Source organism: Vibrio sp. J2-4, assembly GCF_021728155.1.
Lineage (GTDB): Bacteria > Pseudomonadota > Gammaproteobacteria > Enterobacterales > Vibrionaceae > Vibrio > Vibrio diabolicus.
Genome location: NZ_JAKKCN010000005.1, coordinates 229,313 through 286,983, shown reverse-complemented (window position 1 = coordinate 286,983; position 57,671 = coordinate 229,313). Strand labels below are relative to the sequence as shown.

The following is a 57,671-nucleotide window of genomic DNA, read 5'->3' as shown; positions in this document are numbered from 1 at the left end:
TGTACATTTAATCCATAAATTCACAGAACAAATGGATAATACTCATGTACAAACCTTTTATTCTGGTTATGACGCTTGCCTCTACTCTTAGCGCTTGTACTTATAATCAAAAGCCTGTTGTCGACATGACTAATGTTGATCCTGCTAAATATGAACAAGATTTTCTTTATTGCCAAGGGTATGCGGAAAACGTAGACAAAACGGAAGCTGCAAAATCTGAAGCCGCGAATGGCGCAGTTACAGGTGCACTAATTGGGGCAGCAGCTGGTGCGCTGGAAAACGGGATAGGTGGAGCTGCTGTTGGTGCCGCTGCAGGCGGTACTGTTGGAGCAGGGGCCGGAGCGTTGAGTGGAAGCAATGACTCCACCAAGACACAATCTCTCGTACTGCGAAAATGCCTTCAGAATAAAGGCTATACCGTCTACGACCTTGATTAATTCAACTCTTTTTTCTTATTCAAACCCTATATCGTTGTGTGATGAATGCCATTCACAAATGTTTCACGCAAGAACGATTAGTCTCATTTCATCGTTTGGATAGATGCACAATCTAAATTATTAAGCTGTAGTAAGGTCATATTTTGAAGCCAGGAAAAACAGGTCTACGCCGTGTCATGGATGCGACCGGCTATTCATTTCAGGGATTGAAAGCCGCATGGAAATACGAAGCCGCCTTCAGACAAGAATTGATTCTAGCCTTAGTGCTTTCCGTCTGTGCTTTTTTCCTTCCAGTCACCACATTTGAAAGAGTACTGATGATCAGTAGCCTGTTATTGGTCCTGATCGTCGAACTTATTAATTCCGCCGTAGAAGCGATTGTCGACCGTGTTAGCGATGACTGGCACGAGCTCAGTGGTAGAGCCAAAGATATCGGCTCGGCTGCAGTATTTGTTGCGCTCACTCTTGCCCTTTTTGTTTGGGCTTCGTTCTTGCTCTAATTTTGATTCAAGACATTTACTTATGAAGACATATAATTTGCAACAAAAAGGTATCTCGTACGTTACCTTTACTTTCTTGTTGGCATTCTATTTCGCGCTGGTTGTAAATATTCCTATTTACAAAGAGCTGAATGGTATTTTTTCAAGCCTAGATAATGTCAAAATTGGTTTTATTATTACGATACCCATTTTCTTTCTTGCCGCGCTCAATTTCCTTTTTAACTTATTTAGTTGGCCTTGGGTTGGAAAGCCATTCTTTATTACTTTGCTCATAATTTCGAGTATGGTTAGCTACGCAAGTTACAACTATGGCACACTTTTCGATTCTGGAATGATTGCTAATATTGCTGAAACCGATTCGAGCGAGGCAAGCTCTTACCTGAGTACTTATTCTGTAATCTGGACGCTACTATTGGGGGGCGTCCCTGCGATGATTGTCTATAAGGTCAAGTTGCAATCTCAGCGCCACCAATTGCTGTATTTTTCTCTCACGAAGTTGGTGTCGATGTTGTCATCTCTTGCAGTAATTGCTGTTATTGCCAGTGTTTACTACCAAGACTATGCATCTGTCGGTCGCAATAACAGCTATCTGAAAAAAATCATTATTCCCACTCAATTCGTTTACAGCGCGACTGGGTATGTAAAGGAGAAATACTTCACCACGCCAGAGCCGTATCTCGAGATTGGAATCGATGCAAAGCAGTCAGATAGCGCAGTAAAGCAAGCACAGAACAAGCCGACACTACTGGTGTTTGTTGTCGGAGAAACCGCTCGAACACAGAACTACCAACTCAATGGCTATAAGCGAGAGACAAACCCTTACACCAGTAAGCTGGATGTGATTTCATTTCAAGAGGTTGCGTCTTGTGGCACTGCAACTGCAGTATCTGTGCCTTGCATGTTTTCTCAGCTCACGCGAAGCGAGTTTGAACGGACCAAGGCAGATAACCAAGATAATGCTCTCGACATCATGCAGCGCGCTGGAGTTGACCTCATCTGGAAAGAAAATGATGGCGGAGACAAAGAAGTCGCCCACAAGATCAAGAAAATTGAAGTGAACCGAAAGCAAGCAAGCCCTCTGTGTAACGGTCAAACCTGTTACGATATGGCGCTGTTAGATCACTTTGATCAAGAAGTTGCGGATATGCACGGCAATCGCGTTGTCGCCATGCACCTTATAGGAAGCCATGGTCCTACCTACTTCCAGCGTTATCCTAGAGACAAAGCGTTTTTCAAACCAGACTGCCCACGTGCAGATATAGAAAACTGTAGCGTCGAACAAATCGTGAATACGTACGACAATACGATACGCTACACTGATCTTGTGTTGGCAGAAACCATCAACAAACTCAAAGCATTAGAGTCTCAATATAATACCGCTCTCATCTACGTATCAGATCATGGTGAATCATTAGGCGAAAACGGATTGTTCTTACATGGCATGCCTTACGGCCTTGCGCCAGACTTCCAAAAACGTGTTCCTTTGCTCATGTGGCTATCTTCCGGCTTTAAGCAAGTGAAACAAATAAACACCGACTGTTTGTCGAATGAAGCGCAAAAGGCAGGCCAGTACTCACATGATAACGTGTTCCACTCTTTATTAGGCGTTATGGATGTACAAACCCAAGCCTACGACGGCAAGTTGGATATATTCAAAGATTGCCGCACGACTTCCTAAGTGGACCAACAAAGCCTGACTCAAAATGTGAGTCAGGCTCTTTTCTAACAAGGCATTTAAACTCATCAGCTTGCCAAGCGTTATACTACAACCTGCCATCCATACATCGAAATAAGGACTAGGATGAAAATTGGTATTATTGGTTTAGGAGATATTGCTCAGAAAGCATACCTTCCCGTTATCACTCAGCTTCCAAATATCGAACTTGTATTTTGTACCCGCAACGCAAATGCACTTGAGAGTCTGGCTAAGCAATATCGAATCTCAGAGACCTGTCAAGACTACCAGCAGCTTCTGCACTTTGGCGTAGATGCTGTCATGATTCATGCGGCAACAAGCGTACATCCTCAAATCGCAGCATTCTTTTTGCAACATGGAATCCCAACCTTTGTCGACAAACCATTAGCGGACAATGCTGATGACGTGGAAAAACTGTACGATATTGCCGAAAAAGAAAAACAACCACTTTATGTGGGCTTCAACCGACGTCATATTCCGCTTTACAACCAACACATGCCAGAGGTACAGCAAGGCAACATTTCTGACCTAAAATCGCTACGCTGGGAAAAGAACCGTCACCAACTACCAGGCGATATTCGTACCTTTATATTTGATGATTTTATTCACCCATTAGACAGTATTAACGTGACAGCCAAGACCGATTTAAAAGAGGCTTACATAACGCATCAACTTGAGGGTGCCCAATTGGCGCGTTTAGACATTCAGTGGCAACACGGAGATACTTTACTCCACGCTTCGATGAATCGTCACTTCGGTGTGACTATGGAGCGCGTTCAAGCTTGTTATGCTAACAAAGCAGTGGAATTCGACTCTTTCGTTGAAGGGAAACGATGGCACGCGAACCAAGAGCAAAAAATCAATTTGAAAGATTGGACGCCAATGCTGACGAGCAAAGGCTTCCATGCGATGTTGCTCGACTGGTTTAACGTCGTTGAATCTGGAAAAATCGCTAGTGAAGTAGTGAAACGCAACATTGCTAGCCATCAGTTAGCAGAGCAAATTTGTCAATATATCGAGAAAGTTACCTCTAGGTAGCTTAATTCTTGGCTATGTGCTTAATCGAGTATTACGCTCTATACTAAAACAAACGTAGCTTCAGAGAGTCATTCATTCTCTGTTAATACTTATGCGGCTATTCTATCAAGCAAGTGAATGAGGGAACGGCTCACGTTCATTAACGGATCGGTTGGTGGTTTTAGTTTTACATTACGATCCCCCTCAGGAACCAGCATCATCACATTCAAGAGTAAAGGAAATAGAATGAGAACACTCGGTAACATCATTTGGTTTGTATTTGGTGGCGTATTTATGGGGTTGCTATGGTGGTTTTTCGGTATCTTAGCCTTTATTAGCATCATCGGAATACCTTGGGGGCGTGCGTGTATCGTTATGGGTAATTTTTCCTTTTTCCCATTCGGAAAAGAAGCCATTTCACGCGATGAATTGACCAATGAAATGGACATTGGTACGAGCCCTCTAGGCGTTATCGGTAACGTCCTTTGGTTTGTCTTTGCAGGTCTTTGGTTGGCAATCGGTCACGTACTTTCCGCCGCAGCGTGTTTTGTAACCATCATTGGTATTCCGTTTGCACTCCAACACCTGAAGCTTGCGGTTATTTCACTCGCACCAATTGGTAAAACGGTTGTGTCGTCAGAAGAAGCTGCAATGGCTCGGTACAATATCAACCGCTAACAAACAGCCAGTATACTTTCTATCCTCTGGGCCGTCGTGCTCAGAGGGCAACTCCCGTCAAAAGTAAGCCTATTATCGCTATCGCATATTCAATAATGGTTGATTGTATATCCATACCGTCACCTTTAAGTTGAAGTTCACCCTAGCTCTGTACTACTTTACTTTTTATTAATCAATGGATTAGCTTAACTCTCCAAGCTCACCCACGCTCAAAAATAAGTATTATTTCTGCTCCTCCAAATTGAGTTCATTTACGAAAAGTCGAACTATAAGCATAGTTGATATTAATGATTTTTGACGATAAATAACTCACACCAATCCAGCGATAGTTCCAGCGTTTACTTTTTCTCAGTAAACGCAAGCCGTTACGAAAGCAGGTTTCTTCCCGATCAAAGCCACCACTTCGCATCACTATCGCTTTTCTTTGAAAGGCAACAAATATTCGTTGTTATCTTGAGTAAATTATTTTGTTTGTCGCATTTAAGTTCAATCAATATTATTCGCGACATCAGAGAAATAGATCATTGAGCTCCTTAGCATTTATCACAGACATAGAACGTAAAGCCCCTTTTTTTGCTCGTTTTTCTTTTTACAAATGTTCTAACTCAACGTCTATTCAGACAGGAATACACCGTGGATAAATATCAAGCTGCTTATGCCAAACGCCTAGAGAAGTTAAAGGGTAATCAATCTCCAAAAACGATAGCCCGTCTTTCGGCTTGGGAGGCATTTCTAAACAAAGAGTACGAACTCCAAGACTTAGAATACCAACTATCAGACGCAGCACACCTACACTATGAACAATCTCATGTGAAAAATGATATTTCTTTTAAGGCGTTCAAGCGGGCGTTCTATAACGAATCCATCAAAATCTACAACCTAACCGATGGCGCCTCTATACAGAAAGTATTCACTCCGCTGCTCGCATTAACGACAGTTTGGGTGCTATTTATCTGCTTTTTTGACAAGTGATCATCACTTTTATTAGAACAATAAACTTAGGGCGCTTGCATCATGATTCAAAACGATAACCAGACGCACAACGCCCCACTTAAATATAAAAAAGGAGTTTGATCTTGTATGTCTAAGATGACACTTCTTTTAATTACAACAACGATCAGTATCGGAATTACAGGCGCCGCTTTCTGTGTGGGAGTGACATATTTATTCAGTGCGCTTTCACTAAATGAGCTGCTCAATAACCTGTAACCCCCTAGGCTTAATATGAAAAGGGCATCCATCGATGCCCTTTTCTTTTACTTAAGGAGATGCCCTAGCACTTAGGGCCACTTGGGTATAAAACTGTTATGCGTTAAGCTGCATTCTATTCATCCAATAGGTAAAGAATGGAACACAGTGATGGAACAAGTAGGAGATCGAGCGTTGATTGTCGAAGGTGGTGCAATGCGAGGTGTATTTTCTTGCGGCATACTCGATCATTTTCTCGCTAACGATTTCTCTCCATTTGATAGCTTTTGGGGCGTATCGGCGGGCGCAAGTAACTTGGCGGCGTATTTAGCTAAAATGCCCGGGCGCAACTTAAAAATCTATCTCGATTACAGTTTAAGGAAAGAATTCATCTCACCATCTCAGATTCTACGTGGTGGTGATATGATGAACTTAGATTGGATGTGGGACGTCACTCTCGAAGAGCTTGGCATCGACAAGTCCACACTAAAAGCGGATTCGAGACCTTTCTTTTTAGGCGTAACACGTCAAGACAATGGCGAAGCCGAGTACCATACTCCTAATATCGACGAGCTCGCAGAAACAATGAAAGCCAGCAGCGCGCTTCCCGTACTTTACCGAAATGGTGTCTTACTGAACGGCACCCGATACGTTGATGGTGGGGTTTCTGATGCCCTTCCTGTCGCAGAAGCAATAAAGCGAGGAGCCAAAAAGATTATGGTTTTACGCAGCCAACCCTCCAGCTATCAAAAGCCGAAAGGAAAGTTCAGCGCGCTAACCAAACGGATGTTGAAAAAAACGCCAGGATTAATTGAGCCGATGTTGACGCGTGAAGTTCGCTACAATCAAACTTTAGCACTGATCGACAATCCACCATCGGGAGTCGAAATCATCCAAGTGTGTCCTCCCGAATCATTTAAATTAAAACGATTGAGTCGCTCGCCAGTACCATTGCGTCAAGCTTATGAGTTAGGTATTGAAGCAGGAAAAGAAGCCATCATGCGATGGAATCAGAAGTAGAAAAAAGCCACGTGGATTAGACGTGGCTAACGCAAATTCGATGGCAGTGGATTATCGTATTTGCTTCTGGTCGAGCCCAATAGTCAGGCTCAAAATTGTTGATAACTACGCTACTCACAGAAAAGTAAGTTAGGATGTTGACGCTAGTAGGTTTCAAAAAATCCTGAATTGTAATCTTGGATTGCTTGTTCTATTTCTTCCATGCTATTCATTACAAAAGGGCCATAGTGAACCACTGGTTCATTGATTGGTTCGCCAATAAAAATCAGAGCACCACTCTCCTTTTCGGCTTGTAATTCAACCCATTCACCTTTCGATAGAATCGCCATTTCGCCTTGATTGATCTCACGATCTTTTACCTGAATACGACCTTTATAAACGTAGAGCATCATGTTGTGGTCTTGCTCCGTGGTCAAATTCAAAGCTTGTCCAACCATCGCTCTCCAATCGGCCACCGTGGCAGCAACACCTGTTTCTGTTAGAGGCCCCTGAATACGTTCGTTGTCTATAGTCAGATGACCAGCAATCAAGCGAACAACACCCGAGCTTTGAGTTTCGAATTCCGTTATCGTTTCAGGTTGAAAGTCATGATATTGAGCCGGTGCCATCTTATTTTTCGCAGGCTGGTTTATCCAAATTTGGAAACCATGCAATTCACCTTCCTGCATAATAGGCATCTCACTATGAATGACGCCTCTTCCTGCCGCCATCCATTGAGCGCCACCAGAACGAAGCTCACCAACATTATCCATGTGGTCACGATGCTGGAAATGACCTTTCAACATATAAGTAAGCGTCTCGATGCCGCGATGCGGATGAGGAGGAAAGCCACCCACATAATCAGCACGGTCGTCAGACTTAAGTTCATCCATCATCAAAAATGGAGAAAAACTCGCATTATTAAACCCTGCTACTCGACGAATTTTCACTCCGTCACCATCAGCAGTGGGTTGTGATTGAATAAGCTGACGAATTTCTCTGAATGTGCTCATACTATTTCTCCTCGTTTACCTTTGTGGCCGCTTGCAAACCGCATGTTCAGCCATGGTTATCGATATGGTTCTATTTTAGATTGAAGAAAAATAATCATGAGCCTTGCTATTTGAGCTACTTATTCAAATTTTTCGAACAGCCCACTAATCCAAGCTGTCGAAATATATTTAAAAATAAGTGTAGCTATTTCCTAAACAAGGTGTATAGTAGGCCTTGGCTCTTAGAAGAGAGCTGTTAATGCAACATTTAGTTTAAGTTTCCTCTCAGTAAAATCTTGAATCCCCCAATTCAGACACCTGCGTACAACTTCCTCTTGATTGAACATTCAATAGCTTAGAAAAGATCCACAAAACAAATTCAAATTTTAATGTTTAATTCAAAGGTATTTTTATGTCTAAAGTAAACGGCTCAGTAAAATGGTTTAACGAAACTAAAGGCTTTGGCTTCCTATCTCAAGACAACGGTGGTCAAGATGTATTCGTACACTTCAACGCTATCGTTTCTGACGGTTTCAAAACACTGACTGAAGGTCAGAAAGTAAGCTTCAACGTAGAGCAAGGTAAAAAAGGTCCTCAAGCGACTGAAGTAACTCCTCTATAAGACTGCTTTTCTTGGTGTAGCATGCCCATGCTGCACCAAATCTCTCTCCTTCAAAAATATTCTCACTTTAATCACTCAGCTTAATATCAGGCATTGCTTTGTGCTACCTAAAATAAATAGGATAGCACTGCTTAATTTATTATTTATAGGAAAAATCATGTCCTCAAAAAGAACAGGCCGTCAAAGGCATTGGTATCAATTACTTAACAAAGACAAAATCACTAAGAAACAGGAGAATAAATGTTAGAAATTGAATTTAATCTAGAACAACCTCACACCTCTTGGAACGCTAAAATACATCAATTAAATGGTGATATTTTACGAAGGCACGTATTACCTAAGCTTCATTCTTATAGCTACATGATCTATTTTGAATATTGTGAGAAAACGCAATCTGGAACTATTCTCTGTGATTCAGGTTCAAAGTTAGGAAGTTTTACTGTTAACTAATTCAGTTTTCATGCATTAATGAATGATGCAACTAATTTGGAAGGTATCCAATGGCTAGAAAAAGTAAGAAGCAAGCAGAAAAAGACAAAAAAGAGTCTGAGCAAAATGCGGCGGCGGTAAAACAAAAAACGCGACGCCGTATAGAAGACATTATGGAACAAAGAGAATTTGACAAGTTATTTGATCTATAAGCTATCCTTGACTCTTTCAATTCTCTCTCTGCTCCATCGTTGTGCAAGGTACCGCCACCTACCTTTGCTCAAACGAAGCCTCACTCTTTTTCCTCACTTATAACAACACGATAAGCCTCGTTCACGCTTAAAAGCCAATTTGCTCCTCTATACCCAAGTGACTTATACGGTTGCCAGTTACTTTTCTTAGAAAAACCCTTCGACTACTGACAACTAGGTTATTTGCGTATAGCCAAATTGAGAATTTTGCGTATAATCGCCTCGTTTGCTTCGTATAACCCCAATGATATGGTTTGGGGGTCTCTACCAGTTCCCGCAAAGTGCTGATTACGAAGAGTTGAGATCATCGTGGGTCTTACTCTTTGTGATAGCGTTCGATTTATTCTTATCTATACCTATTCTTAGAGTAACTGCATCCAGAATACACATAAGGTGGAATATGAACGCATTTATTCAAGGTCTTCCAAAAGTAGAGCTGCACTTACATATCGAAGGTTCACTTGAACCAGAACTTCTCTTCAAGTTAGCACAACGAAACGGTATCGACATTCCTTACTCTTCTCCGAGTGAACTACGCAGCGCGTATCAGTTCGAAGACTTACAGTCATTCCTTGACCTTTATTACCAAGGGGCGGATGTTTTGCGTACAGAGCAAGACTTTTACGATCTCACTTGGGAATACTTACTGCACTGTAAAGCGGATAACGTTATTCATACCGAAATCTTTTTTGACCCACAAACGCATACAGAGCGCGGTATTGACTTTGACACCGTTATCCACGGGATCGCCCGCGCACTACAAGATGGGCACGAGAAGCTCGGCATTACTTCACAAATCATTGCGTGTTTCCTCCGTCACCTTTCAGAAGAAAGCGCTATGGAGACTCTGCAAGCCGTTCTGAAACACCGTGATAAGATCATCGGTGTCGGTCTAGATTCTTCAGAACAAGGCCATCCACCAGCTAAGTTCAAACGAGTATTTAAACAAGCGGTAGAAGCAGGCTTACTGACTGTTGCTCATGCAGGTGAAGAAGGCCCCGCACAAAATATTACCGATGCAATTGAAATGCTTCACGTCAGCCGCGTGGATCATGGTGTTCGCTGTGTTGAGAATGAAGCATTAGTCGAGTCGTTAATTGAAAGCAAAATGCCACTAACGGTATGTCCATTATCGAACCTTAAATTGTGTGTATTTGACGATATGAAAGATCACAATATTGTCGAGCTACTGCGCAAAGGTGTCGCTGTGACGATTAATTCGGACGATCCGGTATACTTTGGTGGTTACATGACAGATAACTTTTTAGCCGTCAACAACGCACACCCAATGAGTAAGAATGAACTAGCTCAATTCACAATGAATGCGATTGATGCTAGCTTCATCGATAATGAGTTGAAAGCGAAGTATCGCCATCTCGTTAGTCAATACGTAAGTCAGCATGAAGCGTTGTAATAAAGCCATCAGTGCTACATCTTAGGTCAAACACTTAGGTGTTAAAACCTTACAAAAGCTCTGTGGTTAACCGCATTTATAAGCGCTAGACTGAGAAAGCTAAACTAGCACACAAAAAGGAATAAAATCATGATTCAACAAGGCCAAGCTCTACCAGTTGCGACTCTAAGCGAATTGACTGCCAATGGTATGGTTAACCACGACGTTACTGAGCTGTTTGCAAACAAGAAAGTCGTACTCTTCGCTGTACCTGGCGCATTCACCCCAACGTGCTCGGAAGCTCACCTACCAGGCTATGTGGTATTAGCCGACGAGTTGAAGGCAAAAGGTGTTGATTTAATTGCGTGTGTTTCTGTAAACGATGCATTTGTGATGCAAGCTTGGGGCGAAGCTCAAAACGCTTCAGAAATCCTGATGTTGGGTGATGGCGACGCAAGCTTTACTAAAGCATTGGGTCTTGAAATGGATACCGGCGGCTTTGGTGGTATTCGCTCACAACGCTACGCCATGATCATTGAAAACGGCATTGTGACCAAACTTAACGTTGAAGAACCAAAAGAGTTTGAAGCAAGCAAAGCAGAAACGATTTTAGCGGCGCTTTAAGCTTACCCTTAGATACAAAAACGGAAGCCATCGCTTCCGTTTTTTGTTGGCTAACGCATTCTCACAACACTCGTTTGTTGCTTACGCTGCATTTCCGCAAAAGTCAGCACAAATGGGGATGATTGCTTTACGCGGCTCGGCAGTGAAGAAAGCGCATTGTAGGCATCCTGTTTCGTTTTAAAATCGCCAACAGTTACCGTATACCAACGCGTGCCTCGGCTGTTTTTCCAGTTAACCCAAACCGGATGCTTAGGATCGATATAACGAATGTAATCTTTCACATCTTTTTCTTGCTTTAGCGCGAGTACCTGCATCGTGTAATGGTTTGGGTTTAAATAACCATACGCATCCTGAGAGGTCATTACTCCAACACATTGGCCACTATCGACCTGCTGCTGGTAAGGCATAGCGCAGCCCATGAGCGATAAAATCAATGTCAAAGATAAAATCTTGTGCACGTGTCACTCCATTTTTGTTCTAGTTTCTTTTCTCTCGCACTCAAAAACACAAAAACGCTTCTAATTAGGCGAAAATAGACCCATACGAGAAGGTTCGATGTTTTAGCGCAACGAGTATTCCAAAAAAGTAAGGCGACCACGTTGGCCGCCTTAGTAAATTGATTTAATAGAACAATAACAAGATAGAGTGATAATGGCAGAAGTTAGCTGTTTTTTAGAGCCAACTCGCGACCAATTGCTTAAACCAGTCTAAAATTCGCTTGAATAAGCTGCCTTCTTCCACTGATTCCAACGCAACAAGTTCGGCTTCATTCACAACTTTACCTTCGACTTTGTAAAGCACTTTACCAACCACTTGTTGTTGAGAAATTGGCGCTACCAAATCGCCATTATATTCAACTTCAGCTTGTAGCTTGTTCACATCCCCTTTTGGTAAAGTGAGATAAACGTCATTGGCAACGCCTACTTTAAGCTCATCTTGTTCGCCCATCCAAATTCGAGCGTTCGCAACTTCCGTTCCTGCCTCGGTTGGCATTACCGTATCGTAAAAGCGGAAGCCATAACTTAACAATTGCTTGCTTTCGGATTCACGGATATTCTCACTTTTCGCTCCCATTACAACAGCAATCAAACGCATATCACCTTGAGTCGCTGAAGTCGCTAGACTATAACCAGCACCGCTTGTATAACCAGTTTTCATGCCATCGACATTCATACTGCGATCACGAAGCAAGCCATTGCGGTTATATTGCGTAATGCCGTTGTAGGTAAACGAGGTTTCGCTATACAGTGGGTAGATATCAGGTAAGTCACGAATAATCGCTTGGCCCAACTTGGCAATATCATAAGGTGTCGAATATAAACCGTCACTGTCTAGGCCGTGAGGGTTGGTGAATGCCGTGTTAGACAATTCAAGCTTAGCGGCCCAACTATTCATCAAACTCACAAACCCTGATTCACTTCCCGCAACATGCTCAGCAATAGCGACACTGGCATCGTTACCAGATTGAACAATCAGACCACGGTATAAGTCAGACAAAGAAACGGAAGTATTGACTTCAATAAACATTTTTGAAGAATCTGGGAAGTTTTTTGCCCAAGCATTTCGGCTAATGACGACCTCATCATCCAAAGTAATATTACCTGCGTTAATTTCTTGACCAGCCACATAAGCCGTCATTAACTTCGTTAAGCTCGCAGGATTTAGCCGTTTATGTGCATCACGTTCAACCAGCACTTTCCCAGTGTGAAAGTCCATCAAAACATAGCCACGAGAACTGAGTTCCGGTGCATTTGGCACAACCGTTGGTGCTGCATAAGCCAACGAAGATACAGCAGCGAACCCTGTAATTAACACTGTGTTTAATATAGTACTTTTTCTCATCATGACATCTTATCTTAGTAGCATTTAAGGCTTACAAACGGTACCCGAATGAATTCAAAGCGCAGGGTTACCTAGGTAAAGAGCGAGTATATTGAAACGGCGCTCAGTTACAGCCACCTTGTTACGATTAGTTACTTTTACTCAATGTTTGTCGAGAATAATGAGAGGTAGGTAGAGCTTTCGTCTAGAAAGATGAGACAAGAGGCGAGAAATCATGCCGTTATGCTATGTAATTAGTGTTCAGAGAAAAAACCGTACAAGCCAGATCTAAAACTAAGCTTGTACGGGAAAAGATAGCTAAAAATTTTATCACTATCTAACTAGGGGCAACTAAGAAAATCTACAATTCAATTAATAATCCGAACTAATAATTGACTAACCAATGCTCTATCTCGGTCATAACAACATAATAATTTATTGTCAGAATTTCAGATAAAAATAAAAATTTAATTTATATATAACCTAAATATTATCTATTACTAAACAGGAGAAAAGTATAATTTCCCTTTCTTAAAACTAAGGGAGGCTTTTTTCGATGCCTTTGAGTTTGTATCGTCATCAGTAAACTGAGTGTAACAATGAGGGATAAGGCATCCGGCTTTAGCGCGAAAAGATAAGCCACTGTTATTTAAGTTCACTCTCTGCTTTTTTATCACTAAAGACTTTAAATTTCGGTTACCTTCAGTTTGTATAGCAATTCTTTCACGTACCCCAACCCAGTACGACTCAAACGACGACATTATACATATCCTCTTTCATGGTATAAGCAGTTGTAATTAAACATTGCTCAAAGCTAGATGTAGAATTCAGTAAATTATTTAAATTTTATTTATCTATAAATTTTGATTTAAATAGATTAACCCGCACATTCCACACAAAATAAAAGGTTATGTCAAAGATTAATTATCATTAAGTTTATTTATATTAGATATAAAATTAAGTTATAAATTTAAGGTTATCTAAAGTATAAATTTTTAGAATGTCATCAGCTAATAGTTAATAGAAATGCAGAGGGCTTGTTGAATATGAAAACGACAAATAGAAGCAAAGAACCATCTATAGATTGAATAATCTTCAACGGGGTTACAATTCAAATAAAAGTAGCGCATCTAGTAAGATGCGCTATGGATTTGATCAGTTTTGGAGTATGAGTTCGGATGAAAACAAACTTACTTGAAGTGACTGAGCCAAGTTTGCTTATGGTTTAAGCTTCAATACCTTATCAATATCTTCTGCGCTGTGACGTTCAGGTAACTGCTCCCACTCTTCTCCCCATGAGCGATTCACAATACGACCACGCTGGACAGCTTCTCGCTCATCAATCGCTTTCGCCCAACGCACAACGTTTTTATAGCTTTCTACGTCTAAGAATTCAGCCGCATCGTAAGCACGACCCAGTACAAGGTTGCCGTACCATGGCCATGTTGCGATATCAGCGATACTGTAATCATCGCCACCTAGGAATTCATTGTTTGCGAGGCGCTTGTCTAATACATCTAACTGACGTTTTGCTTCCATTGTAAAACGGTTGATTGGGTACTCGAACTTCTCTGGTGCGTACGCGTAGAAGTGACCAAAACCACCGCCTAGGTATGGCGCAGAACCTTGCAGCCAGAACAACCAGTTCATCACTTCAGCACGCTTTGCGCCCTCTTTTGGTAGAAAGTGACCAAACTTCTCTGCTAGGTAGAATAGGATGTTACCTGATTCAAACACGTTCACTGGCTCAGAACCTGAACGGTCAACTAGGGCCGGAATTTTCGAGTTCGGGTTCACAGCAACAAAACCAGAACCAAACTGGTCGCCGTCACCAATCTTGATCAGGTATGCATCATATTCTGCTTCTTTTACGCCTGCCGCCAGAAGCTCTTCAAACATGATCGTTACTTTCTGGCCGTTTGGAGTCCCCATGGAATAAAGTTGGAATGGGTGTTCCCCAACAGGCAATTCTTGCTCATGACGAGCGCCTGAGTCCGGGCGGTTAATGCTCGCCCACTGGCCACCGTTTTCGTTATCGTTTGTCCAAACTTTTGGTGGAATGTATTCGTTAGCCATTGTTATCCCTTATTGTGTTTGAATGCATTATCAAACTGGCAAACTCAGTGCGCCAGCAAGCATGATGAAGTAACCCACCGCATTCGATAAATGGGCATACCCAAGATATTAGGCCGGAATCTTCAAATAAAAGTCCTGACCTTTCACTTAATTAGAACCTTTGGTTATGGGATTTTCTTTCACGCTATAAGGAAAAACGTTGTGTTAATGTGAGTTAGGTTCGAGATGCTAACAATAATGAGTAAGCCCAACTCGGCGGCGCACCTCTGTTTGGTGATTTAGAACAACCGCTTAACTTTACAGTCACTAAGAGCGAAGTAGTGTTAGATACTTTGGTTCAGAAGACTTACGTACGTGAAAGATAGTTAGGTTAGATAGTTAAAAAGAAAAACGCCCTTCACTGAGTCAATGAAGGGCGTTTTAATATCTTTGTAATCGAAACCGTTACTTAGCTGATTCAAACAAACCAGTGATGCCTTTCAAAGGGAAAAGCCTTGCTTGCTCCAACCCTTTCAACGTTACCTTATTGAGGTCGTCAATAAAGAAACGACTGGTCATCGTGTGTTTGCCACCATTAATAAAAATCTCGATGACAGAGTTGTCGATATATATATCAATCGTCTGCTTAGCATCCAATCTTGGTGCTTTTCGAATGCCACCAAATTCTTCTGCGTACAAATGAGACATGTAACGACGGTCCAGCATAAACTCGTGCTCTGTCGCACTAAAGACGATGTTGTCACCTTTGAGGTTACTCAGCTCAAGTTCAAAGCCATCGCCCTCAAGGTCTAATTGGATCAAACAATTGGTGCTTTCCAGTGTATGGGATTGTGCAAAGACCACCTCTTCTTTTCTCAAACTCTTCAGCTCAGGGAGTGGAGTTTGAACAAGAAAACCATCTTTCAACGTTAGTTCTCTAGGAAGAGACAACATTCCTGCCCACTGGTGTGTGACCGATGGCGTGTCGATTTCTGGCAACCCTATCCATGCAATAAGAATGCGACGCCCACTCTCATCTAAATAGGTTTGTGGGGCGTAGAAATCAAACCCATAATCTGGCTGTAAAATATCTTGGTGGTTTTCTAAAGTCATCGACTCTAGGTTCAACTGATCACCCACGATATACGCGACAGAATAGATGTTTTTGAAATCATAAGGATTACTACTGCTCACGCCCTGTGGCGAAAACAACATCACCGACTGACCATTAATCTCAAAGAAATCAGGACACTCCCACATGTACCCAAGGTCAGAAAACTTGGTCTTGATAGGACCTTTATGCTGCCACGTTTTCAAATCTTTGCTTTGATAGAGCGCCATTGAGCCATGCTCGGTTTTGGTTTGAGCACCCACCACCATCAAATAGTCGTCGCCTTTCTTCCAAACTTTTGGGTCACGAAAGTGCTCCGTGTAATGTTCGTTCTCAATGACTACACCGTGCTTTTCAATGCTGCCGTCTGAATCCATGGTGGCAAAACACTGTGTTGGGATTCGATTCCAGTTTTGGTCACGCTTGTTGCCAGTAAAAAATAGCAAAACCTGGTTGTTTTCCACCAAAGCGCCGCCCGAATAGACACCATGTGAATCGTAGTCTTGGTCAGGATGAAGACCCACGCCATGATCAGTAAAATGGATGAAGTCTTTAGTAGAAAGGTGATACCAATACTTCATTCCATGGACTGGTCCCACAGGCGTCCACTGGTAAAAGATGTGGTGCTCACCATTGAAATAGCACAGCCCATTTGGGTCATTTAACAGCCCAAATTTAGGGGCGATATGAAAACTAGGAAAGCCTTTATCTTGCTGACGTGAAAGTGTCATTTCTTCGATATCACACTGAGGGATTTGCTCAAGTCGGCGATATCTTTGCTCTACAGTCCAACGGTTGTTTAAGCTCATAATTTTTCTCAACTGAAATTGGATCTGAAGATCATTGCCCAATAAATCGGAGCAATTCTGTCTGGGTCGGAAGCGCGGTCATTGCGCCTTTTTGCGTCGTCGCTAATGCACCACAGCCATTTGCCCATTGAATCGCAGAGCTAACAACAGGATGATTTTTCCAATCGGCATGCCGAGACAGACATGCCAGTAGCCCTCCGACAAAAGCATCACCCGCACCTGTGGTATCAATCGGACTAACGACTTGACCAGTGATCAGCTCACTCTGGCTTTCAAAGACGCGCCAAACGCCTTTCGCACCTTGTGTCACCAAGACCAAAGCAATATTCAAAGCGGCTATTTGTTGTAAACCCTGTGCTATCGAAGTTGAGTCAGTTAAGAACAAAAGCTCTTCTTCAGAGAACTTAACCACGTCAGCCATCGCTACAGCCTTCATCACGACAGCTTGGATTTCTGATTGATCTTGCCACACTTCATCACGCAAGTTAGGGTCAAAGCTAATGAAACCACCAGCGGCTTTTGCTCTTTTGATCGCCTCAAATGTGCTGCTTCGACTTGGCTCATTTGCCAGTGAAATCGAGCAAACATGTAGCCAGTCACCTTGCTTAAAGTTTGGGATGTCTTCAACAGACATAAACTGATCAGCGCTCGGTTTTACCATAAATGTAAAGCTGCGTTCACCTTGTTCGTCTAAATCCACCACCACTGTTGATGTTCTTTGCTCAGGGTCTTTAACGAGAAACTCCGTGCTCACGCCCTCTTGATCGAGCGTTGATTGCATGAAGCGACCAAATGGGTCATCACCCACACGTCCAAAAAACGCACTCTTACCAGATAGACGAGCAATTGCTACGGCGACATTCGCTGGTGCACCTCCGGGACATTTGAGTAAAGAAGTCTCAGATTCCGGTATTAGATCGACAACAGCATCACCAGTTACCCACACTTGATTCATCTTGCTTACCTTAAAATTAAAGCCCTGATAGTCCAACGTGTTGAACACCTTCACTACCAAGTAAAAATTGAAAAAGGCTAGCCAAGCCATTAGTGCTTGGCTAGCACCCCAAACATTTAGGAAAAGAAGTGGATTTTGGGGGACTCCACCCTTAAGGAGTTCAGATTAAGCCGTTGCTTTTTTACCGACTTTAGCGCGGTCACGCATACCAAGAACAATGGTGAGAACAAATGCGGTCAAGAACGCGATCACCATACCCGCGATGTAGTAACCAATCTTATCCGGCGTGATGGAAATGATGCCTGGAAGACCAGCTGCCCCTAATGCCTGAGCTTTCACATTAAACATTGTGATGAACGCACTTGATAACGCCGCAGCGCAAACTGCCGCAATAAATGGGTAACGTAGTTTTAAGTTAACACCAAACATGGCTGGTTCTGTAATACCCAGCAAACCCGTGACACCCGATGGAATCGCAATACCTTTCATCTTCTTATCTTTACTCATCACGCCCACCGCCAACGCTGCAGCACCTTGAGAAACGTTAGACATAGCCGCAATAGGAAAGATAAAGGTGCCGCCTGTTGTCGCAATATCCGCAAGAAGTTGCGTTTCAATCGCAATGAAGCTGTGATGCATACCAGTAATAACAAACGGAGCATAGATAAGACCAAATACCGCACCACCAACAAAGCCAGCTGTGTTGTATAGCCAGTTCAGACCATCACCCAATAGGAAACCGATATCACGCGTGAATGGACCGACGACAGTAAACGTCAATAAACCCGCTATGAAAATCGCCAGTAATGGCGTTAAAAGGTTGTCTAAAACAGAAGGTATGACTTTACGTAAGCCTAGCTCAACCTTCGCAAGAATGAATGCCGATACCAAAACTGGTAACACTGAACCTTGGTAACCCACTTTTTGGATTTCAAAACCAAGAATATTCCAAACCGGAATGTTTCCAGACACAGATGCGCCGCCGAATCCCCAACCATTCAGCAAGTCAGGGTGAACCATCAACATACCTAGCGCTGCCCCTAAATATGGGTTGCCGCCAAACTTCTTGCTGGCTGAAAATGCCAACAGGATAGGCAGGTAAACAAACGGCGCGTTTGCAAACGTGTTGATCATGTTCGCCAAGTCAGTCAGTCCTGGATTGGCCTCAATCAAGGATTTGCCATCAATAAACAAGCCTTGGGCAGTCAGTAGGTTGTAAATACCCATCAACAAACCGCCAGCGACGATTGCTGGAATGATTGGGACGAAAATATCAGACAGCCCTTTCACCGCGCGCTGAACGATGTTTTGTTTCTCTGCGCCAGCAGACGCAACGTCGTTGGTGGACATTTCACTCATCCCCGTCAACTTCGCCATTTCTGCATAAACTTGGTTTACGATGCCTGATCCAAAAATGATTTGGTACTGACCCGCAACTTTGAACTGCCCTTTTACCCCTTCAAGGTTATCAATCGCTTGTTCATCTATTTTTTGCTCATCTGCAACGGCAAGGCGTAAGCGTGTCGCACAATGTGCAAGTGCGGTGATGTTGCTTTTACCACCTAATAGAGTTAACAACTCTTTTGCTACTGCCGGATAATTCATTTCATACCCCATTGGATTATTATCTGAGCTTGCGAAATTTTCGGGAACGTTTGCAAAACAGATTTTTGCTCAATAAAACCAAATGATCAAAGATAAAGCAGAGAGAATGTGAGAATGATCGTCAAATTCTCTCCCTAAGAGCAGTATAGGAGGTTAGAATCGCTACTTATCAAAGAGCCTTTCATCTTCTCTTTGCAAACAATCCCAAAAACGAAAAACAGAATGGATAGGAACAATGGCGAGTCTGCATGATGTCGCCCGTCTGGCTGGCGTATCAAAATCAACAGTGTCACGGGTTATAAACGATGAGTATGGCGTAAAAGAAGCGACAAAACAGAAAGTCCGCCAAGCAGTAGCTGAGTGTGGCTATGTGCCAAACCAAGTCGCTAAAGATCTAAAATCTCAAAAGACCAATCTGGTTGGTGTCATTGTTCCTAGGGTTTCCTCTCATGCCACATCCCAAGGCGTCGATGGATTAACCGAGGTCCTTGAAAAAGCGGGGAAACATGTCTTACTTGCTAGCACTCACCAAGTCCACGAAAAAGAACTGGAATATATTCAGATCTTTAACCAAAAACGGGTTGAAGGGATCATTCTTTACGCCACCCACCTCGATTCCAAGCTGGTCAAAGCAATTCAAAACTCAGCGGTCCCAGTTGTGCTCGTCGGTCAGGATGGTTCCATGTTTAATATTCCAAGTATCATTCATGATGACGCACGAGTAGGGTTTGAAGCAGGAAATAGACTGGTTGCAAAAGGTTGCCAAACTATGGGTTTTATTGGTGTGCAAGGTGACGATATCGCGGTAGATAAGCAACGCTCTGAAGGATTTGTTCAAGCTCTGCAACACCATGGTTTTGAGCTCGCCTTCCATGCTCGTGGTGACTTTACAATCGATTCTGGCTATGCATTGGCAAAACAACACTTAACAAAGAACCCTAAGCTAGATGGCTTGTTCTGTGCGACAGACCGTATTGCTATTGGTGCGATGAGAGCGATTCAAGAGCTCGGGTTAACACCGGGAAAAGACGTTTTAGTGCTAGGAGTTGGTGATGATGAGCTCGCATCAGTGTGCACCCCAACCTTATCAACATTTAACTATGCATTTGATAAAGCAGGTGAAAATGGTGCGAAACTGTTGCTAGATAGAATTGCCAACAGAAGTTTTGAAATGAGTAAGATGGTGCTAACCTTCAAAACAATTGAGCGTCAGTCCTGTTAATGAAAAAGCGCCAACTGAAATCAGTTGGCGCTTTTCTTATTACTCTTTCTCGGTTAGAGCCCTTTAGAACCAAGTTTCCATTTGCAGTGCAAACAGAACTTCACCACCATCACCCATCGTTGCAGCGCCCGCATCCTGGCTAATCGAGTAGCCATTCAAGTCTTCGCTCCAATCAACGTAGCTAACAGCAAAACGTAGCTCCGGACGGTCAAAGAACCCTGCTGCGGTAGACATCTTAAGCGTTGGTGCAATTGTCGCTTTGTAAAAACTGCCACTTGCTTTATCAATCGCATTGTCTAGGTCCATGTATTGGTATGAGCCTTCATAAACCATCTCAAAGTTTTGCGTAAACTCTTGCGCTAAGCGGATGTTGAACGATGCCCACGTGAATTCATCATTTTTAGCAAAGCGATCTTGGCTGTGTTCTGCTAGCAACGCAGGTGCTACACGCCAGTTGTCGCCGATGCGTGTTACACCATAACTGAACAAACGTACGGCTTTTGCGTCTTCTAGCAAATCACCGTTTGAACCAATGCCTTTAAGTTCCGCACCCAGTCCATCACCCATCAAAATACCAGTTTTAGAGAAGCCTTCACTCATGCCAAAGAAGGAATCGCCATGGTAGGCAAACATCGCATGTAAACCTTTGTCCGCTGCACCTTCTACGCGATCATTGTTATCAGCAGACGTCATACCGCTCAGCATCAATTGCCAATTACCAAAGCGGTTGTTCATTGTCGCTATATAGTTTTCAACATCCGTTGACGAGCTATCAATCTCACCAAAATCACGACCATAAATCGAGAAGTTTGCTTTCCATGAATCGCTCATTTGGACGTCATACACGCCTGCACCAGTACCAGATAGGAAAACAATATCCGAGTCAAAGAAGTGAATGTCAAAGTTATCACGGTCAAATCGTTTACCAGCCCAAAACGTCGCGTCAGCAAACGCACTTGATTCAGAGAACATGCTCAACTTGTTTAGCTCAGCATATACCTGACGAACGTTTAATTGACTCTCACTCGCTGTCCATTCGTTACTCGTTTCCGTACTATCTGCCAGCATGATTCGGAACAATGCGCTGGAACCATCATCTGCAAAGCGTTTGTGAATAAGGTTTGCTTCCACATAATGATCATCCTCAACCCCTAATCGTCCAATTGGGGCGCCGATAACACCAGCAGCCGTCATGTAAGGACCAGTACCCACTGCACCATTCAGATCGTCATTAATGAGCAGCCCGGAACGAGCGTAGCCATGAAACTCAAAGCTTGAGGCTTTCTCATTTGCTTCTGTGGATACTTTTTCTGTCTGTTCAAGTCTCTGTTCTAATTCATTAATTCGCTTTTCAAGAGCGTCAACATCTGTTGTTGCGAATGCAGGTGCAGTAACCAGCCCAAGCGCTACTGCCATCGTCAAAGTGTGTAGTTTCATTTCCATAGTCTCACGTAAATTTATACTTAGGTTATCTGCAAACGTTCCCAAGCAAAATTGCAAACTTATGGTGACTTTAAATGTCCATCTAAAGCCTGAATTTCAGAGCGCTCAGATACAGAGCGTCTCTACCACTTGCATCAATGAAGGCGATAATATATAAAAATTTCGGGAACGTTACCGCAAGGAAGCGATTTTGTTACTTCTATCACGTTCAATTGTGTTAATTACAGAAAAATCATTAACCAGCGCACATTTGAATGGTAATGAGAAACAGGCATTGAAATTCAGCCTTATTAACAGGTGGCATTGTGGCAGAGACGTTGGCTCAACGTCTTTTATAGATTGTCTTGTGGTTAGAGCGCACAAAAAACTTCATAGAATCAGTGAGAGCATTGGCTCCATGCATTTTAATATCTACAAAACTCATTTTTTGAACATAAATGAGTTTTGTAAAATCCAATAATCTTGCTCATGGTCACATCGGTTTCGAAAAGCCACTCATTACCAAAAAGTAATCAAGCTAATGTAGTCTAATGCATCTCAACGTTATTCTCTTTGGCGACTAGTAAGTATTTAATTTGATGTTGAAAATCTGCCTCAATTATCTCTTCTCGACCTTTGGACATAACGGTGTCGTAAACCATGTTTACATATTCATACGGCAGATATTTATCAAAAACATGAACTATATCGTCGTTAATTAAAATTTCACCGTAACAAGCTAAGTCTTCATCAAACGTATTTTGGTAACAAGATATTTTAGAACTATCCCATCCAGAGTAAAATTTGACACTCTTGACATCGTCATACATCGCAATGAATAACTTTTCGATTCCAAGCTTTCCTTCAGCCTCAAACCTCGACTCAAAGTTAACATAGCCGATAGCAATACCTTCATTAGAAGCTGAGTAATCTTTATTAACTCCGTAGTGGACTTGGTTTTCTCTAAGTTTAGAATTGCCAATAGCTTTCCAAGTTAGGCGGTTCCCATCAATATTTTCACCAAATGTAAGCTCTTCTTTGACCTCAATAATTTGGTTCGCCAATTGGTAAGTTAAAGGCAGGTCAAGATCCGGAACGTTAGTGGCAAAACTTAGACCTTTCCTGCTATGTTTTTCGTAAATTACCTGATGTTTTCTTGGCTCGGAGTGAGAGCTTACAACTATCCATCCGCTTTCTTCAGTAGATGGGTTAGTTGATTCGGAGTTACAGCCCAAAATAAGAAGAGTTGACGCGCTAAACAGTACAGTTTTTAAGTACATAGTGAGTATTCAAAGTTAATTATTTAGTGGCATTATCATTTAAAACAATATCATGGGCAATAAAATCATTCTTTAATACCTCAATAGTTATTCTATTTCGAAGTTAATATTTTTGATTAGCTAAATTGCTAGGTTAATAACTGAGAACGATGCCAGAATGAATTACGTGTTCTAACTCTATACTTAATCATACAAATCCGGCAGTGCGAAACGAATAAAGTGAACGTGTCAAAAGCCCGAATAGCGTTACCCAACAAAAACGCCCTTCACATAAGTAAAGGGCGTTTTTATTTTGGGTTTTGATTAACGAGCTATAACACCAACCCACCATAAATCTTGAGCACTTGTCCGGTTATAAACGCACTTTTATCAGACGCTAGAAACGCAACGCCATTGGCAATGTCTTGCGCCGAGCCCATGCGTCCCAGAGGCGTTTTACTTTCCATCATTTGAATGACTTTTTCAGGCAAGCTCTTTGTCATGTCGGTAGCGATAAAACCTGGAGCAACACAGTTGACTCGGATTTGAGCGCCTTTTCTTGCGAACTCTTTCGCCCAGCCTTTGCTCATCGCTATCACGCCACCTTTACTCGCGCCATAATTACTTTGACCAATATTGCCATCCGTTCCCACGATAGACGAAATGCTGACAATACTGCCTGCGCCTTGCTCTAGCATGACAGGTGCAACTCGCTGGGTGAGTAAAAACACCGCCTTTAGGTTCACGTCGATAACGCTGTCCCAGTCTTGCTCTAACATGTCTGGCAGCAGTGCATCTCTCGTTATCCCGGCGTTGTTGACCAGAACATCAATGTGTTGATGTTTCGCGACGATGCGGTCGACCACTTCACTTACCGCTGCGGCCTCACAGAGATTCACTTGATAACTTGAAAGGTTTGGCGACTGACTCCACTCCACAGGCGAGATATCTAGTCCCACGACGTGAAATCCATCTTCGAGTAATTGTTCGCAAATGGCCTGCCCTATACCGCGAGCAGCCCCTGTAACGACGGCGACTTTTTCGTCTTTCATCTTGGTCTTCCTTAAATGTTGAGAGTACAAATCTTGCTTGCTCCTAAGCGCTTATCGTTATGTGGCTTTGTGCTTCTCATACGCAAAGGGGTTTATTTAGATAATGAAACTATAGGAATATTCTGGAAGTAGGGTGTGAATGAATCAAGACAACTTGATGATGTTTCAGCCCGTATTATTCCTAGAATCAAGATAGAAATACGACGGAGAGCCCTAAGCCTTTGAAGAAAAAAGCACCAACAATGCCAGTGGTGCTTTTGAGTAAATGCCGTGTTAATGCTTTGCCTCTAACAAGACGAGCCTTTTGAACGGTGGGAGCAGGTTAAATATCACTCCGATGATAAACAACGTAATAACAATCGTCGCACCGCTCGGTAAATCATACTTTGCAGAAGCTGCTATCCCCAGCAGAATACCAATTGTTCCGATACCTAAGCTGGTGATTAAAAAACGTCTACCTTTAAGGCTTGCGGCACATAAAGCCGGAATCACAAGCAAGGCAAACTCCAAGTAAATCCCTGCCAGTTTGACGGTGATAGGCATCAAAATAGCGAAGATGAGGTAAAAACCGCTACCATGCATAAACTCCGGTTTCAGCGTTAGCAGCAATAACATTGCCCCCGTAATTGCAGCCAAAGGCCAAACATCTTGCCATGTTGACCACAGTAGCTGACCATTCAAGATCCCTTGAATAAAATCTGCACCGTGTGGGTCTTTGCTAACCAGTAATACTGCCAATGAAGCAGACACAACAAACAAGCTGCCGATCATCGGTTCTAGGTGAGGATGGTTACGCTTTTCAAGCGCAGCAATAACACCACAAAGCACCAAAGACATAATCCAAGGACCAAGCATGCTGCCAAGCCATGATTCGGATAGCCAAGGAGAACCAGCATACCAAGAAGAAGAGTTCAGCCAATAGTGACTTAGCGCCGCTCCCAATGCCGCGATCTGAGCAACCGCCAGATCGATAAAAATGATCTGCCGCTGTAAGACTTGTTGCCCCAGAACGATGTTGCCAACTAACGCAATTAAGCCACACAAAACCGCTGGCGCTAACCAAAGGTATTCACCCATAATTAAAATTTCACTGAACTGGGTGATACCAACGTGGCGAGCAGATCAGTAATTACTTCATCATAGAGCTCATCTAAACTTTGCTGTTTTGAGACCGTCAAAGGTAACTGCGCTACAGGCTTATCCGTTTGTTGCTGTAACCACATAGCCGGACGTTGATCTTGATGAGATGAAAACACAATAGCGTCAAACTGTTTGGTATCCAATTGAGTTAAAGATTGCAGATGCGACGTCGTTGGCGATATCCCCGGTTTCGGTTCAAGATCCGCGACTTGAACCATACCTAGCCAATCAAATAGGTATCGGTAGGTGGAGTGATATCCAACGACCCGTTTCCCCTGTAATGGTTGAGCTTTTTGCTCCCATTCATTGAGCTTTTTTTGCCACTGCGCGCGAAACTTCATACCATTCACTTGGTAACTTTGCGCGTTGTCGGGATCAATCGCTTTTAAGCGCTCAGTTACTTTACGAGATAATGGAATCATGTCATTTGCCGCAAATTGAACATGTGGGTTTCCGTGCGCATGGATGTCCCCCATGCTGCGGTCAACATGATCATGAGAGTCCAACATACGCACGAAATCGGTCGCATAAATCATGCTTTGAGCACCATTTTGAACGGCACTATTGCCACTTCGATTTTGAAGCATCGGCAACCAACCTACCTCCAACTCAGCGCCAGAGCACATCGCCATGTCAGCTTGGCGCATCTTGGCAATTAAAGACGGACGAGCTTGAACATAATGCGGATCTTGCTTAGCCGTAGTTGCTGAGTAAATGGTGGCGTTTGGGGCATGACTTTCAAGAAAAGCTTTCCATTCAGGCTCACAGACGAAAATGTTGAGAGCCAAAGCAGGCGAAGAAATGATGGCAGATCCCGCCGCCATCATCACTAAACTGCATTTACTTATCGCAAGTTTAGAACGCATGTGCACCGTGCGCTCCAAATGTCATCACGTATTGCAGAGTAAACACGTTGTCTGTTTCGCTGTCTTGGTTATCAATGCGAGTGTATTGCGCACGGATCGTACCGAAATGAGAAGAATCCCATGCGATCATCGCATCCATCTCTTTATCATTCAGTGCTGTGAAATGCATATGATCGCCGTGTGCGTGGCCATCATAGCTTTCTGCTTCGCCGTAACGTAGGCCTGTAGACCAGCTTGGGTTGAATCGGTAAACGCCCGAAACATAGTATGCGCTTAGGTTGTCTGGTGACTCTGCATCGTTCTTGTATTTGCTGTCTACTACACCGTCTAACAACATGTATTCCGCAGATAGCGTGAAGTTGCTGTACTTGTAGTTACCATCTGGTGCCCACTTCCACACAAAATCTGCGCCGTATAGGTTCGCACCCGTTACAGCCGCAGCGTGGCTGTGGTCATGTTCTTCTTCGTGACCATGGTCGTGATCTTCGAATTCTTTAACTTTGCCGTTTTCGTTACGCAGATAACTTAAACCAAACTGCCAACTTGAAGATTCAGAGAAATCATTACCAAGCTTCATCGTTGTCGTGTAAACACCAACTTTAGAGCCATCTTCAACAGAAGACATCTTGTTGCCGCTTAATGCTTCTACACCAAACTTCACGTAAAGATCGGTTGGCAGAACGATGTTTGCGCGTACACCGTCATCATAGTAATGCGAACCAAGGAAAGTACGGTAAGCAATTGGGCGTTCAACGAAACTGTCAGTGTGCATGTGTTGATTGTTGAGGTAACCGAAGTCAGATAGGAATCGGCCTGCGCGCACGTTTACACCGTATGGCAATGCCAAAGTTTCGATGAATGCTTCTTCAAGCTCTAATTCTGTCTCATCGCCATGACTTTCAAGAACAGCGGTCAACGCACCGTGAAACTTATCGTCAATATTTGATGATAAGTTCAATTCCGTATGGCCTAGGCCAAAGCCTTCTTCGCGCTCAGAATTATGACGTTGACCATCTTGGTAGTAGCCATCAACAACAACACCAATCTGTGGGTTCGATAATGTATCGGCAAAAACAGGGGACGCAAAAATGCTACCGATCGCGAGAGAAACCAATTTCTTATTCACTACTTCTTTCCTTTTGTTATGTTATAACATTTAATTTTGCGATGTTATAATATAACAATTATCATTACACAAGCAGAAATTTAACTCGGTTCCGACTGCTAGCTCGTATTCAATCCCTGATTTTGACTATCAACAAGTGAATCAATTGATGTTTTTTATACGTATACTATTGAGAGTCAATCATTAGATAAGTAACGGAATTTCAGTATGTTGAATATGGATTTCTCGAAAAGAATCGTGATAGAAACAGGTGAACAGGAGTGGATCGCCAGCCCTTCCAAAGGCGTGTGGCGTAAACCTTTGGAAAGAGAAGCCAAAGAATCAGGGCACACCACCAGCGTAGTGAAGTATGAGCCAAACTCGCACTTTTCGACTCATCCTCATCCTCACGGAGAAGAAATATTAGTGCTCGAAGGAGTGTTCTCTGACGAACATGGTGACTACCCTGCTGGAACCTACTTGCGCAACCCTCCTGGAAGTCAACATGCGCCCTATAGCAAAGAAGGCTGTGTGATTTTAGTTAAACTAAATCAATTCAATTCTGATGATCTTGAAGCAGTTCGCATCAATACGAACGAAGCGAATTGGTTACCTGGCATTGGTGGGCTGGAAGTCATGCCATTGCATGATTTTCAGCATGAACATGTCGCATTGGTTAAATGGCCGAAAGGCGAGAAGTTTCAAGCACACCGTCACTTTGGTGGTGAAGAAATTTTTGTGTTATCGGGGGAATTTAAAGACGAGCTAGGAACCTATCCTCCCTACTCTTGGATACGCAGTCCACATATGAGTGAGCACTTTCCTTTTGTAGAGCAAGAAACGATCATTTGGGTAAAAACAGGCCACCTACCACTCCAAGCTTCTGCTCAGCAATCCTAATGTTGGCATACTTGGCATCGTCCCTTGAAACTAAAATCGGCTCGTAGATTACGAGCCGATGATCATTGCGTCGCTAAGAGCCCATAATTCTCGAGTGGAGCCAATCTTTGAGCTCAGCTCGATTATGTTTTAACACGTTCATTTCGTGATCATCAATCGGGCTTCCTTGCAGTTCTAGTACGCGGATTTCCTTATCTAAAGCATTGTAGTTTTTAACGGTTTCAGCAAATGATGCGTCGTTTTCGGCAAGCTGAGTAATGGTATCCAAATGTTCTGGGAATTCATGAGTTAATGAGTGATTTTCACCTAACATAGAGACCTCTTGGCTAGAGTTATTGATGTATATCTCCGCTCATTTTTTGAGCGACACATTCTTAACCATAGCACTTCATTGAGCACAATATCGTCGATTTGAGCACACTTTTACTGAACTTCTTAATGATGGTTCGTCACTGTTTTCGACCCGGTAACTCCGCTCGTTGTGATTCTGTACTTTGTCAATAATCGGCTACATTTAATACACTTCTAATAAAAAGGTACATCTAATGAACAGCATGAAAATTGGCCTAATCAGTGCATCAATAGCCGTTGCACTTATTGGCTGTAATTCAGACAGTGACTCTGTCAGTACAATGACTCCTGTTACTTTGTCTGTATCAGATGCCCCTATTGATGACGTATCAGAAGTGGTGATCACATATAACAAAGTTGCATTTCTTCCTCTGGATGGTGGTACACCACAAGTATTCGATGTGTATAAAACAGACGAAGAAGGCAGTTTGGTCGACGAAGATGGTAACCCCCTTCCCGAGGGTGAAGATCCACTCCCACTAAGTGTTAACTTACTCAACTTCCAAGGCAGTGACGCGCAAGAATTGGTGGATGATGAACTGATACCAACTGGTAATTATAAACTCTGCGTGTTTGCTAATGATGGCGATCATCCAAACTATCCATCATATGTGATTGACGAAGCGACAGGAAATCAAATCCCACTGACCGTCAAAGGTGATGGTGCTTGCCCACAAGGTGTCGGAAAGGATCCTGATTCTGGGGTACTGTTCTTTAACAACACCTTTGCAGTCAACCCTGACAATAATGAGTTCGTAGTTGAATTTGATCTGCGCCGTGGCTTAAAAGACGGAACAGGCCAAAACGAAGGCTACAGCATTCAACGCACCTCCGTCACTTTAATTAACACGGTTACAACGGGGGAGATTCAGGGTGATGTCGCAACATTGACCTATCAAAGCTGCGAAACGGATACCCCAAGTGCAAATGGATATTCGCACGCGGTCTACTTATATCAAGGAAATATCGCCGAAGAAAACATGGGGCCATTTGCCGGCGCAGAAGGCCAAGCAATGCCAATCGCAGCAGCGAACGTGGTTCAAGACGTTGATGATGCAAATTACGAGTACGAATTCGGTTTTGTAGAACCTGGTACTTACTCGGTCGGTTATACCTGTACGGCAAATGACGATTCTGAAGAAGGTATTGTCGCTGGCGAAACTTTCAGCATTTATCAATCAACTAGCGGACTTAACGTATCCGTTGGTACTGATACAGACGCAAACTTTTAAGATCCCCTAGAAATGGCAGAGTCAGCACAAGCTCTGCCTTTTCTTCATGGCGTTCTTGGTCAGCTCTTTGCTCACCACAAATCGATTCACAAGATAATACGTTCGTTTTCATCCTTAGAAGAAGCTAATGGGCAGATAGAAATCCAGCTCAAACGCCTCATCATGGCTGAGAAAATGATTTTTATGATAATGGACGTAAGCGGGTGTAGAACGCTGTTTAAAGCCAGAGTTAGGCAACCACTTCTCTAGTACCATACTGAGTTGAGGAAGAAGCTCACCATATACGCCCGTTAAGCGAAAGACGGCATGTAAACCACCAGGAATCGTCATTTGATTCACGACGCCGCGCACTTTGAGCGGCGTATCAATCGCCATACAAGCCACATAACGACACTTGTCGAGTTCGACCCAAGCAGGGTTGGAGTGATGCAAACCATATTGAACCGAAAAGTCCCGATTCTCAGAACTTGCCCACGCTTTCAAAATCAGCCACGCATTGCGAATGGAACGGTTATAGCCTTTATGCCGCACATACGCCGCAAAGCGTTGTGGAACCTCCATAATTTTAGGTTCTGGCAACTCGCGTTTAGCAACACGATGATAACCCGCTGCCACTTCCGGATCCTTCAAATACGGTTTTTCTGCGACTTGTAAATCATGCTTTCTCCACGCACCAGGTGACATAGCGAACGTTGCTTTAAACGCTCGGCTAAAAGAAGATACCGAGCTAAATCCGCACTTGTTAGCAATGTCTAACACCGATGAGCTGGTATCAAACATCAGTTGATTAGCGGCGTATTCCATTCTTGTGCGGCGGATATATTGATGGACAGACTCCCCTACCACATCTTTAAAAATACGATGGAAGTGTTGTTCAGAATAGGCTGCTACATCTGCTAGCTCTTTAGCCGATAACTCTCTGCTAATGTCCTGATGAATGTAAAACAACACGTCATTGATTCTGGAAACTTGTTGATGGCTCACGGAGTAAACTTTCGCTCAAATAGCATAAATGGACATATTTAACAGCATAAATGGACACACCAAGCTTGGCAATTTACCTATACTATTTCTGACATAAAAAAAGACAATTACGAGAAGCACAGCACATGGAAATAGCACAGTCATTACAACAAACAAAGTCATCCTACATTCGAGAGATCCTCGCAGCAGCGAGCGATAAGAACGTCATTTCTCTTGCGGGTGGCTTACCGGACGAAAAAACCTTCCCGATCGACTTAATGAAACCGACGCTCGAAAACCTCGTGAACATGCCAGAGGTGTTTCAATACGGCGCAACAGCAGGCTACGCACCGCTACTTAACTTTTTGACCGATTATTACCAGCTACCAGAATCTCATTTGGCGATGATCACAACGGGCTCTCAGCAAGGGCTAGATTTGATTGCGCGTGCGTACGTGAATCCGGGCGATAAAGTGGTGATGGAAGCACCAAGCTACCTTGGTGCTATGCAAGTATTCGGTTTAGTGCAAGCCAACATCGTGACCGTTTCGCAAACCGAGTGTGGCCCAAACCTTGAAGAACTCGAGCAATGCTTTGCCACGCAGCAACCAAAAATGTTCTACGCCGTACCTGATTTTCACAACCCAACGGGCGTATGCTGGGCGCTAGAGACTCGCCAAAAAGTTGCCGAGCTTTGTATCCAATACGACGTGGCATTCATTGAAGACGCACCATACCGCGAGCTGCGTTTTTCTGGTGAAGCACTGCCGCTGGTTTCGGATTTCTGCCCGCAGCACTCCATCGTGTTGCGCTCTTTCTCCAAAATCGCCTCACCAGGCTTGCGTATTGGTGTGGTAACGGGCAAACGCAGTTACCTTGAGCCACTCATCAAAATCAAACAAGGTGCCGATCTGCACTCTAGTATTCCTATGCAAGCTTTGCTGCATGGTCTACTGCAACATGACAACTTCGAAACGCACATTTCAACCATCTGTGCGCTTTACAAATCGCGTTACGATGTCATGTTTACTGAGCTGCAAAAACAGCTGCCAGAAAATTGCGTACTCAAACCTGTCGATGGTGGCATGTTTGTCTGGGTCGAGATTCCAGAATGTGACACGTTCGAACTTGCGAAGACCCTTCTTGCAAACTGGGTTGCTGTGGTGCCAAGCCCGGTATTTTATCCGGAAGGTTCAAAGGTAAAAGCCGCTCTGCGTCTTAACTTTACCAATGCCACACCAGAAGAACTGACGACTGCTGTCACTCGACTTGCGGATGTACTCAACGCTTTGTAATTGAGCGCATACGTTAGAATCTGCCTTTGAGATTCGAAAAAGTCTCAAAGGCAGCATCAAAAAAGTTCCCCAAAAAATTTTATATTTTCTCTCAAATCAACTCTCTACAGTAAGTACCTGTTTTCTCTTGATCCTCTCACTCATATAAAAATGAGAACCTAATCACGTATTTGATGGTTAGAAAAGTTACGTCTATCTTTCAAACAAAAGACATCAACTTCGCAGCATTAATGTTCTCAATTTCAGACACTTTACTCAGTCGTGGCTTAGCGATTGAGTAAACGACTAGAAAGCATCTGCGGGCATACCCACTACGAAGGATTGACCAGAACCATTCTGAATGTCGCGAGCCAATCTTTTGATTGGCAATTACGTCAGTGAATCGCACCAAATGACAGAGGGGTTATCAGGATGAACACTCGAACCACGACAGGACTCGTCGCCACTGGCTGGTCCGTTATCTTTTCACTTTTTACCGCATTCGCCGCGTATGCGAATACGTCTCCAAACTGTAGTGATGTTTTAGCGGGCAACACAACTGCCGTATCGCAAAAAATGATGGTTTTACTGGGCGAAGACATCACTAAATCCAACCGCATCACCACGGTGATTCCAGCCAAAAACAATCCATTTGTGACCGAAGCACTGGTCTCGGTTTCCAACGAAGTGTCACCCAATGGACGTTTGCCACAAAAGACATTGGAAGAGATCAGAAAAGTACGCTCAGATTTGGAAAAAGCCGCACAGGAAGTGAGCCGATTACAAGGTACTTTTGAAGTCGCATTTGTTAGCTTGATTGATGGTTACTGCCAGTTCTCGAACCACGAACTTACTCAGCATGCCAAAATCGACTTTGACCATTTGGAAGGTCTCACGTTGTATTCAATCCCCGCTTTGTTAGCAATGGTAGATCAATCTTACGCCATGGCAGAAAATAGAATTGCTAGCGAGCAGGAACAGTTAAGCAACATCGAGAAAGAACAACAGAGACAGAAACAGCAAGCCAGTGCTGCCGCAGCAGCACGTTACCAAGACGGTAATGTGTTGGTGAAAGTCGAGAATTTTGATGGCTCTAATGTGACGTTTTCCGTCACTAACGTCGGTTCACAAGGTTCATTACAGCCAAACTTCAACACGTTTAATGCCTATCGCACCGAAAGCGGAGAGCTAGTGTATAAATCGGAGTCTTTGTTGAACTTAGCAGATACTGCGGGTAACACGCTTGAAACCATGGGGATCGCAGAGCTCTCATCACGAGGGGGAAACAACTTGTCAATCTCTCCGGGTGAAACCCGAAAATTCGTCACCAGTATCGCTTCAGAAGTCGCACCACACACACAGTTAAGCTTGGAGTTCCCGGCAAAAGTATTAAATACCGAACAGGACTTCACTCTGTCGTTTTCTGACACGACGGCAGTGGCTACAGCGAACGTAAATTAACTGAAAAGCGCTCATCATAACGCGCACAGACGTAAACTTGTTGTTTGGCAGCAAGCTCAAAGACAGGCACATTTCGCCTGTCTTTGCTTTCGGAAAAGTAAAATTATGGCTGTTTGCACTTATAAGCATTGGCAAACATGGTAACCGATGTGGAGAAGTCCAACGGCTCATATAAATACAATGTATCTGCGCCTAAATCTGCCGCTTTGATGCGCATTTGGTTTAACGTACCCCAGACCATGTCTTTATCTGCGTGCAGCCAATAATCATAAAAGTGCCCTTCCGAGCCAATTACCGTTCCCATTAGCTCGCAGTTTTCAATCGCATTCACGTTGTCCCAAAGCACTTGAACTTGCTCAGATTCTTGGGTCGGGAACGTCACACATCCCGTCAATGATGCCGCTAACGCAAGACACATCACTCGCTTTTTCATAGTCATATCGCCTAAAAATTATTTAGATGGCGGATTTTATGAATTGCTTATGTGATGACCAACAAAATATTTCTATCGCCCCTTTAAATAGAAATAATGGAAGCGAAGAAAACTCTAAAGGCAGCGTATACCGCTAGTAATCACATGGCATCTAAGATAAAACAGTAGCGATAATATACGGATGAGGGATAGAGTTTGGTTTCTAAAAACAAGCTAATTCGCTATACGGCTACGGAAGTCGCTGATGCATTTGAAAAAGAAGATGAGCTCATTAAACAAGTTCAGTCCAACCAACTCTCGCAAGTGCTATTACTTTGGCAAGTAAAAAGCCCGACGCTCGTGCTTCCCGCAGGTAAAAAGTGGCCTATTTCTAACGAGTTAGAACATGCGTTAAATGCGTCTGGCTGGAAACTCTTTTCCCGTAAAACTGGTGGTGCCCCCGTCCCTCAAGTACCGGGTATTATTAATCTATCCCACATCTATCACTGGCCAGACGGTGAGCCTTACGACATCAAGAAAGCGTATCTCGATTTCTGTGCGATATTAACGGTTTTCTTTAAACAGCTCGGCGTGAAAGTGGATGTTCATGCTACGCCTTATTCCTACTGCGATGGCGAGTACAACCTCAACATTGGCGGGCAAAAAGTCGTGGGAACCGCGCAGCGTGTTTTACTTAAAAAAGGCGGCGGACAAGTGGTATTGTCACAAGCATGCATTCTGATTGATACCGACGTCGAGAAGATTGTCGAACCAGTACGAATGTGTAATCAGCTTTGTGGTCACAGCGATGATATTCGTGGCGATGTCCACACACCGCTCTTCAATCATATATCCGACCGCCCCTCGATAGATTCACTCTTTCAGCAACTGACTAGCGCGTTTTTAATGCATGCTAAAGGCGACTAAAGGCGCGTTAACAACCAAAAAAGAAAAGGAGCTTTCGCTCCTTTCCTACTCAATCAACCAACGTTAAAAGCGAACTTCCACTTCGACCCCTTCAATCCATCGACTTTTTTCCAACGGCTCATCAAAGCTCAGTGTGACTTTTAAATAGGCAGGCTGCCCTTCAAATGGGCTTTGAAGTTCCGAAGGCAATTTGTTCACAACCTCAACCGGCTTCGATACCGTCGCATTAAACTTTCGACCATCAGGAAATACGACTTTTGCTTTGGTTTCCATATTGCTGTATTCGAGGTATTTAGGATTTAGAAAAGCCGTAATTTCAGGTGTCACGTTGCGAGCAATCGTGAGCAATGGCGTATTTTCCGATACATTTTGCCCCTCATGCACATGAATATCGAGTACACGACCGTTCATAGGAGAACGAAATGTGAGATCTTCTTGTTGAGCACGCTTTACTACCAGCTCACGCATTAAAGAACGATACTCTTGTGTCACTGGACCAGCCAACTCTAACTCTTCCAAGTTACGCATCGCATCCACATAAGCAATTTTCTGACTGCTTAACTGATTACTCAGTGAGTTATTCACACTCACAATAGCCGCGTAATCCACCTCAGACACTTGCCCTTTCTTTCTGTAAAGGTCGTATTTTTTCTGAATATCACGAACCTTCTTCAAGCCTTCGGCTGAGCTTTCAATAGCACTTTTGTATAGCTCATCAGTACTTTGCACCTGATTTTTAGACAGTTTCACCAGCTCATCTTTAATGAAATCAATCTCTTTGTTCAACGCATTATCTTTTAACAACAGCAGCGCTTGATCCTGAGTCACTTCCGTACCGACATTCACAGGCACTGGCCCAACAATGGCAGAGCGAGTTGCCGTCACCGTAAGTGGATGTGACGTGATAACGGCAGGCGCCGTCACTAACACTTGCGTTCTAAACAAGTAATAAGCCATAAACAAAAGCGGACTGATTACAATCGCTAAAATCAAGTACCAACGGAGACGATAACCGCCACGCTTTGCCTGTCCGTAGACGACTTTCATCCCGTTCTCAGACTGCGGTTTGTTTTTCTTATCTAAGTGAAAGTTAACTTTCATACTAAAACTTTTTACCTCGCTTCAATACCCACCAAGGTGCCATACTCGACTCTTCATGACTTCTCCTCACAACTTCATTAACCATTGAGAAAGCGGTAATCAAACGCATGAAAAACTGGTAGATAGGGTAAAGAAATAACCATTTCGCTGACTTCAAATCCTCTTTTTTTCTCTCTGATACAAGCCCAATGTAGACAACAAAAATCAGAGCAGATAAGAAGAGGTAGACAAAATAGAGCATTAGCATCAACGCCAATACAAATTTAAGTGGATAGACAATCACCATGTACACGCTAAATATCACCACAAGCAGCGGCAATAAAACGTTTTGAATCACGCCATAAGCCAAAGTGAATAAAAAGTTCCCCCAACCAAGTAGCCGTGGAGACAACCCTTCATTGTGTTTACGCAAAAACAAAAACAATAAATCGCCATCCCAACGCAACCGCTGCAATACCAAACCTTTCAACGTATCTGGTACATCAGTATGGCCGATGGAGTGCGTCGAAAAGGCCAATTTATTATCAGGGTAACGACGTTTGTATTGCTTCAAGCGCATGGTTAAGTCGAGATCTTCTGCGGTATGCGTATCCCAGCCCCCCACTTGCTTAAGCAGATTCTTCCGAAATGCTCCGAATGCGCCAGAAATGTTATTGAGAACACCCCACGTAGCCATCCCCGTTTTACCGGCTTGCATCGACAGCATGTACTCCAAGGATTGCATTTTGGTCAACAAGTTGGCGTTATGGTTGCGAACTCTTAACGCACCACCACTCGCAATCACATTTTTATCCGCGAACTGTTTCATCATGGTGAAGACCATGTCGTTATCGAATGACGTATCTCCATCCACGTTAATGACGATTTCACCACTAGCCATTGATAAGCCAGCATTCAGTGTTGAAACCCGGCCTCCTCGTTGCCATTTTGGCAACACTCGCACTTTACGATTACGAACGCCTGCATGCCTTTTCTCACCATTTAACGCGGCTTGATAGGTATCTTGGTTTTGTACCGCCCCATCAACCACAGCAAGTACTTCAATATGACCTGGGTAAACTTGCTCAACTAACGTATCGATAGTGATCCCAATCGCATCACCTTCACCATAACAAGTAATAACGAAACTCACTGAAGGAAACCGCTTTAATTCTGGATCTTCTTGCGCATATGACCAACGAAATATCCCTGTTAGCACCAGCAAATATAGAGGTAGCTCGATAATGATCATGACGGGAAACAGCAATAGCCATAACTCTTCATTGTGAAGTAGCATGCCTCGAAGATAGTCGAGCAGAACGAGACTATCTTGCAGCATAAATCTCACCCATCAGCGATTCCATCCAAACAGAAACACCGTCTTCAATGATCGGATCGGGCAGGTCCCAAGCAAAGACATCCAACTCAAACTCTTCGTCTTCAACAAGTTCACCCAGATCCGATAATTTTTGCTGTAAAATGGACAGGCTCGCGTTGGTCGTATTTGGCATTAGGACAAGCAACACATCCTGTTTGTACTGACAACAGATATCGGTATCTCTAAACAAGCCGCTAAGACGACGCGTCAGTTGATCCATCAATGAGAACAATTTTGCATCGCCATATTGCTTACCGTATTCATCGATCGTCGGTAAATGCAGTCCAAGTAGAAGGTGCTGTTCTTTGTGTCTCAGCGCGACTTTATTTAACCATGCAAGCAAATTTTGGAAAAAGCTGACTTCCACTTTGCCTTTGATCGAGAGCTCAGGAGCTTGAATGGACTTGCCGTGTTGGAAAATGTATTCACCCACTTCACCAAGTCGATATTGGTAAATTTTACGGACAACAAGCTCTTCGACTTTGATCTTTGAGTCACAACTTAAACATTGACTGATCGTCGCCGCTTCAACAAATAAACTGGAGCAACTATTACAAACGTGGTTTTCAAGCGGGCGATCATAATCAACGCCGATATGGCGCAGCTGGGTCAAACATTTAGGGCACTCAAGCTTTCCACGGCGCTGAAAGCTGTGTTGTTCACCAACATGGCCACAAGTGAAACAGTGCAAAGAGCTTTGAGAGTCGATATCGATGCTGCTGCAATCCGGGCACACCTCTACATAATTCAAGTGTCCGCTGTTGCAATGAGAACAAACACGAATTCTATCGATCAGTACTTCCGCTTCTAATACTCCGCGACCTTGCTCTGAGAGCACGTATCGATAAGTCGAATAAATATCAGGAAACAACATATCAATGATTGGGTACGAATAAACCGACATAGACTCTAAGCTTTTTAAAGCAGTCACTCTTCGCTGACGATTGACCCCAAGCCAACCATTCAAAGGATCTAACACTTCCGGTTCATCAATGGCATCGAGCTTGCTCTGAATGGATCGCCAAATTTTTATTGATTCTCTAGCTTCAAAGACACCGTCGGTAACGCATCGAGAATAAGGGGTTTCCACAGTGACATAAACCGCCCAAGACCAACGCCCTTTCTCCTGATAAAACGCTTTCAGCGCGGTATCTATTTGGTGTGGATCTTGATAAGCAATACACACCATGCCACCGAGTCCCGTTGCCACCTCATCAATATGATTAACCAAAACCATATCTTCAGCTAACTCACTGACAGGCTGTTCACCAACCCAGTAGAAATTGTTATTTATTGACGACATTTTATTAGTTCTCACAACCACAAAATTAATTCATAACATCAGAAATATAGAACTTGCAGTAACAAAGCACTCTAGGTAGACAAGCCTTGCCACCGTTAAATACAACAATAGAACAAATATTTAGAGAGCTTTAACTCAGGCAGTAAAAGCAGAAAGATCTCTGAATAAAGTGTGAAGGAGGCCGTGAGTAGAGAAATCGGATAGCAAAGCGCATAGTACAACCTTTTGTTAGCAAGCTGGGATAATAGTGCGATTTGATGCAGAATGAGATCCTTGCATTCACATCAAGCTCATTGTTTTATATCAGTCGATTCCTTTCTGCTCAGCATTTAACCATACCGACATGTATCAAATCTGAGACTTGATAATACTTTACTAACTAATTTCCATTAAAATTGAGTGGCAAAACACTGAATAACATTCAACTATTCTGATTATTTATCAAACAAGTATTTTTAAGCCATTTGAGTGATTAATAATCACCATTTGTCTCGCTGTTTTTTCCGAAAGAACACGTAACACATTCAAACTACAGAATGAATCTACGTCACTTTTCTATGCTCTTTTTTGTTCAAAAAAGAAATGAGATCCAGTTCAAATATTTATCCATAACAGAATTAGTTGAAGCCAGCGCGTAAAAGCCTCAGAATGTCGCACTTTTCGTACCGATTTGTTTTCGGCGCGTTGTTATCTAACTCTACAATTGAGAATCATACATATGGGTTTTACCTCTTTAGGTCTATCTGCTCCAATCCTTAAAGCTATTCAAGAAAAAGGCTACGACACCCCTTCGCCAATTCAGGCAAAAGCAATTCCTGCTATTTTGGAAGGGAAAGACGTAATGGCAGCAGCGCAGACTGGTACAGGTAAAACTGCAGGCTTTACGCTACCGATTCTTGAGCGTTTATCGAACGGCCCTCGCGTTCGTGCTAACCAAGTTCGTGCACTGATCCTAACGCCAACACGTGAGCTTGCAGCTCAGGTGCAAGAAAACGTATTTATGTACGGCCGTCATCTTCCACTAAGCAGTGCGGTTGTTTTTGGTGGTGTGAAGATCAACCCGCAAATGCAGCGTCTTCGCAAAGGTGCGGATGTGTTGGTCGCGACACCAGGCCGCCTGATGGATTTGTACAACCAAAATGCAGTGAAGTTCGACCAACTGGAAGTGCTGGTACTGGACGAAGCAGACCGCATGCTAGATATGGGCTTTATCCGTGACATTCGTAAGATCCTAGCTCTGCTACCAAAACAGCGTCAGAACCTACTTTTCTCTGCAACTTTCTCGGATGAAATCCGCGACCTTGCGAAAGGCTTGGTGAACAATCCGGTTGAGATTTCCGTTAACCCGGCAAACTCGACGGCGAGAACGGTTGAGCAAAGCATCTACCCAGCAGACGTGAAGAAGAAAGCACCGATGTTGGTTAAATTGATCAAAGACGGCGATTGGAAGCAAGTGCTGGTGTTTACGAAAACGAAACACGGCGCAAACCGTCTGGCGAAGTTCCTGATCGAACAAAACCTACCGGCTGCTGCCATCCACGGCAACAAGAGCCAAGGCGCGCGTACCAAAGCACTGGCGGATTTTAAATCGGGTGAAATTCGTGTGTTGGTCGCGACGGACATTGCTGCGCGCGGTATCGATATTCCGCAATTACCGCAAGTGGTGAACTTTGAGCTACCTAAAGTGGCAGAAGACTACGTTCACCGTATTGGTCGTACTGGCCGTGCTGGCGAAGTAGGTAAAGCGATTTCACTGGTTTGTGCGCTGGAAGCATCTGAGCTGTTTGCGATTGAACGTTTGATTCAAGAAGTGCTACCACGTAAAGAGTTGGAAGGTTTTGCGCCAACCAATGTAGTGCCAGAATCTAAACTGGATACTCGCCCAATCAAACCGAAAAAACCTAAGAAGCCGAAAAAACCAAAAGCGCCAAATGCTGCGGGTGAAAACGCTCCAGCAACCGAAAAGAAAGCAGGCAATGGTGCAAACAAACCTAAACGTCGCTTCAACGGTGGTAACAACGGCAACAAAAACAGCACCAACCAAGGCGGTGCGGGTAAGCCTAAAGGCAACCGTGAAGGCCAAGGTCGCGCAAACAGCAAACCAGATGACCGTAAACCTAACGGCAATAAACCGAATGGAAATAAACCAAACGGTAATAAGAGTGGCAACGCTGGTAAACCGTCTGGTAACCGCAAGCCAAATAATGCTAAGCCAGCAGGAAACAAACCATCAGGTCAGCGCCGTAAACCTCGTCCGCAGGCGACAAACTAATCTGTAAACGGCCCCGATAGCAAATACAACAAAGCCGCTGATAATCTCAGCGGCTTTGTTTTTCTTAGAACACAGTTTTTTAGAACACAGCTTTATTAAAACAGCCTACATTATAGGTGTGATTCGAATATCTGCGATTTGCGCTTCGTTCTTTTCACCCTCAATACCACCAGCGTAGATGTAGGTTTCATTCGATGTGAGGTAACTCATATTGAAGTGATCCTTCAGCGCGATCTGATAGGTTTTCCCCTGCTCCAACGCCACTTCAATTGGCGTTGAGTAACGCATACCTTGGTTTTCACCAATATGGCCCATCTGCAAGTAACCTTGACCAACCACTTTACCTGCATCATCCAATACCTCTAACAATTTCACGGTGTTCGTGATGCCGGTATTAAGTTGTCCTAGGTTATTGTTGTACCAAGCATCGAACTGGTAAGTGCCCGTTACAGGAGCTGTAAACGACTCTGCACCTTTTACGATGCCACTGTCTTTGCTCACCGTAACCACTGAGACATTGTCTTTGAGTGGCTGATATTCGCCATCAAGTTTGATGCGGATCTCTTCACCGACACAAGCCGGTTGGCTTGGGTTAGAACGGAAGCCGTTATCGTTAATGCTTTCAGCCAAATAACAAGCAAAACCTGTTGGCGTATCGGAATAAGATTGAGCAATCACGTTCTTTTGAATCAGCTCGCCATTGCGATACAAGTTCACGTTGTACTTGCTCGTCACGTCAATCGAAACCGAATTATCAACGCTTGTTACCACCAATGTTGGCTCTTGCGGAGAATAAACGCGGCTGTCTTCACTCACATACGGTTTCACACCAGAAACTAAAGTAATGCTGCTATCTACATTCACAAGCGCGCCCAGTGTCACGTGGAAATGCCCCTCTTCGTCCATCGTGACATTTTCAACTGGGTAGTAGCCTGTTTCATCTTTGCTTACTTCAGGCAAGTCAATCGTTACCGAGTAGTTCTTTCCTTTGAAGGCAAAGTTTTCCAACGTGATTTGTTCAGACTGAGCCAACAAGTTATTGCGCACCCAACTTGTGATAAATGGCTTCACTTCCAACTTACCTGTTTCGGTATGGATGCCAAATAGGGTCTCTACCACCATGTTCAAGTAGCCACCCACAGACCAAAGCTGACGCTGAGAGTTAATCACTGGGCCATCCAAGCTCGGATCTTCGCCATGATCACTATGGATGATGAATGACTTACCAGAAAGCCACTCTAAGTTTTCCATGTTGGATAAATTGGTCGCTGTACCACGAACCAACGATTGAATGGCATTGTTCGCCGCAGCCACGTTTTGTGTTTGATGCGCGGCGCGCAAGCTGTACGCGGTAACAAATGGCCAAATTGCGCGGTTATGGTACACAGGCACGTCTGGTTGTTGAGGGAAGTAAACCGGCACGCCAAACTCACTGTGTGGGTAATTGGCCATGATTTGTTTCGCCTGTGCATCACTTGCCACGCCACTGATGATCGCCAACGCTTCACCCAGCATGTCGTATTTGTCGACCGCGATGTCTTTGCCATTATCAAACAAATAACTTACGTACATACCGCGTTCGGCATTCCAAAACTGCTCGTTGATAGCGGTTTTTAACTGCTCAGCCCAATCGGTGTATTTGACCGCGTTGGTTGAATCGTACTTCTCTGCCAACTTAGCCGCGAGCTGAATTGCACGGTAATGAACCGCGTTTGTCGATAACGCTTTGCTGCTACCAATCGCATTGACATCGTTTGGCGTCCACGTTGAGTAAGTTTGCTCACGCCAATCGAGGAATGATTGTTCACCAGTGTATAAACCGGATTTCGCATCAAAAGCCGCCAGGCGATCGGCTTCAAGTGTATTACTGATCGCTTTGTAAGCGCGCTCGGCAAATTGGTTGTACTCTTCCCCATCCAATGCCGAAAGTAAGCGTTCTGCACCAAGCGCCCAAGTCGTGCGGTCGGTACTGATTGGCCAGCTGCCGCCAGTGCCCGTATCTTGCACAATCTGCTCGCCATCGTATTGCTGAGCGGTCGTGTCGCGAAAAGCGGACAATTTGAAATTCAAACCATTTTGCACGCGCGTTGGATTCATCAATGCAAGCGAAAGGTCTGCTGCGTACGCCAAATCACGCGTCCACACGTAATGCCACTTCGCGCCCGTCTCAAAAACTTCCGCTTTGATTGGGTTGTTGTAGTTGTAATTGCCGTCTTTGATTTCAGAAACAGCAAGCTGGTCTAGCTCTTTCATCGTCAACGCAAACAACGCGTCAAACGCGACATCACCCGATACCACTCGCGGCCCTGTTTGTTCATTAATCACTAAGCCTTGGTCGAGCGCATCACGCAATTCTGTCGTCGTTGAAATACCAAATTCACGCTGCTCAGCTTTAGGATCTTTCACCGAGAAAATCACGGTATCACTCGAGTCATCGTAATTGGCGAACAGTTTCACTTCTTTACTCTGATGCCCTTCATGCACCATTGCAGGGTCGAGAATCGCATCAGAGTAGTATTTTTCCGCTTCTTCTTGCGTTGCTTTCGTCACAGTCATTGTCGCGCGACTTTCATCGGCAAAGCTCACAGAAAACTTGTAATACCCTTTGTCTTCAAACGTGATCTCAGAGTTGCAATCATCGTTCATACACGCTTCATTTGTGTCTGGTTTTGGCAGGTACTCCTGAGCTTTATCGAACGCCGCGGGCTCCTCAAAATAGGTGTATTGGATCTGCCAACCCGGATCAGCAATCTTGAACTGATTGCTACCTCGAGCGACGCGCAGTACGGTTTCGTACTCGTTATTACCCAAATAGTTTAGCTTGGCATGCTCTGCCGTGCCCCAATCCCCATTTAAACCACGTAAATATAAGTCGGCTGAAATAATTGGTTTGTCGACCTGCACAGGCGCATCAGAGGAATCTGACCCACACCCAGCAAGACCAATACAAGACGCGACAGCAAGCGCAATAAAACTCGGTTTCATGTTCATCCCTTAGATTGTTGTTTTGGCGACAGTCTAAAGAACACCCTTTTGAGGGGAAAATAGGAAGTCAGGAGCGAGCTATAGATAACATCTATACGTCAAACCCCAACAGTGATGTAGATCTATGAAATGCGCATAATTTCAATCAAATGAGATTACAGATTTGTGATTTATAAATGAAATTGTGCAAAATACCCCTCGTTCTTAGGGGAGAAAGAAAATGGACAAATCTCTGCAGCAATTTTTACTGGTTGCACGCTGCCAAAGCATCAGTGCTGCGGCAAGAATGGCAGGGTTAAGCCAGCCAACGGTAACAAGCAATTTAAAGAAGCTGGAAGAGAATCTCGGCGTGACGCTGTTTGAACGTCATCCTAATGGCATGGTGTTGACCGAATACGGACGCATCCTCTATCGCCATAGCAACGCGATGCAGCATGAATACAACCAAATGATGCAAAGCATTGATGAACGGAAACAGTACCAAGTCGGAAAAATTAAAATGGGTACTGGCGATGCGTGGTGGCCGCTGTTCGTCAAACAAGCACTCAATGAACATCTGACCAAGCAACCATCGGCATCTACGCACGTCGAATTTGGTAACCACTTAGGCTTGATGGATTCATTAATCAACGAACAGATTGAATTCTTCATCGGCCACGAGATTGTCGGCTTGTCGTCTAAATGCGATGTTACGTTTATTCCTTTATTTCAAACGGTTGATGCCTATTTTGTTTCCCCAAACCATCCACTGCTAGGGAAAACCGTCACCGAAGAGATGCTGCACGAATACCCCGCTCTTTCAGTCACTTATGACGCTAAGAAATTCGCTCACGTCATCGATAACCCAATCCCGAAACAAAATGAACGCGAAAGGCAGCAACTGGATGACAGACCGACTTACGAAGTGGATTCTCTGCTCGCCAGTATTGATGTACTGAAAGAAAGCGTCGCGGTGATGTCCTATACCGGCCACCTGAAACCGTATTTGGAATCCTTTGGCTTACGATGCTTAACCATGGAAAACGAACCAAACCCTGGCACCGTCGGGATTTATCGCCACCGCCGAGAAACCTCTGAATCGCATCTAGATCTGATTGCTGGCATCACTCAGCGCGCTAAATTGCTCAACTAGAAAGTCCAAAAACAGGCGAACTCTTTTCGGTTGATATTGGCGGCTTTGATAAATGACATGCAGATCCGCTTCAGCGCCTTGCGAAAAGGCGCTGAAGTTTTTCATATACCCATCCAAAACCGTTACTAAACGTTGTTGTTTGAGGTCTTGCTGAATATCTAAAATCGATTTCAACGCAATCCCCGCACCGTCCAACGCCCATTGTCGAATCACTTCACCATCATCAGAAAAGCGCTTTGGCGTAACCGTGATCGTTTGGTGAGACTCTTCATCTTTAAAGTGCCACGTTTTTAATTCTTCATTGCTGCGCACCATGGCTAAGCAGCGATGATCCGCGAGATCTTGTGGACAGTTTGGGACACCTTGCTTCGCCAAGTAATCAGGTGACGCGCACAGCACACGTTGACTCGACGCCAGCTTGCGCGAGATGAGATTACTGTCCGCTAACTCACCGTAACGAATCACCAAATCGAGCCCCGATTCAGCCAAGTTCGATAAATTGTCATTAAGGTAAAGATAAGGCGTCACGTCCGGATATTGCTCAGAAAAAGCCGACACCATCGGCGAAATAATTTGTTTGCCAATATCTCGTGGAGCTGAAATTTTCAACTTTCCGCGCACTTGCGAAATACCCGTTTGCAGCAAGTTTTCCGTCTCTTTCACGCTATCAATGATGTTCAGACAAGCTTGATGGTACATTGCCCCTGCGTCCGTGAGTGATACGTGGCGTGTGCTTCGGTTGAGCAGCTTTACGCCATAGCGTTCTTCTATCGCTTGCAGCCTTGCCGTTACCGTCGCCGGAGACAAACCTAGCTCCCTTCCCGCCGCTGCCAGACCTTGATGTTTAACTATGCTGACAAACAACGTCATATCCGAAAACTTATCCATCTTCGCGCCCTTATTATTTAGAAAAACTGAATAATCAGTTCAGATATTACCCAATTATCAAATTAAGTCGAATCCATATACTGACCCTATCGACATTGTTTAGACCCAGAACGTTATGTGACAGGGCAAAGTTAAACGCCGTAATGCTGTTCAACGCACAACAACACGCCCTGCCCAGCCAGAGATAGGAAACAAAAAATGAAACTGTACATTTATGAACATTGCCCCTTTAGCGCCCGCGTCCGTTTTGTTGCAGGCATGCTAAATATTCAGCTCGACGTCATCAACATTGCTTATGACGACGAGAGCACCACCACAAACATCATCGGCGCAAAACAAGTTCCTCTTTTGATCAAAGACGATGGTGAAGCCATGGCGGAAAGCTTAGACATCATCAACTACTTCCTTGAATTGGCATCTTCTAACGAAAGCAGCCAACCCTCAACACTGGTTTTAGACTGGCAAAAACAAGCGTTTTTACCGCTACAAAAAGTCGGGTATCCGCGTTGGTCAAACATGACGTTACCGGAATTTGCAACAGAAACCGCTAAACAAGCATGGCGTGCAAAAAAGGAAACCGAAGGGTTAAATTTTGAAGCCTTGATTAACGATACGCCAGCGATTGCGAAAGAAGTCGCCGCTTTGATAGAACAAACCAAGCCCTTGCTCAACCTAAATTCAGAAAAGCAAACGTCACTGGTTGATCAAGCCATTATGTTCTCCATTCTACGAGGTTTTTTCAGTGCGCCCGAAGTGCAATGGGATCCAGCCGTACTTCACTGGATGGCAACCGCTCGTAAAGCGACCAACGTGCCAGTACTTATCTAAGGAGCGCAACATGAAACAAAGACCAAATAAGCTGTTTGAACCAGCTCAACTGAAATCGTTGTCACTACAAAACCGTATTGTCATGGCACCAATGACTCGCGCACGCACCACTCAGCCGGGCAACATCCCGAATGAGATGATGGCAACGTATTATCAACAGCGCGCTTCTGCCGGGCTGATCATTTCCGAAGCCACACAAATTTCGGACGATTCTCAAGGCTATTCGTTCACACCAGGCGTTTACACCGATGCGCAAGTGGCGGGCTGGCAGGGTGTGACCCAAGCGGTCAAATCACAAGGCGCAGCGATGTTTTGTCAGCTATGGCATGTGGGCAGAGTGTCTCACCCAACATTCCAAAATGGTGAACAGCCTATCGCGCCATCTGCGCTCGCTCCGGTAGAGACGCAAGTTTGGATTACTGATGAACAAGGCAACGGCAATATGGTCGACTGTGTTGAGCCACGCGCCATGACACAAGCGGATATCAACCGAGTTGTCGGTGATTTCGCGAACGCAGCCAAACGCGCCATTGAATCGGGTTTTGATGGTGTAGAAATCCATGGCGGGAATGGGTATCTGATCGATCAGTTCTTAAGGACCAACTCAAATCATCGAACAGACAACTACGGTGGTTCACGAGAAAACCGTATCCGTTTTCTTATCGAAGTGGTGGATGCAGTTATCGCCGCTGTTGGTGCGCATCGAGTTGGAGTGAGATTGGCACCATTCATTACGTTTAAAGATATGGACTGCCCAGATATCGTGCCAACAATCTTGGAAGCATCAAAACAGCTACAGGAGCGCGACATTGCATACTTACACTTGTCCGAGGCCGATTGGGCTGATGCACCAACGATTCCCGAGACGTTTCGAGTCGAACTTAGAAAGCGCTTTCGCAACGCTATCATTGTCGCTGGTCGCTACGATCCTCAACGAGCAAACGAAGTGTTAGAGAAAGGCTACGCGGATCTTGTCGCATTCGGACGGCCATTCGTAGCAAACCCAGACTTAGTCTCTCGCTTGCAACATCACCATCCGTTGGCAGAACTGGATGGCTCAACGTTGTTCGGTGGAAACGAACGAGGCTACACCGATTACCCTACTCTACAACAAGAATGCGCAGAACAGGCCTAACAAAAAAAGCCCCAACCTAGCTGCTACGGTTGGGGCTGTCACCAAACTAAACTTGGTTTTGGCTAGCTTAAGTTGGCTAAGAGTTAAATCACTTCTAACGCACCGCTGCGCCAAGGTTCGATAACGACTTTGATGTGATCATTTGGCGTCATTAACTGTCTAAACGCATCTTCCACACCATCGATTCCCACTTTGGCGGTAAGCATTTTCTGCCAAGGCAACTTGTGTTCGGCAATCGCTTGTAGGCATTGCTCAAACTCGTGCGGTTGATAGTAGTAAGAGAATCTCAAATCGAGCTCTTTTACCGTCGCGTACGCGTAGTTAATGGTCGCTGGAGCCGTATGAATGCCTGATACTACGATTCGAGATCGGGCAGGAGCACGGCGCATGAAGTCATCAATTAAAGTATGTTTGCCCACACACTCATAAATGACCAGACGTGAGTTCATCGCGTACCGCTCAGCAACGGCGATCTCGTCTTCCTTGTTCGGGTTGATCAACCGATCTGCGCCAAACTCGCTGGCAAGTTGCAGCTTCTCTTCCTGAAGATCAACCGCAAGAATGTTACTCACGCCGCGTTGTTTGAGCGCTGCAATCACCGCCAGCCCTATAGGGCCACAACCGACAACCAGCGCTGTTTCTTTCGTTTCGATTTCACTGCGATTGACCGCATGCAAACCGACCGCCAGCGGCTCGGTTAACGCTGCCGCTTCAGACGGCATTTCGTCGGGCACTGGCAGTAGGAGCGCTTCATCAAGTAGGAAATACTCAGAGTAAGCGCCGTAAGTACCCGGAGTGACACCAACGCCTGCGCCATTTTGGCTGAGCAACATCGGCACAGAGGTGACTCGGCTACCGACAGGCAACGTTTGCTGCGTATCGGCACCGTATTCGACAATTTCCGCACAGAATTCATGTCCCAACATCACTTGAGCGTGCTCACCTACTTCATCAGGCATCAACCCGAGCTGGTGGAATACATCAAACACCTCATCCGCGTGTCGAGTAATGTGTAGGTCGGAGCCACAAATCCCACAGGCGAGACTACGAACCAAGACTTGTCCCGCTGCGGGTTTGGGGATTTCGACTTGCTTCAGGCGGACACTACCATCCTGCATTACGATACTGTTCATCTGTTGCATGGGGTTACTCCGCTAGCTCATCACTCAGGGCAGCAATCGCACCCGGTTTGATATAGCGCGCAGTGAAGCCTTGCGCTTTGGCAGCGGCAACCACCACTTGCTCAATCCAACCTGCATCCATGATGTTGATAAAGTTACCCTCTTCGTCAAAGTTAATGTTCGCACCTTGGATCACCATAAAGCCATCTGCGCCACCCGACTCTTCTGGACAGTGAAAGGTATGAATCGAACCGCCCGGCTCATATAAGTAGCTACCAGCGGTTTGGACTTGGTCTGGATACTCGATGTAGTGCCACGCGCCACTCAGTGTATAGAAATGCACCACACCAGTATGGAAGTGCTTAGGCAGAGTGATACCCGGTTTGAACTTGGCGCGAATCACCCACGTACCATTTTCTGGGTCAAGAAACAGCGGGTAAACATCAACGCCCGGTAGCGCGTCTTTGATGATCGACTCTTCATTCGTATTAAAAGTTAATAGGAAATCTTGATGCTGAATAACTTCTGGTAATGACATAACTTACATCCTCACTATTGCTGTAATTTGGCGTGCTCGCCTATTCCATCTACCCCATGAGTGGGTACTTAAAATTCTCGAAACCGTCAGATGCGCTAATGGTGCAGCCGTTGATACAGTTTGCTTTTTCGCTGACAAGAAACGCCACCACGTTGGCAATCTCTTCTGGTTGCGTGAAGTTTTGACGCATCTGTTCTTTGCGGATGTGGTTCCACAAGCCAATCTCTTCGTATTGCCTTAACATCGGAGTATCAACGCGTCCCGGAGCGACCGCGCACACACGAATATCCAGAGGCGCTAACTCTAAAGCGGCGCATTTGGTCATCATATCGACTGCGGCTTTACTGACGTTGTAGGTAAACGTCATCTCGGAGGCCATTTGGGCGTAAACGGAAGAGGTATTGAGGATCACGCCCGGTGTCCCTTGCGCTTGGAATTGTCGTCCAGCGGCGAGAATTCCATAGTAAACGCCGTTTTGGTTGACTTTAGAGATAGGCTCAAAGTCGGCGATAGGATCATGTTCAAGCAGAGGTTTCGGTGCGCCGATGCCTGCATTGTTGACCATGATGTCAAGTGAGCCAAATTGTTCGACCGCGTACTTCACCATGGCTTCGACTTGTTGGTAATCGGTGACGTCCGCAACAAAGGTTTCCAACTGCTTAGAGCCAAAACTTGCGTACATTTGCAGTGATTGCTCTGAAATATCGACAGCAAGCACTTTGGCTCCTTGCTCTCTTAGCTTTGCAATAATAGCTTGCCCAATTCCACCCGCAGCGCCAGTCACGATGGCAGTTTTATTGATAAGTTCCATACAGCTTCTCATCCATGCGTTGTTGTTATCGAAATGTAACTTAGATCAACTCACTGGCACTCACTTGACCTTTTACGAAGTAAATTTGATATATTGCGATTTACAACCTGTTAACATTTAAAAATCGAGACATGTATATCGTACGAAGTGGCGCTGCCGATAAATTTGATAGCTTGGTTTCAGAATTAGGTCAGAATCCGCAAGAGATAATGGCCGCTGTTGGCCTGTCTGCCGCGCAGTTTCGCGATCCCGATACCTATCTCGCTTATCCAAGATTGGCTGAATTGCTGGAGGAAGCGGCTGCTCGTTGTAAGCAACCGTTGTTTGGTGCGTTACTCGCCGAGCGCCAAAACCTGCAAAGTTTAGGCGATTTGCCGATGCTGGTTTCTCGTGCTGAAACGGTCGGTGATGCATTGGCGCGGGTGAATGATTATCTCTATCTGCATTCGTCAGGCGTTACTCTCAACATGACGCCACAAGATGATTGGGTACGATTGTCGCTCAATATTGATGTGAATAGTGACCGCGGTATTGCGCAGTTGATGCAGCTCAGTGTGTCACACTTAGCCATGTTTATCGCCAGTTTGCTCGATATTGAAGCAAGCCACTTCGCGCTACATTTGACTCAACACGCAACCTTGGAAGTAGAGCAAAGCAAGTTTGCTCAGCAGAACAAACTGCGTTTTGGTGATAAGTTTGACGGTATCCTACTTAAAGCGAGCCTGCTTAACGCTAAGAACCACCAAGATGAAGACGCACTAGAGCGCCATTTTCAGCAGCACCTCAAAGAGCTGCAAACTCGCTATCCCAACAATCTCAGTGACCAAGCGGCCAATATGATTGGTCGTTTGCTATCGACTGGAGAATGCAGCGTGGAGCGTGTCGCCAGAGCATTGGATTTACACCCAAGAATGCTGCAAAGCAAGTTAAAACAACAGGAAACAAGTTATCGACAGTTGTTACAACAAGTACGACAGGATTTTGCCGAGCAGCGTTTAAGTGAAAATATTCAGAGTATTACCGATATCGCATTGCAACTGGGCTATGCAGAACCCGCGGTATTCAGCCGTCACTTTCGCAGTTGGACGGGGAAGTCTCCCAGCCAATGGAGACTGGAGAAAAGAATAAGTTGAACCAGTTTGAGAGCAAAGATTAAAAAGCCGCTGATATTCAGCGGCTTTGAGCGTTTAGTCGATACTATCGAAACGCTAGATCACGTAAGAAAAGTGAAATCGAAGGGAAGAAAATCAACATCACAGAGACCAACAGCAAGATGAACACAAACGGTGGCGTGCCGCGAATCACTTCTACATAAGGGCGTTTAAACACGGCAATTGCGGTAAAGATGTCGCAGCCAAATGGTGGTGTTGCAGAACCTATCGCAGCTTGCAATGTCACGATGGTGCCGACCAGTACAGGGTCAATGCCAGAGGACTTAATCACAGGTGCAAAGATAGGGATCAAAATCAGCATCACTACGATTGGATCAACGAACATACAACCAATAAAGAACGCAATTGAAATAACGACCAGTAACTCGGTCTGCGAAAGATCATTAATCCCGATCATACCCAACAATTCTTGCGGGATCTGGGCAAATGAGATTACCCAAGAAAAAGCAGCCCCTGCTGCGACTAAGATAAATACCACCGCGGTAACCATGCCCGTAGAAAGCGCGATTTCGCCAAGCTCCTTCCATTTCACTTTACGGAAGATAACCATTTCTAATAACACTGCGTACAACACCGAAACCGACGCCGCTTCGGTAGGGCTAAATACTCCAGCATAAATACCGCCAACAGTAATGATCGGAAAACCAAATGGTAAAACCGCTTTACGTATTGTGGTCCAACGTTCTTTCCAGCTGGCTCGCGGGGCATTTTCTACAGAGCTTTTACCTGCATAAAAATAACAGTAGGCAGAAAACATCAATAAAATCACGATCGCCGGTCCAATACCAGCAATAAACAGCTCAGCAACCGATGTTCCAGACACCACACCATAGATGATCATACCGATACTCGGTGGAATAAGGAGCGCTAAGTCAGAGGCGTTAATAATCAAAGCCAGAGCAAAGCTGTCTTTGTAACCATACTCCAACATTTTCGGTCGCATAATAGAGCCAACAGAAACAACGGTGGCTTGTGTAGACCCAGATACCGCACCAAACATCGCACAGCTAAGCGATGAGGTGATCGCCAGACCGCCACGAACGTGCCCAACAAACGCCATTGCGACATCTAGCAAGCGCGTTGCTGCCACGCCTCGGGTAATAATTTCTGCCGCGAGAATAAACATCGGTACTGCGATCAACGCAGCGGGTTTGATGCCAGCAAGCATTTGCTGGATCATAAAATCTGGCCCCAGACCAAGAAAAACAATAAATCCCAACATGGTCGCCGCTAATAGCGGTACCAACATCGGAAATCCAAAAGCCAACAACGTGATCATCGTTGCTACAAGAGCGGTCGTCATAGCGCTTTCTCCTGCTTAGTGGCAGAGCCGATGCCATCTGGTCGAGATGAGCGTGAAAGCTTTGTCAGCATTATGAAACGTTTGATATGGCGACTACCCACACGCGCGAACTGAACCGTGCTAAAGAAAAGGCCAATCGGTGCGATTAAGTACACCCAACTCAAAGGTACTTGCATTGCAGGAGAAAGACGCCCCATTTGGCTCACCTTGCCAATGTATTGCCACGAATACCAAGTTAGCACCGCCACCAATGCGGCGGTGAGTAAATAAATAATGCCGTTGGCTAAAGTTTGTATACGCTTTGGAAGCATATCGGTAAATGCCGTCATACGGATATGGCGAGATTGGCGGGCAGCATAACTGCAACCAATAAACGTGACGGCAATAATGAGGAAATAATTGAGTTCTTCTGAAAAGTAGATGCTTTGGCTAAAGAGGTAGCGCCCTAACACGTTAGCAATTGAGTTCAACGCAATAAGAAGCACCGAGCCAATGAGCAGTGCCGCCTCCGCTTTCTGTATATATTTATCTAGCCACTGAAAAATCCCTTTCATCCGCGCTGCTCCTGATCAACAAAAATGTTAATGAAACGTTATCTTTTTCATGACAATCAAGTCAATCAGGTGAATAAGAAAGATTTTCTGAACTTGGCGCTTTCGCAGAAAAAATTGGTCAGAGCATACTGCTCAGACCAAAAAGTGAGAGGTTGGAGGGTTTGTATCGAGAATTTCTGCAATCACAGATAACCCATGCTTAATGTAACCTCGATTAGTCTCTGCTCCCAAACTGATTCGCACGTAAGGCATTGGCTGATTAGTATCGAGAACAAAAGGTTTATACCCCGTGATCTGCACCCCAGAACGCTTAGCCGAAGCGACCAGATCATCACTGCTCCACTGCTCGGGTAACCTCAACCAAATGTGCTGACCATTCGGGTGTGAGCTATAAACATGCCCTTCTAAAGTAGCTTTTGCTATTCGCTGGCGCTTGGCAAATTCATTGACTTGAAATCGAACAAGTCGATTTAATGTACCGTTCTCGATCCACAAATGAGCGACTTCAAACGGTAGCGGGGTCGCAGACCAACTCGTCGCAGCTAAACGGCCAATCGCATGCTGCAAAAAATGACGTGGGACCGTTAAATAGCCCGTACGCATACCTGGCGCTACGACTTTGGTTAAACTGGTGACATAAAAAGCCTGCTCGGGTAACAGTGCAGCGAGAGGTGGGACACGATTGGGCTCTAGTGCCCCATACACGTCATCTTCAATCACGTAGATCTCATACTGCTTCGCAATATTTGCTATCGCCTCTCGGCGCGAAATATCCATATGCGCACTATTCGGATTGGCCATGCTCGGTGTGCAACACAGCGCCTTGATTGGTTTGTGTTTACATGCCCATTCAAATGCATCCGGCGTGATACCAAACTCATCCATCTCAAGCGGCTGTAACTTAAATCCAAGCATTCTCGAGCGAGAGATCAAGCCATGATCGACTAAGTGACCACAAGCGACTAAATCACCGTGTTCAACAACGGTGCTTAAAGCCAAGGTCAAGCCATGGCATGCACCATTTGTGAGTAATATTTGATCGGTACCAACGTCTAACCCTTGGCTACTGAGAAATCGCGCTCCGGACTCAATATGATGAGGCTGACCTGTTACTGGCTTTGCTTTACTGATCAAACTGCGATTGTTTGTTTGCCCAGCAATTTCCATTAACGCCTGATTAAAAAGCGTAATGTGCCGATCGGTTACTACCGGATGAGCGATCGACATATCAATTTCATCCGGTGTTTCTTTCATCTCTTGCGTCAGCATGAACTCCGTGTCCGTGCTTTCATCCACAAAGCCTGACTTTACAAACGTACCGTTTCCCACCCAAGACTCGAGCGCACCTTTTTTCTCCGCATAACCATATGCATGGCTGACGGTTTGTACGCTCACGCCAATTTGCTCCGCAAACTCACGATGTGTGGGTAGTCGAGTACCGGGTTTTAGGTAACCACTGCGGACACATTCGACAAGATAATTGCCAATGGAGATGTACTTAGCGGTGCCTGGGCGAATGATCGGGTTCAAAGAAATTGTCATGACACAATATTTTAATTGATTCATTTTTAATGCTCATTGTAACTTCAATTTAACAAATGGCGAGTTTTTAGCCATCAAATGCGGTGTAATGCACAAAAATGAGCCACAATTGTAATGATTGACATGAGAAATATAGATTCAACAAACATGTTAAATGGCATCGTTTAATCCAAACCCAGCCGCAGTGGTGAGTTGCAATAGTTTTTAAACGCAGGTCTGGCTGACCTGGTGGAAGGTAGAAATACCTCAACGTCTCCGAAGGCCCATAAGGCGTCGGATTTTTAACAAGGAGAAAATATGAGAGGCGTTGCTTTGCATTTTACACTGGATGAATTCCAGGACCGATTAACAAAAGTTCGGCAGTCGATGGAAGAACGAGAGTTGGATGTCCTTATCATTCACGATCCTTCTAACATGGCATGGCTGACTGGTTATGACGGTTGGTCTTTTTATGTCCCACAATGTGTCGTTGTAGGATCATCTGGCGAGCCTGTTTGGTTTGGGCGCTGCCAAGATGCCAATGGGGCATACAGAACTGCGTATATGTCGGCAGAAAATATCACCTACTACCCAGACCATTATGTAATGAATCCACCATTACACCCAATGGATTTTCTGGTAGAAGCGGTACTCGCCCCGCGTCTTTGGGATCGCGGCCGTATCGGGGTGGAAAAAGATAACTATTACTTTAGTGCCACCGCTTACGAGTCACTCACCACGCACTTGCCGAATGCTCAACTTCTCGATGCAACCGGGCTAGTCAATTGGTGTCGCGCCGTTAAATCTGATCAAGAACTGGCTTATATGTACCGCGCAGCTCGCATTGTTGAAAACATGCATCGTGTCGCATTCGATATGATCGAGCCAGGGTTGCCGAAACATCACCTTGTCGCCGAGATTAACCGCCAGGCAGTACTTGGGCATGAAGATCACTTTGGCGATTACACCGCGATCGTACCGCTTTTGCCATCTGGTTCTGATGCTTCTGCACCTCACCTAACGTGGGATGATAGGCCTTTCAAAAAAGGCGAAGGTACTTTTTTCGAAATCGCTGGCGCGCATCGCCGTTACCATTGCCCACTCTCTCGCACTATTTTTCTTGGGGAACCGGACGACAAATTCAAACGTGCAGATGAAGCATTAACTTTAGGTCTCGAAGCAGGCTTAGAAGTCGCAAGACCAGGCAATACTTGCGCCGACATCGCCAACGCATTGAACCAGGTTCTCGATAAAGCAGGATTCTCACGAGAAGGCGCCCGATGTGGTTACCCAATTGGTCTGAGCTACCCTCCTGACTGGGGGGAACGAACCATGAGCTTGCGAGACACCGATAAAACCGTATTAAAAGAAGGCATGACATTCCACTTTATGCCGGGGCTATGGTTTGAAGATTGGGGGTTAGAAACCACCGAAAGCATTGTGATCACCCGTGATGGTGCAAAAACACTGTGTGATTTCCCACGCCACTTATTTGTTAAACACTAACTTTTCAAACCGTAAGTTCTGTTGAACTAGGCTTAAGAACAAAAAGGACTCGATATGCAAAAGAGCTCGATCACAGCCACCGTAGACTTTGACCGAGAAGGCGTGCAGCACGGCTTTTTAGCGCTGCCCTATTCCCATGATGACTCCGCTTGGGGAAGCATCATGATACCTATCACCGTGATAAAAAATGGTCACGGGCCAACGGCGCTGCTTACTGGCGGTAATCACGGTGATGAATACGAAGGCATCACCAGCCTGCTAAAATTGGCAAACTCGCTGCAAGCAGAGCAAATACAAGGTCGCGTCATTATTGTGCCAATGATGAACTTACCTGCGGTACAAAATGCCTCGCGCACATCGTCTATCGATAAAGGGAATTTAAATCGCAGCTTTCCCGGAAACCCTGTAGGCTCAGTGACCGAAAAAATCGCGGATTACTTTACTCGTTACTTAGTACCCATGTGCGATTTTGCGTTAGACATTCATTCAGGTGGTAAAACGTTAGACATCGTGCCTTTCGCCGCAGCCCATCGCCTCGACAACCTCGATCAAGAAGAAGCATGCATCTTAGGTGCAAAGCTGTTTGGCGCACCTTACACCATGATCTTGCTCGAAATGGACGCCACCAGCCTTTACGACACCGCAGTGGAATCTCAAGGCAAAATTTTCGTCACCACAGAGCTCAGAGGTGGCGGAACCAGCACTCCAGAAACCATCGCTTATGCCGACCGTGGTATTCGTAACTTCTTGCGTTTTTCGGGCAACTTATCAGGTGATTACGAAAAACCAACCCTGCCAACTAGGTTGCTTGATATGCCCGATGCAAGTTGCTACGTGCAAAGCCAGCACAACGGTATCACCGAATACTTATTTGAGCTTGGCGATACCATCAAACAAGACGATGTACTGGCAAGAATCTATTCAACCGAGCGTACAGGGAGCGACCCAATCGAATACAAAGCGCAGCGCAGTGGGATTTTTGCTGCACGTCGTTTCCCTGCCATGGTCAACATTGGTGACACGGTCGCCGTAATTGCCGAAGACTGTGGCGAATTAAACTAACTCTTACTAGGGCGTATTGACCTTTCGCGGTTAAATTTTGTTCGAGGTAAAATCGTTTTAGGCGCGGCGAAGACTATGCAGCCTAGTCATTCTAAGCAAATGGTCTTCAACAAAGCATAAAACGATTTTTGCGGGGGCGCCTAGCTCGAACCCTTCGGGCAGCCTTTGTGGTTCATTTCTACTGCGTTATCGGCTTTTTATGCAGGCCACCCACAAATCGCTGCAAAAATCAGCTCGAAAGGTCAACACGCCCTAAACACGACACAACATCGGGTCTGGTGTATCACCTGCCGTTGGTGAATTGACTCACAAAC

The 57,671-nt window shown here is 44.7% G+C and carries 52 protein-coding genes, 1 pseudogene and 1 riboswitch; of the genes and pseudogenes, 26 read left to right on the top strand and 27 right to left on the bottom strand.

Annotation, left to right across the window (positions count from 1 at the left end; translation table 11 throughout):
* Positions 1-44: 44 nt before the first annotated feature.
* The 7 genes from L3V32_RS18605 to L3V32_RS18575 all read left to right on the top strand — a co-directional run bounded on the left by L3V32_RS18605 (position 45) and on the right by L3V32_RS18575 (position 6,536).
* Positions 45-437: a glycine zipper family protein gene (locus L3V32_RS18605; protein WP_065645081.1), complete on the top strand. Its 393-nt coding sequence runs from the start codon at positions 45-47 to the stop codon at positions 435-437.
* Positions 438-580: 143 nt separating this feature from the next.
* Positions 581-937: a diacylglycerol kinase gene (locus L3V32_RS18600; RefSeq protein ID WP_269469449.1), complete on the top strand. Its 357-nt coding sequence runs from the start codon at positions 581-583 to the stop codon at positions 935-937.
* Between the two features lie 22 nt (positions 938-959).
* Entirely contained in the window at positions 960-2,615 is a 1,656-nt protein-coding gene (locus tag L3V32_RS18595; protein ID WP_237284886.1) for a phosphoethanolamine transferase, read from the top strand.
* 123 nt (positions 2,616-2,738) lie between these two features.
* A complete protein-coding gene (locus L3V32_RS18590; protein WP_237284885.1) occupies positions 2,739-3,671 on the top strand; it encodes a Gfo/Idh/MocA family protein in 933 nt (310 codons plus the stop codon).
* A 225-nt stretch (positions 3,672-3,896) separates the two neighbouring features.
* Positions 3,897-4,328, top strand: a complete 432-nt coding sequence (locus tag L3V32_RS18585) for a YccF domain-containing protein (RefSeq protein WP_005373685.1) — start codon at positions 3,897-3,899, stop codon at positions 4,326-4,328.
* A gap of 633 nt (positions 4,329-4,961) precedes the next feature.
* Positions 4,962-5,300 (top strand): hypothetical protein, encoded by a 339-nt coding sequence (locus L3V32_RS18580; protein WP_006741201.1) that lies wholly within the window; start codon positions 4,962-4,964, stop codon positions 5,298-5,300.
* A gap of 387 nt (positions 5,301-5,687) precedes the next feature.
* On the top strand, positions 5,688-6,536 hold the full coding sequence (locus L3V32_RS18575; protein ID WP_237284884.1) for a patatin family protein: 849 nt from the start codon (positions 5,688-5,690) through the stop codon (positions 6,534-6,536).
* A 143-nt stretch (positions 6,537-6,679) separates the two neighbouring features.
* On the opposite strand, the gene L3V32_RS18570 is transcribed toward L3V32_RS18575, so the two are convergent.
* Positions 6,680-7,528: a pirin family protein gene (locus tag L3V32_RS18570; RefSeq protein ID WP_237284883.1), complete on the bottom strand. Its 849-nt coding sequence runs from the start codon at positions 7,526-7,528 to the stop codon at positions 6,680-6,682.
* Positions 7,529-7,919: 391 nt separating this feature from the next.
* Between L3V32_RS18570 and L3V32_RS18565 the strand changes: the two genes are divergently transcribed.
* From L3V32_RS18565 to L3V32_RS18545, 5 genes are all read left to right on the top strand, one after another.
* Positions 7,920-8,129: a cold-shock protein gene (locus L3V32_RS18565; protein ID WP_005396336.1), complete on the top strand. Its 210-nt coding sequence runs from the start codon at positions 7,920-7,922 to the stop codon at positions 8,127-8,129.
* Between the two features lie 240 nt (positions 8,130-8,369).
* A complete protein-coding gene (locus tag L3V32_RS18560) occupies positions 8,370-8,579 on the top strand; it encodes a hypothetical protein (protein ID WP_237284882.1) in 210 nt (69 codons plus the stop codon).
* Between the two features lie 50 nt (positions 8,580-8,629).
* A complete protein-coding gene (locus L3V32_RS18555) occupies positions 8,630-8,770 on the top strand; it encodes a PA3496 family putative envelope integrity protein (protein WP_005396335.1) in 141 nt (46 codons plus the stop codon).
* Between the two features lie 250 nt (positions 8,771-9,020).
* Positions 9,021-9,120, top strand: a riboswitch (purine riboswitch).
* 89 nt (positions 9,121-9,209) lie between these two features.
* A complete protein-coding gene (locus L3V32_RS18550) occupies positions 9,210-10,223 on the top strand; it encodes an adenosine deaminase (RefSeq protein WP_237284881.1) in 1,014 nt (337 codons plus the stop codon).
* 129 nt (positions 10,224-10,352) lie between these two features.
* Positions 10,353-10,826: a peroxiredoxin gene (locus L3V32_RS18545; protein WP_167427310.1), complete on the top strand. Its 474-nt coding sequence runs from the start codon at positions 10,353-10,355 to the stop codon at positions 10,824-10,826.
* 50 nt (positions 10,827-10,876) lie between these two features.
* Here L3V32_RS18545 and L3V32_RS18540 read toward each other — a convergent pair whose 3' ends face one another.
* From L3V32_RS18540 to yghU, 3 genes are all read right to left on the bottom strand, one after another.
* Positions 10,877-11,284, bottom strand: a complete 408-nt coding sequence (locus L3V32_RS18540) for an SPOR domain-containing protein (protein ID WP_006741205.1) — start codon at positions 11,282-11,284, stop codon at positions 10,877-10,879.
* A 214-nt stretch (positions 11,285-11,498) separates the two neighbouring features.
* A complete protein-coding gene (locus L3V32_RS18535; RefSeq protein ID WP_237284956.1) occupies positions 11,499-12,668 on the bottom strand; it encodes a D-alanyl-D-alanine carboxypeptidase family protein in 1,170 nt (389 codons plus the stop codon).
* Between the two features lie 1,197 nt (positions 12,669-13,865).
* The gene (gene yghU, locus L3V32_RS18530; RefSeq protein WP_053807951.1) at positions 13,866-14,723 is read right to left on the bottom strand and encodes a glutathione-dependent disulfide-bond oxidoreductase; all 858 of its coding nucleotides are present in this window, start codon (positions 14,721-14,723) and stop codon (positions 13,866-13,868) included.
* 254 nt (positions 14,724-14,977) lie between these two features.
* Here yghU and L3V32_RS26240 point away from each other — a divergent pair.
* Positions 14,978-15,088 (top strand): annotated as a pseudogene (locus L3V32_RS26240) (dihydrofolate reductase); the annotation flags it as partial.
* Positions 15,089-15,167: 79 nt separating this feature from the next.
* Here L3V32_RS26240 and L3V32_RS18525 read toward each other — a convergent pair.
* From L3V32_RS18525 to L3V32_RS18515, 3 genes are all read right to left on the bottom strand, one after another.
* Positions 15,168-16,622, bottom strand: coding sequence for a sucrose-6-phosphate hydrolase (locus tag L3V32_RS18525; protein WP_109168940.1), 1,455 nt, complete (start codon positions 16,620-16,622; stop codon positions 15,168-15,170).
* A 31-nt stretch (positions 16,623-16,653) separates the two neighbouring features.
* Complete coding sequence (locus L3V32_RS18520; protein WP_237284880.1) at positions 16,654-17,577, bottom strand: aminoimidazole riboside kinase; 924 nt, start codon at positions 17,575-17,577, stop codon at positions 16,654-16,656.
* A gap of 165 nt (positions 17,578-17,742) precedes the next feature.
* Positions 17,743-19,182, bottom strand: a complete 1,440-nt coding sequence (locus L3V32_RS18515) for a sucrose-specific PTS transporter subunit IIBC (RefSeq protein ID WP_109168938.1) — start codon at positions 19,180-19,182, stop codon at positions 17,743-17,745.
* A 235-nt stretch (positions 19,183-19,417) separates the two neighbouring features.
* On the opposite strand from L3V32_RS18515, the gene L3V32_RS18510 reads away from it, so the two are divergent.
* A complete protein-coding gene (locus tag L3V32_RS18510) occupies positions 19,418-20,404 on the top strand; it encodes a LacI family DNA-binding transcriptional regulator (protein WP_134645467.1) in 987 nt (328 codons plus the stop codon).
* Between the two features lie 63 nt (positions 20,405-20,467).
* Here L3V32_RS18510 and L3V32_RS18505 read toward each other — a convergent pair whose 3' ends face one another.
* The 6 genes from L3V32_RS18505 to L3V32_RS18480 all read right to left on the bottom strand — a co-directional run bounded on the left by L3V32_RS18505 (position 20,468) and on the right by L3V32_RS18480 (position 27,269).
* Entirely contained in the window at positions 20,468-21,841 is a 1,374-nt protein-coding gene (locus L3V32_RS18505) for a carbohydrate porin (RefSeq protein WP_237284955.1), read from the bottom strand.
* Between the two features lie 533 nt (positions 21,842-22,374).
* Positions 22,375-23,106 (bottom strand): hypothetical protein, encoded by a 732-nt coding sequence (locus L3V32_RS18500; RefSeq protein WP_237284879.1) that lies wholly within the window; start codon positions 23,104-23,106, stop codon positions 22,375-22,377.
* A 311-nt stretch (positions 23,107-23,417) separates the two neighbouring features.
* A complete protein-coding gene (locus L3V32_RS18495) occupies positions 23,418-24,137 on the bottom strand; it encodes a beta-ketoacyl-ACP reductase (protein WP_237284878.1) in 720 nt (239 codons plus the stop codon).
* 273 nt (positions 24,138-24,410) lie between these two features.
* Positions 24,411-25,214, bottom strand: coding sequence for a metal ABC transporter permease (locus tag L3V32_RS18490; protein ID WP_237284877.1), 804 nt, complete (start codon positions 25,212-25,214; stop codon positions 24,411-24,413).
* A 2-nt stretch (positions 25,215-25,216) separates the two neighbouring features.
* Positions 25,217-26,143 (bottom strand): metal ABC transporter solute-binding protein, Zn/Mn family, encoded by a 927-nt coding sequence (locus L3V32_RS18485; RefSeq protein ID WP_237284876.1) that lies wholly within the window; start codon positions 26,141-26,143, stop codon positions 25,217-25,219.
* On the bottom strand, positions 26,133-27,269 hold the full coding sequence (locus L3V32_RS18480; protein ID WP_182037169.1) for a hypothetical protein: 1,137 nt from the start codon (positions 27,267-27,269) through the stop codon (positions 26,133-26,135). The genes L3V32_RS18485 and L3V32_RS18480 overlap by 11 nt, the downstream gene beginning before the upstream one ends.
* 207 nt (positions 27,270-27,476) lie before the next feature.
* Here L3V32_RS18480 and L3V32_RS18475 point away from each other — a divergent pair, with 207 nt between their 5' ends.
* On the top strand, positions 27,477-28,148 hold the full coding sequence (locus L3V32_RS18475; RefSeq protein ID WP_237284875.1) for a cupin domain-containing protein: 672 nt from the start codon (positions 27,477-27,479) through the stop codon (positions 28,146-28,148).
* Between the two features lie 73 nt (positions 28,149-28,221).
* Here L3V32_RS18475 and L3V32_RS18470 read toward each other — a convergent pair whose 3' ends face one another.
* A complete protein-coding gene (locus L3V32_RS18470; RefSeq protein WP_005392770.1) occupies positions 28,222-28,461 on the bottom strand; it encodes a YdcH family protein in 240 nt (79 codons plus the stop codon).
* A gap of 232 nt (positions 28,462-28,693) precedes the next feature.
* Here L3V32_RS18470 and L3V32_RS18465 point away from each other — a divergent pair, with 232 nt between their 5' ends.
* Positions 28,694-29,731: a DUF4382 domain-containing protein gene (locus L3V32_RS18465; RefSeq protein ID WP_237284874.1), complete on the top strand. Its 1,038-nt coding sequence runs from the start codon at positions 28,694-28,696 to the stop codon at positions 29,729-29,731.
* Positions 29,732-29,845: 114 nt separating this feature from the next.
* Here L3V32_RS18465 and L3V32_RS18460 read toward each other — a convergent pair whose 3' ends face one another.
* Positions 29,846-30,715 carry a GyrI-like domain-containing protein gene (locus L3V32_RS18460; RefSeq protein ID WP_150917001.1) on the bottom strand — a complete coding sequence of 290 codons (870 nt, stop codon included), beginning with the start codon at positions 30,713-30,715 and terminating at the stop codon, positions 29,846-29,848.
* A gap of 125 nt (positions 30,716-30,840) precedes the next feature.
* On the opposite strand from L3V32_RS18460, the gene L3V32_RS18455 reads away from it, so the two are divergent.
* Together L3V32_RS18455 and L3V32_RS18450 are read left to right on the top strand one after the other, a co-directional pair.
* Positions 30,841-31,989 carry a PLP-dependent aminotransferase family protein gene (locus L3V32_RS18455; RefSeq protein WP_237284873.1) on the top strand — a complete coding sequence of 383 codons (1,149 nt, stop codon included), beginning with the start codon at positions 30,841-30,843 and terminating at the stop codon, positions 31,987-31,989.
* A gap of 411 nt (positions 31,990-32,400) precedes the next feature.
* Positions 32,401-33,429, top strand: a complete 1,029-nt coding sequence (locus L3V32_RS18450; protein ID WP_237284872.1) for a hypothetical protein — start codon at positions 32,401-32,403, stop codon at positions 33,427-33,429.
* A 103-nt stretch (positions 33,430-33,532) separates the two neighbouring features.
* On the opposite strand, the gene L3V32_RS18445 is transcribed toward L3V32_RS18450, so the two are convergent.
* A complete protein-coding gene (locus tag L3V32_RS18445; RefSeq protein WP_005392758.1) occupies positions 33,533-33,862 on the bottom strand; it encodes a DUF4156 domain-containing protein in 330 nt (109 codons plus the stop codon).
* Positions 33,863-34,057: 195 nt separating this feature from the next.
* Here L3V32_RS18445 and L3V32_RS18440 point away from each other — a divergent pair, with 195 nt between their 5' ends.
* Positions 34,058-34,768 (top strand): lipoate--protein ligase, encoded by a 711-nt coding sequence (locus L3V32_RS18440; RefSeq protein WP_237284871.1) that lies wholly within the window; start codon positions 34,058-34,060, stop codon positions 34,766-34,768.
* Positions 34,769-34,831: 63 nt separating this feature from the next.
* Here L3V32_RS18440 and L3V32_RS18435 read toward each other — a convergent pair whose 3' ends face one another.
* From L3V32_RS18435 to L3V32_RS18425, 3 genes are read right to left on the bottom strand one after another with little or no spacing between them, the layout of a single operon-like run.
* Positions 34,832-35,869: an HlyD family secretion protein gene (locus L3V32_RS18435; protein ID WP_237284870.1), complete on the bottom strand. Its 1,038-nt coding sequence runs from the start codon at positions 35,867-35,869 to the stop codon at positions 34,832-34,834.
* A gap of 1 nt (position 35,870) precedes the next feature.
* The gene (locus L3V32_RS18430) at positions 35,871-37,187 is read right to left on the bottom strand and encodes a glycosyltransferase (RefSeq protein ID WP_237284869.1); all 1,317 of its coding nucleotides are present in this window, start codon (positions 37,185-37,187) and stop codon (positions 35,871-35,873) included.
* The gene (locus L3V32_RS18425) at positions 37,174-38,529 is read right to left on the bottom strand and encodes a diguanylate cyclase domain-containing protein (protein ID WP_237284868.1); all 1,356 of its coding nucleotides are present in this window, start codon (positions 38,527-38,529) and stop codon (positions 37,174-37,176) included. Before L3V32_RS18425 ends, L3V32_RS18430 begins: the two co-directional genes overlap by 14 nt.
* 718 nt (positions 38,530-39,247) lie before the next feature.
* Between L3V32_RS18425 and L3V32_RS18420 the strand changes: the two genes are divergently transcribed.
* Positions 39,248-40,801: a DEAD/DEAH box helicase gene (locus tag L3V32_RS18420; RefSeq protein ID WP_237284867.1), complete on the top strand. Its 1,554-nt coding sequence runs from the start codon at positions 39,248-39,250 to the stop codon at positions 40,799-40,801.
* Positions 40,802-40,906: 105 nt separating this feature from the next.
* Here L3V32_RS18420 and L3V32_RS18415 read toward each other — a convergent pair whose 3' ends face one another.
* Positions 40,907-43,786, bottom strand: coding sequence for an amylo-alpha-1,6-glucosidase (locus tag L3V32_RS18415; RefSeq protein ID WP_237284866.1), 2,880 nt, complete (start codon positions 43,784-43,786; stop codon positions 40,907-40,909).
* Between the two features lie 220 nt (positions 43,787-44,006).
* Here L3V32_RS18415 and L3V32_RS18410 point away from each other — a divergent pair, with 220 nt between their 5' ends.
* Positions 44,007-44,918 (top strand): LysR family transcriptional regulator, encoded by a 912-nt coding sequence (locus tag L3V32_RS18410; protein ID WP_005392753.1) that lies wholly within the window; start codon positions 44,007-44,009, stop codon positions 44,916-44,918.
* On the opposite strand, the gene L3V32_RS18405 is transcribed toward L3V32_RS18410, so the two are convergent.
* Entirely contained in the window at positions 44,871-45,806 is a 936-nt protein-coding gene (locus L3V32_RS18405; RefSeq protein ID WP_237284865.1) for a LysR family transcriptional regulator, read from the bottom strand. The two genes, L3V32_RS18410 and L3V32_RS18405, sit on opposite strands and share 48 nt — an antisense overlap.
* Positions 45,807-46,004: 198 nt before the next feature.
* On the opposite strand from L3V32_RS18405, the gene grxB reads away from it, so the two are divergent.
* Complete coding sequence (gene grxB, locus L3V32_RS18400) at positions 46,005-46,634, top strand: glutaredoxin 2 (RefSeq protein WP_237284864.1); 630 nt, start codon at positions 46,005-46,007, stop codon at positions 46,632-46,634.
* Between the two features lie 10 nt (positions 46,635-46,644).
* On the top strand, positions 46,645-47,769 hold the full coding sequence (locus L3V32_RS18395; RefSeq protein WP_237284863.1) for an alkene reductase: 1,125 nt from the start codon (positions 46,645-46,647) through the stop codon (positions 47,767-47,769).
* Positions 47,770-47,852: 83 nt separating this feature from the next.
* Here the strand turns inward: L3V32_RS18395 and L3V32_RS18390 are convergent, their stop codons facing one another.
* The 3 genes from L3V32_RS18390 to L3V32_RS18380 are packed head-to-tail and all read right to left on the bottom strand — an operon-like array spanning position 47,853 to position 50,239.
* Positions 47,853-48,911, bottom strand: coding sequence for a zinc-binding dehydrogenase (locus L3V32_RS18390; RefSeq protein ID WP_237284862.1), 1,059 nt, complete (start codon positions 48,909-48,911; stop codon positions 47,853-47,855).
* 4 nt (positions 48,912-48,915) lie between these two features.
* Complete coding sequence (locus L3V32_RS18385; protein WP_085343257.1) at positions 48,916-49,428, bottom strand: 2,4'-dihydroxyacetophenone dioxygenase family protein; 513 nt, start codon at positions 49,426-49,428, stop codon at positions 48,916-48,918.
* 49 nt (positions 49,429-49,477) lie between these two features.
* Positions 49,478-50,239, bottom strand: coding sequence for an SDR family NAD(P)-dependent oxidoreductase (locus L3V32_RS18380; protein ID WP_005392740.1), 762 nt, complete (start codon positions 50,237-50,239; stop codon positions 49,478-49,480).
* 131 nt (positions 50,240-50,370) lie between these two features.
* Between L3V32_RS18380 and L3V32_RS18375 the strand changes: the two genes are divergently transcribed.
* Positions 50,371-51,372 (top strand): AraC family transcriptional regulator, encoded by a 1,002-nt coding sequence (locus L3V32_RS18375; RefSeq protein ID WP_237284861.1) that lies wholly within the window; start codon positions 50,371-50,373, stop codon positions 51,370-51,372.
* A gap of 64 nt (positions 51,373-51,436) precedes the next feature.
* Here L3V32_RS18375 and L3V32_RS18370 read toward each other — a convergent pair whose 3' ends face one another.
* The 3 genes from L3V32_RS18370 to L3V32_RS18360 all read right to left on the bottom strand — a co-directional run bounded on the left by L3V32_RS18370 (position 51,437) and on the right by L3V32_RS18360 (position 54,834).
* Entirely contained in the window at positions 51,437-52,714 is a 1,278-nt protein-coding gene (locus L3V32_RS18370) for a TRAP transporter large permease (protein WP_005392736.1), read from the bottom strand.
* Positions 52,711-53,268, bottom strand: coding sequence for a TRAP transporter small permease (locus L3V32_RS18365; RefSeq protein WP_006741397.1), 558 nt, complete (start codon positions 53,266-53,268; stop codon positions 52,711-52,713). Before L3V32_RS18365 ends, L3V32_RS18370 begins: the two co-directional genes overlap by 4 nt.
* Positions 53,269-53,400: 132 nt before the next feature.
* Positions 53,401-54,834, bottom strand: coding sequence for a PLP-dependent aminotransferase family protein (locus L3V32_RS18360; protein ID WP_080936811.1), 1,434 nt, complete (start codon positions 54,832-54,834; stop codon positions 53,401-53,403).
* Positions 54,835-55,107: 273 nt separating this feature from the next.
* Between L3V32_RS18360 and doeA the strand changes: the two genes are divergently transcribed.
* Both doeA and doeB read left to right on the top strand, forming a co-directional pair.
* The gene (doeA, locus tag L3V32_RS18355; RefSeq protein WP_005392731.1) at positions 55,108-56,295 is read left to right on the top strand and encodes an ectoine hydrolase DoeA; all 1,188 of its coding nucleotides are present in this window, start codon (positions 55,108-55,110) and stop codon (positions 56,293-56,295) included.
* A gap of 54 nt (positions 56,296-56,349) precedes the next feature.
* Positions 56,350-57,357, top strand: coding sequence for a N(2)-acetyl-L-2,4-diaminobutanoate deacetylase DoeB (doeB, locus tag L3V32_RS18350; protein WP_006741395.1), 1,008 nt, complete (start codon positions 56,350-56,352; stop codon positions 57,355-57,357).
* Positions 57,358-57,671 lie beyond the last annotated feature (314 nt).

Coding starts and splice junctions, on each gene's coding strand:
- L3V32_RS18430 (WP_237284869.1), bottom strand. CDS start 37,187: ATGCTGCAAGATAGTCTCGTTCTGCTCGACTATCTTCGAGGCATGCTA.
- L3V32_RS18500 (WP_237284879.1), bottom strand. CDS start 23,106: ATGTACTTAAAAACTGTACTGTTTAGCGCGTCAACTCTTCTTATTTTG.
- L3V32_RS18550 (WP_237284881.1), top strand. CDS start 9,210: ATGAACGCATTTATTCAAGGTCTTCCAAAAGTAGAGCTGCACTTACAT.
- L3V32_RS18360 (WP_080936811.1), bottom strand. CDS start 54,834: ATGAATCAATTAAAATATTGTGTCATGACAATTTCTTTGAACCCGATC.
- L3V32_RS18555 (WP_005396335.1), top strand. CDS start 8,630: ATGGCTAGAAAAAGTAAGAAGCAAGCAGAAAAAGACAAAAAAGAGTCT.
- L3V32_RS18575 (WP_237284884.1), top strand. CDS start 5,688: ATGGAACAAGTAGGAGATCGAGCGTTGATTGTCGAAGGTGGTGCAATG.
- L3V32_RS18375 (WP_237284861.1), top strand. CDS start 50,371: ATGTATATCGTACGAAGTGGCGCTGCCGATAAATTTGATAGCTTGGTT.
- L3V32_RS18525 (WP_109168940.1), bottom strand. CDS start 16,622: ATGAGCTTAAACAACCGTTGGACTGTAGAGCAAAGATATCGCCGACTT.
- doeB (WP_006741395.1), top strand. CDS start 56,350: ATGCAAAAGAGCTCGATCACAGCCACCGTAGACTTTGACCGAGAAGGC.
- L3V32_RS18565 (WP_005396336.1), top strand. CDS start 7,920: ATGTCTAAAGTAAACGGCTCAGTAAAATGGTTTAACGAAACTAAAGGC.
- L3V32_RS18435 (WP_237284870.1), bottom strand. CDS start 35,869: ATGAAAGTTAACTTTCACTTAGATAAGAAAAACAAACCGCAGTCTGAG.
- L3V32_RS18380 (WP_005392740.1), bottom strand. CDS start 50,239: ATGGAACTTATCAATAAAACTGCCATCGTGACTGGCGCTGCGGGTGGA.
- doeA (WP_005392731.1), top strand. CDS start 55,108: ATGAGAGGCGTTGCTTTGCATTTTACACTGGATGAATTCCAGGACCGA.
- L3V32_RS18505 (WP_237284955.1), bottom strand. CDS start 21,841: ATGAAACTACACACTTTGACGATGGCAGTAGCGCTTGGGCTGGTTACT.
- L3V32_RS18425 (WP_237284868.1), bottom strand. CDS start 38,529: ATGTCGTCAATAAATAACAATTTCTACTGGGTTGGTGAACAGCCTGTC.
- L3V32_RS18365 (WP_006741397.1), bottom strand. CDS start 53,268: ATGAAAGGGATTTTTCAGTGGCTAGATAAATATATACAGAAAGCGGAG.
- L3V32_RS18535 (WP_237284956.1), bottom strand. CDS start 12,668: ATGAGAAAAAGTACTATATTAAACACAGTGTTAATTACAGGGTTCGCT.
- L3V32_RS18410 (WP_005392753.1), top strand. CDS start 44,007: ATGGACAAATCTCTGCAGCAATTTTTACTGGTTGCACGCTGCCAAAGC.
- L3V32_RS18570 (WP_237284883.1), bottom strand. CDS start 7,528: ATGAGCACATTCAGAGAAATTCGTCAGCTTATTCAATCACAACCCACT.
- L3V32_RS18405 (WP_237284865.1), bottom strand. CDS start 45,806: ATGGATAAGTTTTCGGATATGACGTTGTTTGTCAGCATAGTTAAACAT.
- L3V32_RS18420 (WP_237284867.1), top strand. CDS start 39,248: ATGGGTTTTACCTCTTTAGGTCTATCTGCTCCAATCCTTAAAGCTATT.
- L3V32_RS18465 (WP_237284874.1), top strand. CDS start 28,694: ATGAACAGCATGAAAATTGGCCTAATCAGTGCATCAATAGCCGTTGCA.
- L3V32_RS18590 (WP_237284885.1), top strand. CDS start 2,739: ATGAAAATTGGTATTATTGGTTTAGGAGATATTGCTCAGAAAGCATAC.
- L3V32_RS18450 (WP_237284872.1), top strand. CDS start 32,401: ATGAACACTCGAACCACGACAGGACTCGTCGCCACTGGCTGGTCCGTT.
- L3V32_RS18485 (WP_237284876.1), bottom strand. CDS start 26,143: ATGCGTTCTAAACTTGCGATAAGTAAATGCAGTTTAGTGATGATGGCG.
- L3V32_RS18545 (WP_167427310.1), top strand. CDS start 10,353: ATGATTCAACAAGGCCAAGCTCTACCAGTTGCGACTCTAAGCGAATTG.
- L3V32_RS18605 (WP_065645081.1), top strand. CDS start 45: ATGTACAAACCTTTTATTCTGGTTATGACGCTTGCCTCTACTCTTAGC.
- L3V32_RS18495 (WP_237284878.1), bottom strand. CDS start 24,137: ATGAAAGACGAAAAAGTCGCCGTCGTTACAGGGGCTGCTCGCGGTATA.
- yghU (WP_053807951.1), bottom strand. CDS start 14,723: ATGGCTAACGAATACATTCCACCAAAAGTTTGGACAAACGATAACGAA.
- L3V32_RS18415 (WP_237284866.1), bottom strand. CDS start 43,786: ATGAAACCGAGTTTTATTGCGCTTGCTGTCGCGTCTTGTATTGGTCTT.
- L3V32_RS18370 (WP_005392736.1), bottom strand. CDS start 52,714: ATGACGACCGCTCTTGTAGCAACGATGATCACGTTGTTGGCTTTTGGA.
- L3V32_RS18390 (WP_237284862.1), bottom strand. CDS start 48,911: ATGCAACAGATGAACAGTATCGTAATGCAGGATGGTAGTGTCCGCCTG.
- L3V32_RS18585 (WP_005373685.1), top strand. CDS start 3,897: ATGAGAACACTCGGTAACATCATTTGGTTTGTATTTGGTGGCGTATTT.
- L3V32_RS18595 (WP_237284886.1), top strand. CDS start 960: ATGAAGACATATAATTTGCAACAAAAAGGTATCTCGTACGTTACCTTT.
- L3V32_RS18560 (WP_237284882.1), top strand. CDS start 8,370: ATGTTAGAAATTGAATTTAATCTAGAACAACCTCACACCTCTTGGAAC.
- L3V32_RS18455 (WP_237284873.1), top strand. CDS start 30,841: ATGGAAATAGCACAGTCATTACAACAAACAAAGTCATCCTACATTCGA.
- grxB (WP_237284864.1), top strand. CDS start 46,005: ATGAAACTGTACATTTATGAACATTGCCCCTTTAGCGCCCGCGTCCGT.
- L3V32_RS18520 (WP_237284880.1), bottom strand. CDS start 17,577: ATGAATCAAGTGTGGGTAACTGGTGATGCTGTTGTCGATCTAATACCG.
- L3V32_RS18510 (WP_134645467.1), top strand. CDS start 19,418: ATGGCGAGTCTGCATGATGTCGCCCGTCTGGCTGGCGTATCAAAATCA.
- L3V32_RS18515 (WP_109168938.1), bottom strand. CDS start 19,182: ATGAATTATCCGGCAGTAGCAAAAGAGTTGTTAACTCTATTAGGTGGT.
- L3V32_RS18385 (WP_085343257.1), bottom strand. CDS start 49,428: ATGTCATTACCAGAAGTTATTCAGCATCAAGATTTCCTATTAACTTTT.
- L3V32_RS18475 (WP_237284875.1), top strand. CDS start 27,477: ATGTTGAATATGGATTTCTCGAAAAGAATCGTGATAGAAACAGGTGAA.
- L3V32_RS18395 (WP_237284863.1), top strand. CDS start 46,645: ATGAAACAAAGACCAAATAAGCTGTTTGAACCAGCTCAACTGAAATCG.
- L3V32_RS18445 (WP_005392758.1), bottom strand. CDS start 33,862: ATGAAAAAGCGAGTGATGTGTCTTGCGTTAGCGGCATCATTGACGGGA.
- L3V32_RS18490 (WP_237284877.1), bottom strand. CDS start 25,214: ATGGGTGAATACCTTTGGTTAGCGCCAGCGGTTTTGTGTGGCTTAATT.
- L3V32_RS18470 (WP_005392770.1), bottom strand. CDS start 28,461: ATGTTAGGTGAAAATCACTCATTAACTCATGAATTCCCAGAACATTTG.